The organism is Halomonas sp. GXIMD04776 (genome assembly GCF_049808615.1).
Taxonomy (GTDB): Bacteria; Pseudomonadota; Gammaproteobacteria; order Pseudomonadales; family Halomonadaceae; genus Modicisalibacter.
Map to the genome: position 1 here is coordinate 55032 of NZ_JBNCAN010000013.1, position 56779 is coordinate 111810.

Genomic DNA, 56779 nt, shown 5'->3' on the forward strand with positions numbered 1-56779 from the left:
TCGAGCGTGCCGATGCCAAGATTGAAGGGATGCGTAAGCTCGTCGTAGGGAGCTTCTCGTGCCTCATTTAGCTCTTTTTCCAAGGTCTTCAAGGCGGGAATCAGAGCGATGAGTGTCTCGATCGCGTTGCTGCCCGCCGACGTATCAAGCACGTGGGCAGGCACTCCGGCGACGCGTAGCCGAAACCATAGCGCGCCCACCTGACCGGCATAGATTCGCGCCCCAAAGGGCTCAGGAATCAGCACGAAGTCGCCGCACAGGCCACGATTGATGCAGGCCAGGGCGCCGTTGCCCGTGCACTCCTCCTCGATGACGGTCTGCAGGGTCAACGGATGGTCGATTGTCACCCCCGCTTCTCTGACCGCCTGCACTGCCATCACCATGGCGGCGATACCGGCTTTCATGTCGCCGGCCCCTCGTCCATAGAGCCAGCCATCTTTCTCCCAAGGCTGCCAAGGCGCCTGGGACCACATGCCTACTGGTTCGGCCGGCACCACGTCGAGATGGCCGTTGAACACCAGATGGGGCCGCGAGGAGTCCGGGTTCAGGCGCGATACCAGACTGTAACGACCCTCATTGGACCAATCGACCGGGGCGTGGTGTGGGTTCCTGTGCAGGGAAGGATCGTCCAGCGGCAAGTGCTCCAGCGGCAAACCGAAGTGCTTAAACCATGCCGCCATGGCCTCGAGCGCGCCCTGCTCCCGGCCCAGCACACTGTATTGACTAACGAGATCCCGGGTCATGTCCAGGACCTGAGGAAAAAGCAGATCACACTGATCCAATACTCGCTGTTCCGTTTGGCTCAACATAAATCCTCCCCCGAATCGGCCTGTCCTCGCTCAACCAATGGCTGCCCTCGAGTGCTAGTCATGGTGGCATCATGATACTCAAACATGGCAAAAAATTCGGACTTATACAAAAATCTTCTTGCATAAATTTGGTAAATTCAAAGCATTAAAAATAGAAAACGCTAAGTCGCTGAATTTGTTTGACCCTCTTTTCGGGACATGACTATATGAATTTGACCCATACAGAGTGTTTCAAGACACCCGAAAGAACAATCACAAGGCGAGGCACATCATGAACAACTCCATCAAAGCCGCGGCGCTTTCCGTATTGATGTTGACCGCATCCCCGGCCATGGCCGCCGACTTGCGAATGCTCTCCAGTTACGATCAAACCGGCGTCTATGCGCGTGAAGTCGCCCAGCGTTACATCGACAAAGTGGAAGGGGCGGACAACGCGGACATCAACATCACGCTCAACGGACCAGGCGTGGTACCGCCCTTTGAGCAGCTTCAGCCCGTCTCCGCAGGCGTCTTCGACCTCCTTTACACCCACGGGGCTTACCATACCAACACCACCGGTGTGGGCGCCGCCATGGATGGCGTCTTCGTCGATCCGGAAAAGACGCGAGAATCCGGCCTCTGGACGTTCATCGATGAGCATTACAACGGCCATGGCCTCAAGCTACTGGCCATTCCACCCCTGGGATCAAGCGGCTTTCAATATATTCTCGAGGATCCGATCGAGGGAACACCGGGGCTTGAGGGACGCCGCCTGCGAGGTAGTCCGACCTACACCAATGTCACCAAGGGCCTTGGAGGAACACCGGTACTCATGTCGAGTGGCGACGTCTACTCGGCGCTGGATCGCGGCGTGATCGACGGTGCCGCCTGGGGCCTCAATGGCGTCGAGGATCTCGGTTGGCATGAAGTCGCCGGTTACTTCACCAAGCCAACCTTCGGCCAGACCTACACCTATCTGTTCATGAATCTCGATGCCTTCAACTCACTCAGCGAAGACGAACAAAAGGTCATGCTCGAACAGGGCCGAGCCCTGGAGAATGAGACTGCAGCGATTCTCGATGAGCTGGCAAAAGAGGAGTGGCAGTCCCTGAAAGACAAGGGCATGCAGGAAACGCATTTCAAGCCGGAAGATGCCGAGCGCCTGGACGAACTGGTCACCGAAGGCATCTGGCAACTGGGCATCGACAAGTCGCCCGAGGCAGTCAAGACCATGCGTGAGATCGCCAAGCAGCACGATATGACGCCTTAATCCCATGTTGGGTAAGGATTACTTCATGCTCTATCCACTGGCCCGGCTTCACGACAGCATCACGCGTGTCGGGTTCTACCTCGGCGGTGCCACCCTGGGTGGCATCGTCGTGTGCTTCTGGATCGAGGTGGTCGCGCGCTACTTCTTCAACGCGCCGACGCTCTGGTCAGGCTCGCTGGTCGCCTACTTCCTGTGCATCTCTTCCAGTCTGGCAATTCCCGAGCTGGCCCGCACTCACGGCCATATTGCAATCACGGTACTACCCGAACGCCTTTCGCCATCATCGCGCCAATTCTACGACCGGCTTATCGCACTGTTCGCCTGTAGCGTTTGCGCCGTTGCCGCCTGGATTAGCTTGGACGAGAACCTGCGCCAGATCAGTAGCGGAACCACCACGGCCATGGGTCTGAATATCCCCAAGTACTGGGTCTCGAGTTTCATCAGCTACGCCTTTATCAATGCCGCGTTGCATTTCCTGCGTCATGCGCTATCCCCCTCAAGCGCGGTGGCGGCCCCCCATGTCGACGGGCACGAGGCCTGACCCTATGGAATGGTATACCTCGCTGTCCCTGGCCCTGGCACTCCTGATGATCCTGTTTGCCCTGGGCGTGCCGGTTTTCGTGGCCTTTTTGACCATCAACGTCGCCGGCACCTTCTGGCTGATGGGAACCGCCGGTTTCGGCCTGTTCGCCAACAGCGTCTACGACACCGTCACCTCGGAGACCCTGACCACCATCGCATTGTTCGTGCTGATGGGCGAGCTGCTGTTTCGCTCAGGCTCGATCGACGTCATCTTCGATGCACTTGACACCCTGATGGGGCGCATGAAGGGACGGCTCTACTTCTTCGTCGTTGCACTATCCACCCTGTTCGGGGCCCTGTCAGGATCCGCCCTGGCCGTCACCGCCATGCTCAGTCGCTCGGCGCTGCCCACGATGCAAGAACGCGGCTACGATGATCGCTTGTCGATTGGTCTGATCCTGGGGGGCGCCAGCCTAGCGCCGATCATTCCACCGAGCCTGCTGGTGATCATCATCGGTTCGATGGTCGATGTTTCCATTGCCCGATTGCTGATCGCCGGCATCATCCCCGGCATATTGCTGGCGGGTCTGTTCGTCGCCTACGTGGTCGTCAGGCTGCTCATGGATCCGTCGCGAGCACCGGCTACCGACGAAAGCGGCGGCGGAACACTGCGTGAGCGCGGGCGTGCGCTACGCGACATGATGCCGTTCAGCATCATCATCTTCTCGGTCCTCGGCCTGATCATGCTGGGCGTCGCCACGCCGTCGGAGTCCGCCGCTACCGGCGTGTTGGGCGCCATCCTGGTGGCTTTCTACTACCGCCGCTTCAGCCTCGAAATGTCGCGCGATGCTCTGCTGTCGTCGCTATCCATCAGCGCCATGATCATCGCCATCCTCGCCTGCTCGAAGCTCTTCAGCCAGCTACTGTCCTTCACCGGTGCCACGGCGGGGCTGGTGAACGCCGCCACCCAGATGAACCTCGATCCGGCGTGGATGTTATTAATGCTGATGCTGATTCCGTTCTTCGCCTGCATGTTCATCGATCAGATCGCCTTCATGATGGTGGTCATCCCCATCTATGCCCCCTTGGTCAAGGCCTACGACTTCGACCCGGTGTGGTTCTGGACCCTCTTCCTGATCAATATCTCGGTGGGCAGCCTGACCCCGCCGTTCGGCTACAACCTGTTCGCGGTGAAGGGGGGCGCCCCCGCGGTACCGATGCAAACGATCTATGCCGCCGCCTGGCCCATGGTGCTGTGCTTCCTCTTCGGCATGCTGGTGCTCTACTTCTTTCCGGCACTGACCACCTACCTTCCCAGCCTGATCTGATCGATCAATAACGAGATGACTCATGTACCACATTGCCCCCATGCCCCGGCAGATAGATGCCTCCCTGCACCAACGGCTACTGGAATGTGAAGCGGCCACCATCGGCCATTTCCGCGAAACCGGCTTCATCGACTCGGCCATTCGTTCCCTCCTTTCGCAGACCCGCATCGCCGGCACCGCGGTGACACTGTCGATGCCCCCCACCGATGGCACCCTGCTCAACCATGTCATGCGCCTGGTGCGGCCCGGCGATGTGCTGATCATCGATCGCCAGGGGGATACCCGTCATGCCTGCTGGGGCGGGGTGCTGACTCAGGTAGCCAAGAGGCTTGAGCTTGCGGGGGTGATCATCGATGGAATGGCCACCGATGCGGTGACCATCAGGGAACAGAGCTTTCCGGTCTGGAGCCGTGGGGTGGCGGCGCTGACTACCAAGCTGGCGGGTATCGGCGGCAGTCTGAACGTGCCGGTCAGCATCGGCGGCGTGGTGGTGCATCCCGGCGATGCGATCCTTGCGGATGAGAGTGGCGTACTGGTATTGCCACCGGAAGACATTGCCGCGACGACTACGCGAGCCATTCACCTGCAGAAAGAAGAAGAAAGAATACTCGAGCGGATCGCGGCCGGTGAGCTGCTACCTGATATCAGCGGCGCCACGACATTGATCGAGCGTATCAACCAGCAAGTCGCGACGCCTTGAACACCACTCAATCCGCCTTCAAGCGCCCACCCATCTCCTGGGCCAGGTCCACTGCATAATGGTCGGTCATGCCGCCGATAAAATCGAGCATGCGCCGGTAGCTGTCGTAGATGCTCCAGGACGAACGCGGGGTGTTCTCGCCGATCAGCGCCAGCACACGCTGATGCTTGAAGGTGGAATGGCCGTGATGATGCAGCTCGTGGGCGGCGCCGATGAAGGCTTCGAGCAGAATACCCAGAGTCGTGTAGGCGCCGATTTCCAACTTGGCCTTGCGCTCGTTCTGGAAGATGCGCTCCCGGGCGAGTCGCTTGGCATTAGTGACCCCCCAGCCCAGGTCTGGATGGCAGAGTTCAAGGAGATCATCCTTGAGCGCACCGTTGAGCAGCTCCTGCTCGTGCTGCACAAAGACCGCCCCCACATCGTTGACCGCCCGCTCCATGGCCGCTCCACGAAGCGCAGCAATGCGTCGGCGCTGGGACACGCCCTCCCGCTGCATTTCGGCATAATCCGAAGGTTCGTCGCCGGCGATCTGAGTGAGCACATCGGCGACTTCGTCGAAGCGCAGAATGCCCATTTCCAGGCCATCCTCGAGATCCAGAAGCGCATAGCAGATGTCATCGGCGGCCTCGACCAGGTAGGCCAGCGGATGCCGGCACCAGACCCAGTCACCCCGGGACTTCAGACCCAGCCGTTCAGTCACCTCGGCAAGCAGATGCTTCTCCGACTGGTAGCAGCCGAACTTACCCGCCTTGCCGCCATGTTCCACGGTCCAAGGGTACTTGAGCAGCGTGCCCAGGGTCGCCGCGGTCAGCCGCATGCCACCCTTGAACTGGTTGTATTCGATCTGAGTCACGACCCGAAAGCCCTGGGCGTTGCCTTCGTAGGTCAGAAGATCGGCGCGCTCGGTGTCCGAGAGCCCGTCGAGCAGGCCGCTGCCATTGGTCTCGGCGCGCTTGAACCAGTCACGGATGGCGTATTCACCGGCATGACCGAAGGGCGGATTGCCGATGTCGTGGCCCAGACATGCCGCCTGCACGATCACCCCCATGTCCGCGGACGTGATCCACCTCGGCAGACGTTCGCGCAACCCCTCGCCGACGATCATGCCCAGGCTACGCCCCACGCAGCCCACCTCCAGGGAATGGGTCAGCCGGGTATGGATGTGATCGTTATCTGTCAGCGGATGCACCTGGGTCTTGCGCCCCAGACGCCGAAACGATCCGGCGAAGACGATGCGGTCGTGATCCTTATGGAACGGGCTGCGACCGACCTCCTCCCGTGAATCGCGGGGCTTGTCGTTGAGCCGGTGCGGATCGAGCAGGCGTTCCCAGTGCATCTGCGTCATGCGTCATCCTATAGGTCGTGGCGCAGCAGCGCTTTGATTGGACAATCAGGGCATTCTACGTGAATTTAGCTGTCTCGCGTCGGCTATTGGGCTTGGCTTAGCTAGAGAAAGCTTTTGCAACATAAAGGTCAACGATAGCTATGGTCTACAGCTAGATTCTAAAATGGTTTCGAAGGCCAAGGCCGATCAGGAATAAAAGAATCGCAGAGATGAGCCCCTGGGCCGAGAGCAGCGCATACAACCCTGCTGAAACATCACATTCATTGAATAAGTTATTTATACTGTAAAGGCGAAAATCTCGACTAATTGCAAGGAATGGTAAGCTAGTGGTGAACGAGAATAGAAGATAGCCAAACAAGCCGGTTTCAAACAGAGGCTTAGAAGAAATAAAAAAATAGATAATTGAAAAAACAATAGTATTAGCAAATAGGCACAATGTTGGTCGCAAGATAGTTTGCCCGTAGCCACATAAAAAATCATAAAGAAAATCCAACACCGACTCAAACTTACTTGTCTGTTTCCAGCGCCGCGTACGAAGTTCATCAGCGTGGAATCTTAATGCCAAATAATGATCACCGTCTTTCTCTGCCAAGTCTTTTAAACGCCTTAGCTTTATAGCATTATTTGAATTATGATAATCATTTATGTAATCAATGTTTTCCAAAGAAAAGTAAAAGGTGAATGCTGTTGATCTGAAATCGGGCACGTCTACAAACCGTACATTGCGAATCTCCACGGCACTATTGAACAAAGCCCCCTCAAATGACAATGGTTTTTCCCAAGCAGAGCCTTGGTCATTACGAGTCAGCTCGAAGCGAGATGAAAATGTGCAATACCTGAAGTCGAGTGGACCAGGGCCGGGCAATCTCGTTGGTAGAAATCTAAAGTCTGCTGCAACTTGAGTGCGCAAGAATTCAATATGCCCAACGCCGAACTCAGCACCCGCAAAAGAAACCCTTCCTGCGCCAAAAACGGCATCTTCAAAGCTAATTTTTCCATTACCAAATCCAGTGCGATTGAAGCTAACTTCCCCCGCACCGAAATTCGTTCTTTCGAAGATTACATTCATGTAATCAATTTTTTCTTTCCTGGGCTCTATTTTACCCAATCGAGACGTGGCGGGGCAGAAGCCTATAAACGCATTATCAAATACAACATTACCCTCACCAAAAACTGCTCCTGAGAAAATGACATGCCCTTTCTTTTCCTTATCCTCTTTTTTCTCTCTACCATTACGAAACTTTGCACGCTTGAAACTTACATCACCATCACCAAACTGGGTGTTTGAAAATACGACGGCGCCCATGCCAAAATCAGTCGATTCAAAATCAACAGCCCCCGTACCGAACACGGCATCACAAAAACTTACAAAACCCACGCCAAAAGATGCTTTAAAGAAATATACATCACCTTCGCCAAACTCTACCTCATCAAATATTACGTCACCTGTGCGGCATTTATTGAAAGGTTCCACGTGTTTGAAACTGACTTTCCCCTTCCCGAATTTGGCATTCTTGAAACTGATCTCACCGTCACCAAATTTCGCACCTGTAAATTTGACATCTCCTTCGCCGAACTCAGCTTCCATGAAATGGATGTTTCCTTGTTCGAATACGGCATCAAAAAAGTCTACATCGCCATCACCGAAATCCGTACGAACAAAGGAAACGCCTTCACTACCAAAGTTCGTACGAACAAAACTGACTCTGCCATGTGGGAACTTAAATCCTGCAAAGGAAACTTTTCTATCAGGCATCTCATCACGTAACGCATTGAAATCTACATCGCTGAATGTAACGCTACAGACAGGGTTTTCCTTGACCCACTCATTCCAGTAATGAGGTTCATCCTCTGCACGGTTGAGTGTTCTGAGCCACAGATTTTGAGCTGCTTCAACGGTCAGCTTATCGGACGAATTACCAGTGCTCTCGTGCATAACTTGGTCATCCTTGCTAGATGATTCTGTTTCTTCGACGCTTCATATGGATCTGGCCTGATCCTGCATGCTCTCGACCGGGCTGCCATTCAGGTAAATCATTGCGATGAAGTAACCTTCATTTCGGTACCCGCGAGTACGTGATCCTGCGGCCTGAAAGAAACTGTTTTCCCCCCTCATTTCGCACTTTGGTCAGCGCCCATAGCCAACGCTGGACGATCCGACCCGCATGCCACTCCAAAGCGTTCAGTGCTTTCCTTACCGGAGCCAACAGGGCCTTGTCCATGATCGCCTCCCGAGCGAAATTGAGGAAGTGGGTGATTCGCCAGTGAGTCCCGCGAGGCGTGTGTCGGAAACAGCGTTATAAATCCCGAAGGAGGGAGGTGTTATCTCAGGCACCAGCACACCTGTGGAATAAGTGTTGTGAGGATTTCGTTGTTTTCACACACATCCCACAGGCTGCACCTTTTTCGTTCACTCCCTCGCTATCTTCCGCTCCCTAACCGGAAATGGGGGCTTGATATGGCTGCAATCCCTACTCACTTGCTATCTTGAATAATCAAGTACCAGAATCAGTGTAGCCAACCCCACGGGGTCTGACACTCACGGCTTATATTTTATCGACCAGGAAATTTCCAATGGCTCGTCCATCGTCATGTCGCCAGTTTCGCAGGTAACTAGTGTCAGCAGTGGTCCGACCGGGGTCTGGTAAGGCGGCTCGCCATCGACGCTATCTACTTCACACACGTTAAGTCCGTTGACCGAAAACTCTGTGACATCGCCCTCATCAAACGTCACCGTGTTGCTGTCGATGGTTGCTTCACTGGAGAAGCTGGCAAACTCCATTTTGATGTTATCCACCTCCAGCTTTTCATCAGATCGATAGACATCGGTACGCGTGATCTTGCCGGGGGAAAAGTCGTACTGCGTTTCGACTTTCAGGCGGTCGTCTTTGATGGGGCGACTTTTACCCAGTCGATCGAGTTCTTTCTGTTCATAGGTAACCGTGAAGGTATCGCCCTCTCGTGAGGTTTGCACGTTGCGTATAAAGGCAGCCGGTATCAACTCATCCCCGTCCGCTAACGTGAACCGAGGCAACAACTGTGGGTAATCCTCATCCGGGGTCCCCTCCAGCATGGCATTGGAGAAGGGAATGGGGTAATAGGGGTTGTTCATATGCTGCGACTTACCACCATTGATCAGCGGTAGGCTGATGACATGGTTTTGATCACGATACGTTATCAACGCTCGATCGTAGTCGCCTTTGGCGAACCAGGTGATGGTGCTTGTCGGTAGTTTTTTCAGCCAGGCGTCGAAATCGCTTGATGGAATCTTGTCCTTGTACCCTATTTCGTTCCAGAGATTGGCGGTATAGATCAACTGATGCGACAGGCTCAAGTTCTCACCGAGGATGCGGTGCTTGCCGCGATAATCGTCCGTGGTGCGCCCCTTGTCCCAAAGGTTGACGGACTGCATGTCTTCGTCGTACCAGAAACTTACATAGCGTTCCGTAGCTCTGGTGGCAAAGGCATAGGCCATTTCCTTTTCCTCGGGCGTGAGCACGTCCAGATAAGCCGCCGCGGACAGCACTTCGAGAAAGGCGGTATCGCCGTAGGCACCAATGCTGCGCCCGAAGCTGAAGCCATGTCCCTCTTCGTTGAGCCTCACTTGAATGGCGTCGACGGAATTGCGCAGCCACTCTTTCATCTGCGGGGTGACATCCATGCCGGTCTCGATGAAACGCTGACATATCTCACCTATGAGAAGAATGCTGTAGCGATCGAAGCGCCCTTCTCCATTGGTTTCGTCGGAAAAGCCATAGTCACCGGAATATTTCTGGTAGTGATCCATCATCTTCTTCAGCAATTCTTCACTACCCGACTTGTCTTCCCAACCCAGCAGGTAGCGCAGCCTTGCGATCGAAAATGCCACGCCGTAATAATTCGCCGGCAGGCTGACCAAAGCGTAATCATCCTGATCGATGAACTGGCGCCAATCGGTCTTCCGCTTGAGCTTATCGAGTGTCTTCTTGCTGACGGCACGTTCAAGAAGGCCGGCCTCTTTCAAGCGATGAAGCGCGGATAAATAATAATAGATACCCCAGGTTTCATTGCGATCGTCTACCGTCATGTCCGCTATCTTGCGGTAGTCTTCAAGATAATGATCGAACTTGGGACTCTCTTCCGGTGTTTTCAGAAGCAGATAGCTCAAGCCGATCGCTATTTTTCCAGGGAGAAACTTGTCTTTTCCCGTGAAGGCATGAACGCCATCAAGGGTTATGTCTTCTTTTTCAGCGAGCAGCTTCTCGAAAAACCAATTCAGCTTGGGCAGAATCTCTTGGTCGATCAGCTGATTGAGCGGTGGATAGGTTACCGGATGTTTTTCTCCTGACTTTTCCACTTCGAGAGTAGAGGTTATCGGCGTATCAGCTTGAACCGTCATATGAGCGCAGAGCGCTACGATGGCTATCACAGCAACTGTTTTGACGTGATTTTTCATTAAAAACTTCCATCGTCGGAATGACTTACAGAGTAAAGTGATAGCAATAAACTGCATATGATCTTGCAAAGACTTCTTCCGGCTTGTATGCCAAGTTTCATTGTCACACCAACGCCGTCACGATCTGCCAACACATCCCGAACAGACTCAGAATCCCGACCCCATAGGCAATGGTCCGCCAGGGCTGTAGCGCCATCAGATAAAAGAGGGTGTGAAAAATTCGCGCGACCGTGAAGGTCATGAACAGCCAGGGAACCGCATCCGGGGAGGCACCGACCCAGGCATAGGCGACGCCGAGGATGAAGAAGATAGGGATGTTTTCGAGATCGTTGCGCCAGGCGTTGGCGGCGCGTTGCACCGGAGCCAATTCTTCATTCATCGGCGTACGGCCGACGAATTTGGCGTCTTCGGGCGTCTTGAAGGCTTGCTTGCCGATGCGGTGATAGCCCTGATAAAGGGATATCGCGAACATCTTGAAGAACAGCACCACCGCGCTGATCGCGTACCAGTAGCCGATGTCGTCCATGGTCTACCTCCTTGTTCTTACACTCTTTCCGACGCTATTTCCGAACCTCGTTGCCTTCAAGGGTAGCGCTCACGACCTCAGTGCGGCTATTTCAATTGTCGAGAATCATTGCCGTCAGATCCTCAGCCAGCGGGTCGAGCACTTGCGACCAGGAAAGATACGGGGTCTTGCCATTGCCGTTGACCAGTACGCTGAAACTCCCCCAGCGACCGGTGCGGGTACGAAAGTAGCCACCCATGGCGCGCACCGCGTAAGGCTGATTGAGGGTGCCGGTCTTGATCATGACGTGATGCTGAAAGATATCGCTGCCCCGGCGAATGAAACGCATCGGGCCGTTGGTGGGGGTTTGCATCCCGGCCACAAAGGAGGGAAACAGCGCCGCGCGCCGGTACATGGCCTCGAGCAGCTTATTGACGCCCTTCGCTGAGGTGCGGTTCTCGGTGGTCAGGCCGCTACCGCTGTAAAGCGTCAAGGGGCCGTGATTGGGCAGCGATTCGGCAAACCGCTCGATTTCCCTGCCGGCCTGCTTGAGCGAGACACGAGGCTGCTCGACCAGATTGAGGCTGAGTATGTCCGCCATGAAGTTGTTGGAATAATTCAGGGTGCGCAGCAACAGCGTCTGCAGTGTTTCGCTATCCACCGAGGCGAGTTGACGGCTCGATGATGGCGGCGGGGTGTCGCTGGTGGTGTATCCGCCGCTGACCTCGACTCCCGCCTGCTCGAGCATGGCAATCAGCGTCAGGCCGGCTTGATGCCCGGGATCGGAACTGGAGCGATAAACAGAATGCGGACTTCTGTTCAGCGCAATACTTCCATCGATGACCAGCGTATCCGCGCCGTCCCGGGTGACGCGCTCGGCGTTAAGGCGAGTGGGCTCCCCGGCAATCATGGTCTTGACGCGATTTTTCACCTCGACCAAGGGGGTCAGAATATCGCAGCTCATGACCCGGGCGGGTGTACCGGCCTTGGCACCGGGCAGGACATTCACACACCAGTTGCCATAATTGACCGCGGCGGAAGAGAGCAGCGCATCGTAAGAGTTGCTTGAGTGACTGCGCGAATCGCAGCGGTCGGTGGTGATGCACTCGACCGGGCCGAAACGCCACTGGCTGATGACCAGCTGGCCGTTCACCCCGGTGATTCCCTGCTGGCGTAGCCCTTGGATCAGTTGCCAGAGGTCCTTCGATACGAGCGCCGGATCGCCTCCGCCCTCCAGCACCAGATCGCCCTGCAAGACGCCGTTCGCATCGACCCAGCCGCGGGATACCAGCCGCGTTTTGAAGCGATGCTGCGGCCCCCAGCGATCCAATGCCGCCGCGGCGATATAGAGCTTGGATACCGACGCCGGTGAGAGCTGGCGTTCGGCATCGATCTCGCCGAGTATCTTGTTGTTGTCGAGCAGCTGCGCCTGGGCACTTATCGCGAAGCCTCTGTCGGCCAAGCGCTTGACGTGATCGAATCCCGCCGCCAAGAGTGTGCAGGGCATCCCTGCGAGCAGGAAAGCGGCGAGCAATATGATGAACTGGCGAGACATGAAACATCCTGGTGTGTGAGAAATCGTTGCGGTCAATGAGGCGACACGTTGGAGAAAAGCTGAATGACGACCACGCCACCCACGATCATGGCGAGACCCAGCACCGCGGCAAGATCGAGTTTTTCCTTGAACACGACGACACCGATCAAGGTGACCAGCACGATGCCGAGCCCGGCCCAGAAGGCGTAGGCAATACCCACCGGCACCGTACGCAGCACCAGAGTCAGCATGTAGAAGGCCAGTCCGTAGCCCACTATGACCAGCACGCTGGGCCAGAAGCGCGTGAACTCCTGGGAGGACTTGAGTGCGCTGGTGGCCAGCACCTCGGCGACGATCGCCACGAACAGATAGACATACGCCATCAGGTGTCTCCTTGGGCCAAGCGATGACGCATCCAGGCGTCGAAGGCGGTGTTGAACAGCAATGCATACAGCAAGAAGAACAGCATGAAGCCCAGATCCAGCCAGAAGGCCTCGACGATACCGATACCCAACCACCAGGCCACGCCGGGCAGCGTCACGATCAACAGCCCCAATTCGAAGCCCAGCGCCTGAGCGCTACGTTGCATTAACGTGCGCCGGCGCGTGGGTACCCAATGATCGAACAGACGATTCCACACCAGGTTCCAGAGCATGGCCAGCGTCGCGATGGCAGCAGCCAACAGTCCCAGGCGTCCCATGTCGTGTCCGGTCAGCCAGCTCGACAGTGGCGTCACAATGATCAGGCCACCCGCTTCGAACAGGGTCATGTGCAACACTCGCTCACCCCAACTTCGCATTACACGGCTCCTGGTTTTTCGTTACGCATCCATATCACCCCGCCAGGCCGTTTTTTACCGGCACTAGCGCCGGGCGATAGGGTAACTCAATCACCAATCGCCAGAGACGCTGACCGCTGGCATGGTACTTGCGCTCGAAGGGCGTGAGATACTCCCCCGCCGGATCGTGTTCGGCGACTTCGGGCTGAGTGCTCGTCGCTTGCGCCGTCGCCTGAGCGAACTCTTCAATATACAACCGCCAGTTGGAACGCACCTCGAGTCGTCCGCCCAAGGCGAGAATCACAGGAAATACCGGTTGGCCGTGCCAACGCGACTTGAGATGCGCTGCCTTGGGATAAGGATTGGGGTAGAGCAGATAATGGTATGTCGGTTGCCAACCGGTGACCAACGCCAGACGCCAGAAATCGACCAGATCGGCGCGTACCAGACGTGCATTGTCGGCAAGCGCTCCATGCTCCCGCCCAAGACGATCGGCGCTGCGATCGATGCCGATGACCGCATGATCGGGATGCTGCTGGGCCAACTGGCGTGTCGACAGCCCTACACCGCACCCGGCATCGAGGATCAAGGGCTTGTTCTGCGTCGCCAGCCATTCATCGGCTGCGTAAAACGTCTCGCGAGTATGTTCGGCTATCGGCTTGCGCAGCGGGTAGGCCAGCGCCCGCTCGACGCGTCGGGGCAGATCCTGGTGTACTTCAGTCTGATTTGTGACGATAGTTCGTGAATTGGCATGCATACTAACGAAGCACTAGGAAAAATGACCGACAATTCTAACAGCACCCTGTCTCAATCCCTAGTCGCGACGTCTCATGGACTGGCATGACGGGGCTGCAAACCAGGTGCTATCATCCCGCACCAGAATCACATAGATAGAGACCCACCAGCACACGAGGGACGCGGCTTGTCACAACTACCGGTGATTGTCGGCATGGGCGGTGTCAACGCTGCCGGCAGGACTTCGGACCACCAGGCGTTTCGCCGCACGGTGCTCGATGTTCTGTCTCAGGACGACCAGGCACAAACGCTGATAGGGCTGGCGGCGATGATGCAGTTGATTCAACGCCGAGAGGATGGCGTCTGGCAGGATCAACAAGATCTGACGTTGACAAGCGACGATGTCATTTTGCATCACCGCGAGACGATTCTCGAGCGCACGCTCATTCGGCGCATCGAGCAGGCCATATTCAATGTCGAAGGAATCCCCGCCAATCGCGCGAGTCGACTCCACTTCGATGCGCCCGTGGTCTTTCAAGTGCGCCGCCGTCAACTCCCCACTCCGCTTCCGGCCCACTGGCAAGTGCGTGACCTCGATGGCCGCCAGGTGGAAGTGAGCGTGCCGGCGGGCAACCTGGATGTTCTCTTCCCTGAGCGTCGCGTGGCTCAGGTCCGAACCGCAGGCCAACTGCCCAGCGGCTTCGAACCCAGCGCCCTCTATCGCAGCGTGCACCACCCCCGTGGGTTATCCATGGCGATATTCGGCGCCAGCGATTGCCTGGGCCAGAGTGGCCTGAACTGGGAGTCGCTGCGCGATAGCCTGGACCCGGATCAGATCGCCGTGTATGCCGGCAACTCCATCGGCCAACTCGATAACGAAGGCTGGGGCGGCCTGCTCAAGAGCTACGTCGCGGGCAGCCGCGCCACCTCCAAACAGATGCCACTGGGCTACGGCCAGATGCCGGCGGATTTTCTGAATGCTTACGTGCTGGGCAGTGTCGGTGCCACCGGTGCCATTCAGGGTGCCTGCGCTACCTTTTTGTACAACCTGCGTCTGGGCGTCGAGGATATCCGCAGCGGCCGCCGCCGGGTAGTGATGGTAGGTACCAGTGATGCACCCATCACCCCAGAAATCATCGAGGGATTTCGTGCCATGGGAGCCCTGGCCGATGATGACAGCCTCAAGGCCCTGGATGCCTTGACCTTGCTCACGGACACCGACTATCAACGCGCTTGTCGGCCCTTCGCTCGCAATTGCGGCTTCACCATCGCCGAATCCAGCCAGTTCCTCTTGTTGATGGACGATTCCCTGGCCCTGGAAATCGGCGCCCAGATTCTCGGCAGCGTGCCGGGTGTATTCGCCAACGCGGATGGCTGGAAGCGCTCGATCTCGGCCCCGGGCATCGGCAACTACATCACCTTGGGCAAGGCGGTGGCGCTGGCCCGGGAAATGCTCGGCGAACGCGCCGTACAGGAACGCAGCTTCGTGCACGCGCATGCCACCAGCACCCCCAAGAATCGCGTGACCGAATCCCACGTGCTGCATGAAATCGCCCGGGCCAACGATATCACCGCCTGGCCGGTGGCCGGCATCAAGACCTTCGTCGGCCACTCCCAGGGCAGCGCCGCCGGCGACCAGTTGGCCAGCGCCCTGGGCAGCTTCGCCTATGGGTTGATTCCCGGCCTGCCCTACCTGGACGCCATTGCAAGCGACGTGCATGGCGAACGCCTCAGGCTGTTTCGTGAGCCTTTGCCTTTCGACGCCGATGCCGCTTTCATCAATGCCAAGGGCTTCGGTGGCAACAACGCCACCGGCCTGGTGCTGTCGCCGCAGGTGACCGAACGCCTGCTGGTCAAGCGTCATGGCCAGGCAGCATTGGACACCTGGAAGCAACGCCGCGAGGCCGTGCTGGCGTCTAGCGACGTCTATCGACAGCGCGCCGATGTGGCGGACTTCAGCGTCATCTACCGCTTCGGCCATGAAGTGCTGGAGGGTCCGGAATTGGAAATCGATCGGGACCGTATCCATATCCCCGGTTACGCGCGGCCGGTATCGCTGGCGGTGGACAACCCCTTCGGTCGCCTCGATGACGAGAACACTTGAAAGACAGGTCTCTTGAAACACGCCTCGAAAGGCAGACAATAGCCCTGAGTGCGTTTATTGATACATTCTGACTCGGCAAAGGATTCGCCCATGAATATCGTGGTCTATCCCGGCACCTTCGATCCTATTACCAATGGGCATTTCGATTTGATCGAACGCGCCGCGCGCATGTTCGACAAGCTCGTGGTAGCGGTAGCGGAAAGCCCGGGCAAGCAGCCGGCGCTGGATATCGATACTCGCATCGCCTTGATCGAGGACGTGGTCGACGGCCTGGACAACGTCGAGGTCGTGGGTTTCAAAGGCCTGCTGACCGAACTGCTGGATCAGCAGGGGGCACGGATCATTCTGCGGGGGCTGCGCGCGGTCTCGGATTTTGAATACGAGTTGCAACTGGCCAACATGAACCGCGCTCAGGCGCCGCATGTCGAAAGCCTGTTTTTGACCCCGGCGGTCGAGAATTCCTATATCTCCGCCACCATCGTCAGGGAAATCGCGCGGCTGGGGGGCAATGTCGGCCAGTTGGTGCATCCGCGGGTCGCCGATGCGCTTCGTGCGCGTTATCATACTCCCCAGAATTCAGGTTAAGCTTCTAGTGGTGATTGCTCATCACACAGCGAGGATTTAAACCATGGCCCTGATGATCACCGACGAATGCATCAACTGCGACGTCTGTGAACCCGAATGCCCTAACGGTGCCATTTCACCGGGGGAAGAGATCTACGTCATCGATCCCAACCTGTGCACTGAATGCGTCGGGCATTACGACGAGCCACAGTGCCAACAGGTTTGTCCAGTGGACTGCATTCCGCTCGATCCCGAGCGCGAGGAGACTCGCGACGAGCTGATGAAGAAGTATCAGATCATCACCGCCGCCTGAGCCTCTCCGGCCCGGCGCCCGATACAGCCCTCAAAAGCGATAAACTGCATAAAGTTCAAATAACTGAGACGTATTGTCGTTGCCCGCAAAACGATCCTCGGCGCCTTCATCCGGGAAGGCCACGGCGTAGATTGCCGAGAGCGAGAGCTTTTCGGTGATCGTCCAGTCTGCGTAGAGATTGACTTCCTTGGCAAAATCCTGATCGCTGGCCCCCGCCGCCTCGGTGTCGTGGTAACGGAAGCGATAGCCGATCAGACCGGTTTCCAGGTCGTCTCGGGGTTGTATCGAAGCCTTGATCATATCGACGTCGAGGTTGCTGTTGAACAGCATGTACTCGCCGACAATCTCGCCCATGAACCAGTTGCCCCAGCCGCTGACGAAGTCGTAGAACAGGGGATCGTAATTTTTGCTGAACTCCGCCCGACGATAGAGTATCTGCGGCCTTAGCGGCATATCTTCGAAGGTATAGGTTGCCTGTAAGTACCAGCCATCATCATCGATGTCCTGATCCTCGTTGTCCTGATAGACCCACTCCCCTCCCAGAGAGAGATTGGGCACCCTGGAAAAAGGCACCCCTTTGGCGCGCAGGTTATAGACGCTCATGTCATCCCGGGTGGCGATGTCGCTCTCGTAAAGATCAAGATAAGCAATGCCGAACTTGGCGCGTTTACCCAGAGTGTAATCCAGGTTGGCGCCGTTGAGCTTGGTGACCTCGTCCGGCCCGCCCGTGACGTACTGATCTTCCTCCAGATGAAACACATCCCCATGCCAGCCGTGGCTGTCGATCGAGGCAACCGCCGTCTTCTCGAAGCTTTCGCTGGGACCAATGTAATAGGTCGCATTGCGACCGAAATCGCTGAAGCCGTCGGCGAGGAGAAAACCATCACCGATAGCGAACTTCTGGCGACCAAACGACAACGTCACGGCGTCCTCGCCCAGCGTATCCCCAAACAGCTTCCCGCTACGCCAGCCGACGTAGGCGCGATCGAGTCGCGTGCCTTCCGGGTGACCCGGAGTCGCCCCGGCGGCGTCTCCATAGCGGCTGCCCCGGGTCATGCCCAGGCTGCCCTGCAAGCCGGAGAACAGCGTGCCGCTATCGCCTATATCCACCTCACCGATCAATTCGGGTTGCGCCACCGCCTCCCACCAGGCGGGATCCTCGTGAGTCGGGGCCGCGCCATCGATGCTGCGATCGGAGCCGAAATTGATGTCATCGGTGACGGCGCCAAACCAGTAAAGCGATAAACCACTCTTGAGTCGCACACCGCCATCGAGGCTTTCATAAAAGGTGTGTTCCGAGGAGAGCGGTTGAATACCCGATTCCTGATAGTCGATATCGGTCACGGCGGCGAAGGCTGGAAAGGAGATTCCCGCTAGGCAACCCAATACTCATGCCCCTTGGCGTGTCGGAATGATCCCATGCGGCACACAAGATAGATATTTCATTTGACAATCGTCCCTGAGCTATCATTGTTGGTTCTTCCATAACCCTAGGCCACCGATACGGTTTCGCCAATACACAGGTTAGCGGTTTTGACCATTACCCCCTCCGACAAGCGCGTCTGGCTGCTGGCCTGGCCGATCATTCTGTCGAATATCACCGTACCGCTGCTGGGCCTGGTAGATACCGCGGTCGTCGGTCATCTGCCGGATTCGCGCTATCTGGCCGGAGTGACCCTGGGCGCGACCCTGTTCAGCTTTCTTTACTGGGGGTTCGGCTTTCTGCGCATGGGCACCACCGGACTGACGTCCCAGGCCGCAGGTCGAGAAGATCACAGCTCGGTGCGCAATCTGCTGGGGCAGGCGCTGATCATGGCCCTGATCATCGGGATGCTGTTGATTGTTCTCTCTAAGCCCTTGATTGCCTTAGGCCTTTGGCTGCTCGATGGCAGCACCGAGGCCACTCGGCTGGCCGGTGAATATGCCGGCATTCGTATCCTTTCGGCCCCGGCGGTGTTGGCCAATTACGCCATTCTGGGCTGGTTCCTGGGCCAGCAGAACAGCCGCGTGACGCTTTTGATCATGGTCACGACCAATAGTGTCAACATCGTGCTCGACCTGCTCTTCGTGGTGGGGCTCGGCATGAACAGCAACGGTGTCGCCTGGGCCACGGTGATTGCAGATTACACCGCTCTCGGGCTTGGGCTCACCCTGGTCGTGCGCCAGCTGAAACGTCTCGACGGACACTTCTTGCGCGAGCAACTGATGAAGGTCAAAGCGTATCAGCGGCTCTTTCAGGTCAATGCACACCTGTTCGTGCGTACCCTGGGGCTGCTGTTCGCCATGGCCTTCTTTACTGCCCGGGGGGCAAGTCAGGGAGACGTCGTTCTGGCCGCCAACGCGGTGCTCTTGCAGTTCATCATGCTCACCTCCTACGGCCTGGACGGTTTTGCCCATGCCGCCGAAGCCCTCATCGGACGCGCCGTCGGGCGCCGCGACTGGTCGGAATTCAGCGATGCCGTCCGGGCGGCAACACGCTTTTCCCTGCTTACCGCCGGGGGTGCCATGCTGATCTTCGCCCTGGGCGGCAATGCGTTGATCGCCCTGCTCACGGATCTACCCGCCGTACGCGATACCGCCGCCGAGTTCTTGCCCTGGATGATCCTGATGCCCGCGCTGGCGGTGTGGAGCTATCTGCTCGACGGTGTCTTCATCGGTGCCACCGCCACCCGGGAGATGCGCAACAGCATCTTCGTCGGTCTGGCCGCCTATCTGCCGCTTTGGTGGCTGACCCAGAACATCGGCTCGGGAATGGGCAATCACGGCCTGTGGCTTGCGTTCACGGCCTTCATGCTGGTGCGTTCGCTGACTCTGGGAGGCTACTATCTGTACTATCGGCGACACTACTGGCGCAGCGCTGCATCCACCGCTTGAACATCATATTGACCGCCTGCGACCAGAGTGGCACAGGCAAGCGGCGTTTTTTACGCTACTTTCTACGTTACTTGAACTCGGGAATTGCTGAATAAGTAGTAATTCCTTAACAAACAAGCGAGAAACAACATGCTCAAGTTCCTGTCTCGACCCGCCGTCAGACTGGTCGAACGTTATCTGCCCGACCCTTACATCTTCGTGCTTCTGCTCACTCTGGTGGCTGCCGCCGCGGCCATCGGCGTGGAACGGCAGACGCCGCTGGAGGTGTTGCGCTACTGGGGTGACGGCTTCTGGGATCTGCTGACCTTCTCGATGCAGATGCTGCTGGTGCTGGTCACCGGCTTCATGCTGGCAAGCTCCCCCCCCGTCAAGCGGCAACTGGCACGACTCGCCATCAAGGCGGGCACCCCGGCCCGGGCCATCGTGCTGGTCACACTGGTTTCCCTGGCGGCAAGCTGGATCAACTGGGGCTTCGGTCTAGTGGTCGGGGCGCTATTCGCCAAGGAGCTGGCCAAACAGATCCGTGTCGACTATCGGTTGTTGATCGCCAGCGCCTATTCCGGCTTCGTGGTATGGCATGGCGGTCTGGCGGGCTCGATCCCCCTGGTCATCGCCACGGAAGGGCACTTCGCCATGGATCGGATTGGCGTCGTTCCCACCTCCGAGACGATCTTCTCCTGGTTCAACCTGGCCATCGTATTGGCGTTGTTCATCGTCGTGCCGCTGGTCAATCGAATGATGCTGCCGGATGAGAAGGACAGCGTCTATGTCGATGCGGACAAGCTCGACGATGGTCCGCCTCGCAGGCTCAGGGCGACTCGACCGGCGGAGCATCTCGAGAACAGCGTGACCCTGGCCTGGTTGGTCGGTATACCCGGACTGCTGTTTCTGCTGGATCACTTCCTTTTGCGCGGTGGCGGTCTCAATCTCAACGTGGTCAACTTCACCTTTCTGTTCCTGGCCATCGTGTTGCACCGTACGCCCCGCCATCTACTCGATAGCCTCTACGAGGCGGTGAAAGGCGGTGCGGGTATCGTCATTCAGTTCCCCTTCTATGCCGGTATCATGGCCATCATGGTGCAGTCGGGCTTGGCCGAAACCCTCTCGAAAGGCTTCGTTTCCATCGCTACCGCCGATACGCTACCCTTCTGGTCGTTCATCAGCGCCGGCGTGGTCAATCTGTTCGTGCCCTCCGGGGGTGGCCAATGGGCCGTTCAGGCGCCGGTCATGCTGCCTGCCGCGGAAGCCCTTGGCGCCAGCGTGCCACGCATCGCCATGGCGGTGGCCTGGGGTGATGCCTGGACCAACCTGCTACAGCCGTTCTGGGCATTGCCGGTACTTGCCATCGCCGGGCTCAAGGCCAAGGACATCATGGGCTTTTGCTTGATACAGCTATTCATCACCGGGGTGATCATCAGCCTAGGGCTCACTTTTCTCTGAAAAACGTTGCTTTGAAGGAGCAAAATGCGATGCAAGATGCGCTGCCCGGCCAGCACGAGTTGACCATGACCGTGCTGATGACCCCCGACATGGCCAACTTCAGCGGCAAGGTGCACGGCGGCGCCATCCTCAAGAAGCTCGACGAGGTCGCCTACGCCTGTGCCAGCCGCTATTCGGGAAGCTATGTGGTGACCCTGTCCGTGGATCAGGTGCTCTTCAAGCAGCCGATCAACGTCGGTGAGCTAGTGACGTTCCTGGCCTCGGTCAATCATGTCGGCAGCTCCTCCATGGAGATCGGCATCAAGGTCATCGCCGAGTCGATCCAGGAGAAGGTCATTCGTCATACCAACAGCTGCTATCTGACCATGGTGGCGGTGGACAAGAAGGGCCGGCCGGCACGAGTGCCGCCGTTGCCGCTTGAAACCTCCTTGCAGCAGCTGCGCTTCGACAAGGCGGCGCTGCGCAAGAAACTGCGTAAGCAGGCCGAGGAGGAAGCCCGACGAACCCACGAAAATCACTATAGCGTTCAGCCGCGCTAAGCGATTGACGTTGGCATGACAACAAACTCATCACAGGGAGGTGACATGACAGCGTCGACACCGCCACACCAGACGCGGTCAAACAGGGAACGCTTACTGCTGATCTGGGATCTGGCGATCATTGCGCTGGTAATCGTCAATCTCGCACTGCTGCTGTTCGACAGCCTGTTTCTGATCGATCCGCTGAATGCCGGTTTCGAGGCCGTGGCACCGGGTCTACACCAGGCTTATGCCGACAACATCCATGCCAATTTCTTCACCATCGACCTGATCTTCGTCAGCGTCTTCCTACTCGATGTGCTGTTCGGCTGGGCGGTGGCAATCGCCCAGGGTCGCTATCATCGCTGGTTCTTCTATCCTTTCGTGCACTGGTACGACGTGCTGGGCTGTATTCCTCTGGCGGGCCTGCGCTGGCTGCGGGCCTTGCGCATCTTTTCGCTGATGTTCCGCTTGCAGCGGCTGGGGCTGATCGATGTACGTCGCTGGTCGCTGTTCCAGATCCTGGCCAAGTATTACGAGATCCTGCTCGAGGAGATCTCCGATCGGGTAGCGATCCGCCTCGTCGACAACATACAGGATGAGATCCGCCACAGCGGCGCCTTGTCGGGACGTGTCGTCAACGAGATACTGATGCCGCGCAAGGAACAACTGGTAGAAGAACTCACTCAGCGCCTGCAGAGCATTCTAAGCGATGGTTATGGCGACAACCGCGCCCTGATTGCTCGCTATATCAGCGCCTTGGTCGGCCGCACCATGAACGAAAATCCGGAAATCCAGCGTCTGCGTCGCCTGCCCTTTGGCGAGTCCATGACCAACGCGGTGGACCACACCATCAGCGGTGTGGCCGCTCAGTTGGTGCACGAAGCCGTCACCAGCCTGGAATCGCCGGAATTCAAGCACCTGTTACAAAACCTGGCCGACAGCGGCTTCGACGTGATGCTCCAAACCGATCAACGCACCAACCAGATCACCGAACAGGTGCTGATCGACAGCCTGGAACTCATCAAGGAACAAATCGCCACCAAGCAGTGGCAGGTCAAGTACGACTGACCATTAATTCAAGCGCAGCCTGTGTGCGCCATCAGCTAGTCATCTCGAGTAGCGTATAGGGCGCCTCACAGGCGTAACGTTCGTCGCGTTCATCGATGTCTCCCAGCCCCATGTGTCGATCGTTGTCGTAGGCAACGAACAGCCGCGCCTTGTCCAGCACCGCCAGTCCTTCAGCCTTGTGCTCGAATTCCAGCGGAGCGCCCTCGGCATCGATGACCAACGCCGGCGACTTGTTGGCAGCGAAATCCTCAAGCGCCATCACCCACAGATAACCGCCGATATGTTCGACGCCTTCGATCTCGGTCTCGAAACTGGTCAGCAGATAGAGTCGGTCATTAAAAGGGTCATACTCCAGGCTTGACAGCCCGCAGACATGCCGCACCCCTTCGAATTGACCTGGGTCGAATCGATACAAGCTGCGCAGCTCATCGACGAATTCCAGGTTGCCATCAGCGGTGATCTTGTAATGCGCACCCACCACCCGGCACACGTACTCGAAGTCGTCGTGAGCATTGCCCTGCTCGCGCACCCCGAACAGCAGCAGGCCATCACCTTGTTTGCCGGGAATCGCCGCCAGCCCCTCGATCTTGTAGTAGGGCTTACCGATGGCGGCATTGAGTTTGCTGCGCAACTCCAGGGAGCCCTCGACACCGTCGCGCGGGTCCGGATCGACGGTCTTCACCTTGTCCGGCTCGCCCAGCGGCCAGATCAGCAGGTGATTGTAGTCGTTGAGGTCATGACTCTCGTTATCGATGCGATCGAAGCCGGTAGTAGCCAGCACGTATTTACCGTCCGCGGTCAACGCGAAATCCTCGTACTTGGTCGCCCGGGCGATGGGGCCGGCGGTGAAATATTCGAGGGTCGTGTCGTCGGGAATACCCTGATCGCTGATATCCATGGCGAATACCGCCGAGCGCTCGGCGCCGGGAATCGGCTTATCGCTGGCGAGAATCAAGCGCTGGCCATCGTAGACCACCGCCGAGACCTCGACATTGACGAGCCGATCCTGCTCATCGCGCAGGCCCGTGGGAAAGCAATGCATGGTACCGTGGGAAAGGATCGTGGCCTGGGTCATGGATGCCTCTTGGCTAGCGAATTTTATCTAAAACTGCGGGTTCGACACCTCGAATGCAAGTCGGGGGCATGATCAAAATACACGACCCAAGTTATACTTTGGCTGGCGAATCGGCACGGCCTTACATACATTAATAGTGTTTTTTCCAATCCACTCTGCCCATGGACAGCATTCAGCCGGCTAAAACAAGCTCAATAAAAGTAAACACTCAATAGTGAACCAAACGGTCGTTGAACTTTTTTTCATGAATAAAAACGAAGAATTCGCAGGGGTCACCGTACTGTTCGCGCGTCAGCCGATTTATGACCGCCAACATCAGCTTGCCGGCTGCGAGCTGCTGTTTCGCCCCTGCCCCCGAACCGAAGCGCTGACCGAACCGTTCGATGGCGATCTGGCCACCCGCCAGGTGCTACGCAATGCCTTCGCCCATACCGATATTCGCACGGTGTGCGAGCAGACACCGGCCTATATCAACTTCACGGCCAATGCCTTGAAGGCAGAGATTCCCTTTGATCCAGGTGACATCGTCATCGAAATCCTCGAAACCGTCGAGGCAAACGACGAGGTCATCACCGCGATCGAGGATTACAAGACACGGGGCTACACCATCGCGCTTGACGACTATCGCTTGAAGAGTGCCAATCATCCGCTGCTGGCCCTCGCCGATATCGTCAAGCTCGACTATCCGCAGTACAGCGCCGAGGAATTCACGTCACTGGTAACGGAACTACGGCATCACTATCCTCACCTGACGCTACTCGCCGAGAAGATCGAAACCCAGGAAGACTTCTTGAGTTGCCGGCAGGCGGGCTGTGATCTTTTCCAGGGGTACTATCTGGCCCGGCCCTCGAAGGTCGAGCGTGAGCGGTTACCGAGTGAGCACTTCGCGCTATTGCAGCTCCTCGCCGAGCTCAACCGCATCGACGCTAATGCAAAAGAACTCGCCAAGACCATCGACAACGACGCCTTTCTAAAGCGAGAGCTTTTAAACGTCGTCAATAGTGACTATTACTCCTGTCGCGATAAAATGACTTCAGCGTCGATGGCCATCGACGCTCTAGGTGTACGCCGCGTTCGCAACCTGGCCAGCATGCTGGCATTGAGCAAGCTGGACGACGCCCCCCATTCGCTGCAACGTCTTGCCTTGAACCGGGGACAGTTGTGTCAGGGGCTTGCCGATCATCTCGGCGGAGAACCGATTTCAGGATTCACGGTAGGTCTGTTTTCCATTCTGGGTGCTTTCTTTAAAAGCTCACTGGAGGACATTTTCGACAATTTGCCACTGCCAGCAGTGCTCAAGGAGGCTATTCTCGAACAGCGTGGCATCATGGGGCTGATGCTGGCAACGACATTGCAACTCGAGCAGGGTAATCTTGACGATCTCGACTGGCCGGCCCTTGCCGAATACGGCCTGTCTCCGGATAAAGTCAGCCAGGCTCAGCAGCGAGCCGTTGAAAATAGCGACGCGTTTTTATGATCGTCTGTACAGCATGCCAGGGGGTCGCTCGATTGGAAGTTTAAACCCTCAAAGCGACCCTACACCTGCTTGGATTGCCTCCTTTTATTGTCAATAGAGGCCTCTTCCGGTTATTCCGCTTGAACTACATGGATACAAATCAATGGAAAGTCTGGCTTTTCTCGGGCCGGCCGCCTTGTACATGGTCTCGATGACCATCACCCCGGGTCCCAACAACGTGATGCTGACGGCCTCCGGGGCCAATTACGGCTATTGGCGTACCCTGCCGCATATTCTTGGCATCATGGCCGGTTGCTTCGTGCTGTTCTCGTCCATCGCGCTGGGTCTCGGCCTGCTGTTCGAACGCTATCCGCTGTTTCAGACCCTGCTCAAGATCGTCGGTAGCCTCTATCTGCTCTATCTGGCCTGGAAGATTGCCAATGCACCGCCGCCGGACTTGAACCTGCCGAGACAAGGGCGGCCTCTGACCTTCTGGCAAGCCGCCGGTTTTCAGTTCGCCAATCCCAAGGCCTGGGTCATGGGACTGGCATTGATGGCAGGGTTTCTGCCGGAAGGGGGGAGTATCTGGGTAAACGCGCTCCTGCTGGCCGGCTTCGCGGAACTGATCGCGCTACCATGCATCTCATTATGGGCAGGTTTCGGCATGGCTATTGGTCGGCTTTTGCATAGCGCCCATAGCTGGCGCATCTTCAACGGCGTTATGGGCATGATGACCGCCGCCTGCGTCGTGTTCATTCTCGACTAAAAATACTCTTACGCGATCTCTTAAAGGTCTCACAGCCCTAGCCGATACTAATGAACAACTATCGATCTTTTGGTCATCGGATTTGTTTCAATGGATAAACCAGCAGTATCCGGCGCCACGACCGTGCTGTTTGCGCGTCAGCCCATCTACGATCGCAAGCATCAGCTCGCCGGCTGCGAACTGTTGTTTCGCCCTTGTGCCGACATCAACGCCTTCGTCGAACCTTTCGATGGCGATCTCGCCACGCATCAGGTGATGATCAGCGCCTTCACCGAAACCAATATTCGCGATGTGTGCGAGAACACCCCTGCGTTCATCAACTTCACCGCCAATACGCTGCAGGCAGAAATACCCTTCAACCCTAGCGAGATGATCATCGAGATTCTCGAGACCGTGGAACCCAGCGAGGAGGTGTTAGCCGCCATTCGCCGCCGCAAGCTACAGAACTACAAGATCGCTCTGGATGATTATCGCTTGAAAACTGCCGATCATCCGCTGCTGCCTTACGCGGATATCGTCAAGGTCGACTATCCCCATTTCGAGGCGGATGAACTGATGCGAGTGGTGACGCTCTTGAAGCGCGCGTATCCCACGTTGACGATACTGGCGGAAAAGATCGAGACCCATGAAGACTTTCAGTGCAGCCAGCAGGCGGGCTGCGATCTCTTCCAGGGCTATTACCTGGCCAAGCCGGCGCCGATACAAGGCCAGCGCATGGCGCAAAGCCGCCTGGACGTATTGCAGCTGCTGGCAGAACTCAATCGTGACGATGCCAGCATTCGCGAATTGACCGACACCATCCAGCGTGACGCCTTCATGAGTGTGCGACTGATGAAAATGGTGAACAGCGCCTATTATCAACGCGCCCAGGATATCACCTCGGTGCAGACCGCTGTAGCGCTACTCGGCCAGCGCCGTATTCGCAACCTGGCCAGCATGCTGGCGTTGACCAAGCTCGACGATAAACCCCATGCGCTGCAGAAGCTGGCCTTGACCCGCGGTTATCTATGCGAAGGATTGGCCGCCAACCTTGCCGATGACTCGATATCCGGCTTTACCATCGGCCTGTTTTCTTGCCTGGACGCCTTTTTCGACCGTTCGCTGGAGAGTGTTCTTAACGAACTGCCGCTACATACCTCGCTCAAGGAAGCCATTCTCGAACATAAAGGCCCCATGGGGCTGATCCTGGCAACGGCATTGCACATCGAACGCGGTGAGTTGGAGGCCATCGATTGGTCGGCACTCAATGCACTTGGCATGCCCCCGGAACGTCTCAGCCATGCCCAGCAATCTGCCATCGAGGCCGCCAACGCACAGTTATAAGCCTAAATACTGCCTCATCTGTCTCAACCGCAGCGCAGATCACTGATGCGGCCATCCTCGTCCAGGTAGATGTTCAATCGCTCCTGGCGATAATCAAGGGTGAAAGGCTGTCCCGGTTCGAGCACTCGGGCGCTCTCTGCTCCGCTCTGAGCGGTCAATACTTGGCGCAGGGCATCACTGTGATTTTGTCCGATATAGGTTTGCACCGCGCTGACATCGCACTGCTCATTGTCACCCGGCCCCCTCATGGATGGCGGGCGCGGCGCATCCTCTGCGGCGGGCCCACTCGCGCAGCCAGCCATCGACGCCGCCAGCCATAGTCCTAATGCCAAATGTTTGATCATATTGTTTTCCTTTTGCTACAACCTGTTCTTTTCGTACATCGCCAACCTAACGCACATCGTTAACGTACTGAATAGTGGTCATTCACATTCAGGATAGGCTAGTCTGGGTAGCGAGCAGGACAAGGATGGCCAAATCAGGCGAATCGCTTCGGCCAAGGTCGTCATATTCCACGTTTGAATCGCACTGTGAAGAGGATGAAAGCTTATGCTCAGGTTCGCTAACTTGATGGGTATCGCCTTGGGAACGACGTTGACCCTGAGCCCTGCACTCGCTGCAGACCCCCTACGGGTTGCCTCGAAGATCGATACCGAAGGGGCGCTGCTCGGCAATATGGTCATCGCACTCCTGGAAAATAATGACTACCCGGTGGAGAACAAGCTGCAGCTGGGCCCAACGAATATCGTACGCACGGCACTGCTCGAGAACCAGATCGACATGTATCCCGAGTACACCGGCAACGGCGCCTTCTTTACCGACACCGTCGATGACACCGCCTGGAAGGATCTCGACAAGGGTTACGAGAAGATCCGTCAGACGGATCTCGAAGAAAATGGCCTGGTCTGGCTGCCTCCGGCACCGGCCAACAACACCTGGGCCATCGCCCTACGCGAGGATCTGGCCAAGGAGAAAGACCTCAAGACCATGGAAGACTTCGGCAAGTGGGTCAGCAACGGTGGCGAGGTCAAGCTGGCGGCCTCGGCGGAATTCGTCGATAGCGAAGCCGCATTACCCAGCTTCCAACAGGCTTACGACTTTGAATTGAGCCAGGATCAGCTACTGGTGCTTTCCGGCGGCAACACCGCCGCCACCATCCGCGCGGCAGCCGAGGGCACCAGCGGCACCAATGCGGCCATGGTCTATGGCACCGACGGCGCCATTCAGCCCGCCGGGTTACGGGTCATGGACGATACCCAGGGCGTGCAGATGGTTTATGCGCCCACGATCGTCCTGCGCCAGTCCGTACTCGAGGCCAATCCCAAACTCGAAGAGCTGTTTGCCCCGGTTCTCGACTCCCTGGACCGGGAGACGCTGCAAGAGCTCAACAGTCGCATCCAAGTCGATGGGCAACCCGCCAAGCAAGTCGCCCAGGACTATTTGAAAGAGAATGACTTCCTGAAATAAGGATTCGGCTCAAGGTGTTGTCGAGAAAGGTGTCCAATGGACGGACCGACAGTCTGGTAGCCAATCGAGTGCTGCTGACCCTGGTGGTGGCTGCGGTGATAGGCGCGGCACTACTCTCTTTTGTCGCCATGGCGCCCAACCGGCTCGTGTCGGGAGAGTCGGTCAATCTGATAGCGGCCCTGCGGCCCTGGCAGTGGATAACCCTGATCGTCTTGGCGGCATTGCTGACGCTGTGCGCCCTGTCGCGTCCGTTCGCCTCGCCGGGTGCGCATTATCTAGTATTGACCGCGGCACCTTTATGGTTGGTGCTGGTGCTCTACGGGCTAGGCGACTATGCCGATCGAGCACTGCAGGAGGCCTCGGCGTCGGCTCGGGTCTCCCAAGGCGCGGCCTTCTGGATTCTGGTTTTCTGCCCGATCCTGATGATCGTGGATGCCTTTCAGCGTCTGCATACTCACCTGGGGCTACGTGGACTCTATACGCTGTTACTCGCCGCCGTGGTGGCCGCCCTATTCGCCCTGGGCCATTTCGATGGGCTGGCGATACTGCGCGAATATGCCAATAACCGCGATCTGTTCGCCGCGGAGTTCGTTACGCACCTACGCCTGATCGCCTCGGCGTTGGGCCCGGCATTGCTGATCGGCCTTCCGCTAGGCCTGCTCGCGCATCGTCGTGCCGGTACCCGCGGCCCGCTCTTCGGTGTGCTCAATTTCTTTCAAACGATCCCGTCGATTGCACTGTTCGCGCTGTTGGTCGCGCCGTTAGCCGCGTTGAGCGAGGCATTTCCGTTGCTGCGGGAGCTCGGCGTCAAAGGCATTGGGGCCACCCCTGCCATCATTGCGCTGATCATGTATGCCCTATTGCCCATCGTGCGTAATACCTATGCCGGCTTTGATGGGGTCGCTGCCACGACGCTCGAGGCGGCACGGGGTATGGGCATGACGTCACGCCAGATCCTGTGGCGGGTCGAGATCCCCCTGGCCTTGCCGGTCATCCTCGCCGGGCTTCGCATCGTGACCGTGCAAGCTATCGGCCTGACCGTGGTGGCCGCCTTGATCGGCGCCGGGGGGCTCGGCGCCTTCATCTTTCAGGGGCTCGGTCAATACGCCATCGATCTGGTGCTGCTGGGGGCGGTGCCAACCATCGCCCTGGCCGTGGTGGCGGATTTCATTCTGCAGATTCTGGTCGCATTGAGTAGACCCCCGGGGGCCCGATGATCGAGCTACAAGGATTGACCAAGACCTATGCCGGCAAGGACGTGGTCAAGGACGTCTCGCTGCGCATCGAGAGTGGCGAATTTGGCGTACTGATCGGCCCCTCGGGCTGTGGTAAATCGACCACCCTGCGCATGATCAACCGTCTGATCCCGCTGACCCAAGGCCGCATTTTCCTGGGGGATGAAGATGTCACCGAGCTGCCGGCGGAACAGTTGCGCCGACGCATCGGCTACGCCATCCAATCGACGGGGCTGTTTCCGCACTGGACGGTGGCCCAGAACATCGCCGTGGTGCCGGGCCTGCTCAAATGGTCGAAGCAGCGCACCGCCGAACGGGTCGATGAACTGCTGAATCTGTTTCACTTGGATGCCGGCGAGTTTCGTGACAAGTATCCGCATCAGCTCTCCGGCGGCCAGGCCCAGCGCGTCGGGGTCGCCCGGGCGCTGGCGGCGGACCCGGAGGTGCTGTTGATGGACGAGCCCTTCGGCGCCGTCGATCCGCTGACCCGAGATGTGCTGCAAAACGAGATGCTGCGGGTCCATCAGCAGACCGGCAAGACCATCGTCTTCGTCACCCACGACATGGACGAGGCGCTCAAACTGGCCTCGCGCATCGCCATCCTTAATGCCGGACGGCTGGTGCAGTACGACCGCCCCATCGAACTACTGACCCAGCCCGCCGACGATTTCGTGCGCAACTTCATCGGCAAGGCGGACCTGGGCCTTAAATTGCTGTCCCGGCGCTGGGTGTACCAGTATCAGCAGTCCGCCGAGATTCTAGAGCAACCCTCGTCCTTCGATCACGATCGTTCCTCGGTGGCCCACGGCTGGGAAGTCGATGAGCAGGGACGCCCACTATGCCTGCACGGCGGGCGTCTTTATGCTCAGGACGATGAACAGCGCACCCAAGTCACCCAGGAATGGAGCGCAACCCCGGACATGACCATGAAGGAAGCGCTATCACGGATGGTCTGGTTTCGCGTCATGGTGTTGCCGGTTCTGGATAGCGAGGAACGCCTGATCGGTGAGGTCGCCATGGAGGGTGTCATGGGGCATGAACCTATAAGGCAAGAGTCATGAAGGCAGTGGCCCTGCGCGCGCCGACACAGACCCGTACCTGGCTGCTGATCGCCTTGAGTGTCTTGCTGGTGGTGTTGGTGCTTTTCATGGGAGAATTGAAGCCGCTGTTCGAGCTCGCCTTTCCGGATCTGAAGTCACCGCTTTACGATCGCGAGAGCTTCCTTCAACTGACCCTGGATCATCTACTGCTGGTATTGGTATCGTCGCTCATCTCGATCAGCGTCGGGGTGGGGGCTGGGTTATTCGTGACGCGCCACAGTGGCCGAGAATTCGAGCCGCTGGTGTCCTCTCTGGCAGCCATCGGCCAGACCTTTCCGCCCGCGGCGGTGCTCGCCATCGTCGTTCCTCTGGCGGGCTTCGGCTTCATACCCACCATCGTGGCCTTGACGCTTTATGGCTTGTTACCGGTCGTACAGAACACCATCGCCGGATTGGGCACCGTGCCGGCCACCACCCTGGAAGCGGCCAAAGGCACCGGCATGAGCAGACTGCAGATCCTGTTGCGGGTCGAATTGCCTTTGGCCATGCGCGTGATCATCGCCGGGGTGCGGGTCTCGGTGATCATCAATATCGGCACCGCCACCATCGGCTCGACGGTGGGCGCCCAGAGTCTGGGAACACCGATCATCGCCGGCCTGGTAGGCAATAATATCGCCTACGTGATTCAGGGCGCCGTACTGGTAGGGTTACTGGCGATCGTGACCGACTTGTTTTTTGAACGTCTGGAGCGGCGTTTCAGCGTCGGAGCTTAGCGCCAGAGAGCGGTAGCAGGATACGAGTGGCTGTGCACCAGAACACTTGCAAACAAAAACTTGCCGCCCGGGGTTACCGGGCGGCAGGTTGATCAGCTGGCTGATTCCTGAATCTCTTCACCACCTCGTTCAATGTCTTCGCCGGCGCCTTTCAGTGTGTTGCATCCCGTCAGCAAACCTGCACTGATGATCAAGGTAAATGTCAGCATCAAAAGCTTTTTCATGATGTTCTCCTTAACGTTGAGTTGCTTCTGAGGAAATAAATTTGGTGGCTTGGCCACCTCATGAAGCCTAACAGGTGACGATTGGTTACGCACATTCAGGTCATCTACGCTTGTCTAGTCCGCCGCTTCTTCTATTTCCGATCCAACCTTGCTGAGATCCTCGCCAAATCCTCGCATGGTATTACATCCGGCAAGTGACACCAGCAGCACCACAGCTGACAGCAGCAACAGATGTTTCATGTTCTTCTCCTGGTTCGAGAGTCGAGTCCGATAGGTTCAGTTATCTCGCAAGTATAGCGTCACGGCAAGCGCTACGAATATTCGATCTGGCATCCTCGGCAAGCAATAGGCGTTCGTTCGTCAAAAGAATATCAGCCGTGCGACGATGGCAGCGATGACCACGAGGGTCAGCCGCTTGACCCAGTAGGCGCCACGCGGGCCCATGTTGACCTTCACCGCCAGCCAGGCGCCACTCATGCTGCCCAGCGCCAGCAGCAAGCCATAGCCCCAGCGCACTTGATCGTTGATGACAAACAGCAACAGTGCCGGCAAGGTATAAATCAGGATGATGAACACCTTGAACACATTGACCTGGGCCAGGTCGATCTTGAGAAGCCGATAAAGCACGACGATGAAGAGCACCCCCACCCCAACCTGGATGAAACCGCCATATAGCCCGATAGCGAACATGGCGAGATAAACGCCCGGTGTCAGGCGCTCCGGGGTCAAAGCCCGGGTATCAAGCTTGGGCTGGGGCAGTAGCATCATGATCGAGGCGCCGATCATCGCAACGATCAATACCGCCTCGAACAGGGCATCCGAGACCTGCAGAGCCAGCCAGGCGCCGCTCAAGGAGCCAACAACCGCCGGGATCGACAGGCGCAGACTGATGGCGATTTCCCGAGCCCCGGCGCGAAAGAAGCTGCTCACCGCGCTCACGCTCTGCAGCACGATACTCACCCGATTGGTGCCGTTGGCTTCCTGGGCCGGCAACCCCAGAAACATCAACAATGGCAGCGTCAGCATCGAGCCCCCGGCCGCCAACACATTGATGAAACCGGCGATGCCTCCTATCGTCACCAATGCAAGTGCCTCGAGCAGCGTCATTCCCTCTCCTTGTCGTCCATCGTTTTATTCATCTTTACAGCGCCTTGGATGATGACACCATCAATCCTTTCGAGATCACCACTGAGGGAGCCTTATGAGCGACTTTACTCTTCATCCACGTTTGGCAGCGGACACCTATCAGTTGACCGATCTGCCCTTGTGTCAGGTGCGCCTGATGAACGATGCGCGCTTTCCCTGGTTGATACTGATACCGCGCCGGGCCGCTATCCGCGAGGTTTATGAACTCGACGAGAACGATCAAGCGCGGCTATGGCAGGAAACTACGGTGCTGGGGCGTGGGATGCAACAATTGCTGGGTGGAGACAAGCTCAACCTGGCCACGCTGGGCAATCAGGTAGCGCAGTTGCATGTACACGTCATCTTGCGACGCCAGAACGACGAGGCCTGGCCCGCGCCGGTGTGGGGCATGGGCACGCCACAGGTCTATACCCAGGCCGCGCTGAACGAGATGCGTCATAGACTTCTCGCCTTGGCGACCTCCACTTTCAACGTCGGTTGAAGGCCTCCAGGGGTGGGCTAACTTACTGCGTGTCTTCCAAGCGCGAGGTGATCTCCACCAGCAAAGGATCGAAGCGATAGGGTTCGATGGCTTGGCCGCCCTGGCGCCCCGATAATGCCAGCCGCGTGCCTGTGGGGATCGTACTGGTGGACAACCGTACCTCATAGCCAGGGCGGGAGGCGTACACGGCATCGATGCGCCCCAGTTCGGCGTCGGCGAAGCGGATCACGAAGCCGCGTTCGACCAGCACCTCGAGTCCCGTGCTCAGCACGCGTTGGCTACTCGCTTGAAGCTCGATCTGACGCTCGGACAGCGTGCTCGGCGTGCTGGCGCAGGCCGTCAGCAAGACTGTCAGCAAGGTCATCAACAGGATGACCGGCAAGGCGTTGCACGACAGCATGCGGGTCATGGGTTTCATTGCTGGCTCTCCAGGGCGCGCACTCGGGATTCGATGGAGGCGCTGAGTTCGCGACAGAAATCGCTGCGGTTCTGCGGACGAGAATCGACCACGTAGCCACCTGCATCCACGATACTCGCATCCCGGGTGATACTGACTTGCTGATCTTCGATGATCACCGACAGGCGTTCGATCTCTATCGGATCGTCCGCGTAGCCGCCACCGAAGCCACCGCCGAAACCAGTTCCGAACCCCACCGAGAATCCCGACCGCCGCCCTACGCTGCCCCATACCGAGCTGCCCCCGAGCAAGGGCCTATCTACGGCCCCCAAGCCCGGCTGGCGCGCACTGCGCTCGGCGCTGACAACACCCAGTTGAGCGTCCGTATGGCGAATGACATAGCGGCGTGCCTCGAGGGACTCCACGGCAGCCCTGAGCCAAAGGTCTTGTGAGGCTTGATCGCTGCGTGACCAGGTGCAAGGCGCGGGTGTTGCCTCGACGTTGCGTGCCAAGGGATCCGGAGACGCCAGTGACTGACAGCCGGTCAGCACCAGCGCGATGAGGGGTAGCAATGAACGTGACAGCTGGCGCATGGGTATTCCTCTGGGTTCATGGTGCGTTGCCAGACAACCGTTGCTCCCTCAAGCATAGTCGCAACCCGTGGCTGACAGGCCATCCTGATATTCCACGTAATGTAGAACGAATCCGTGACGCAAGACACGATGAGTCGATGCCATCAACGATGCAACATAATGATAGCCAATTGCTATCAAACCAATGATTTAGATTAGCTTTTTATTTAATAACGGATGCCCTATCGTCTCTTCAGACTTTAATTCATCCGAGGAGAATGATCATGTCCGATACCAATGTCATTGGTTTGCACACGAGTAGCGCCACGCAGTTGGCAGAAAAGCTCAATGTCCTGCTGGCCAACTATCAGATCTTTTACATGAACGTGCGCGGTTATCACTGGAACGTGAAGGGCCAGCAATTCTTTGAGCTACATGCCAAGTTCGAAGAGCTATATACGGATTTGCTGACCAAGGTCGATGAAGTTGCAGAACGCATCCTGACCTTGGGCTACGAGCCATTGCACGCCTACAGCGACTATGCGCAGAACGCCTCGATCAAGGAAGACAAGCACGTTCATCAAGGCCAAGCCTGCGTACGCGGCATCCTATCGGGCTATCAGGTATTGATTGAATTGCAGCGTGAGATCTTGAGCCTGGCGTCCGACGCCGATGACGAAGGCACCGCCTCCTTGGCTGGTGATTACATTCGTGAGCAGGAAAAGACCGTGTGGATGCTCAACGCCTATCTGGGTTGAGTCGGTGCGGGACTAACTGGGCCGGTAGCCTACATTTTGAAACACACCCGGCCTTGTACTCGCCCATAGGTGGCCCAACTTCTATTCGAGTGACACGTGGAACATAGTGCCACATTTTCTTTTTTGTTAGGCAATGTGCCGCAAGGAGGTAGCCATGAGCCAGCAACTTTCAGGTAAACGCGTCGCCATTCTCGCCACCCACGGTTTCGAGGAATCCGAACTGTCGGTGCCGAAGTCCAAGCTGGACAACCAAGGCATCACCGTGCATGTCATCGCACCTGATGCCAAGGGCATTCGTGCCTGGGCGGAAACCGACTGGGGCGAGACCTACGACGTCGACAAGAGTCTCGATGAGGCGGATTCCACCGATTATCACGCCCTTGTACTTCCGGGCGGTTTGTTCAACCCGGACACGCTGCGCCAGAATGACAAGGCGTTGGACTTTGTGCGCCATTTCTTTGAAGCCGGCAAGCCCGTGGGCGCCATTTGTCACGCACCCTGGATTCTGATCAATGCGGGTGTCGTCGATGGTCGCAAGATGACCTCTTTCCCGTCTGTTTCTCAGGATCTGAAGAATGCGGGCGCCAACTGGGTCGATGAAGAAGTCGTCGTCGACAGTGGCCTGGTCACCAGCCGCAAGCCGAGTGATCTGGATGCGTTCTGCCACAAGCTGGTTGAAGAAATTAGCGAAGGACGCCACTCCGACCAGCACAGCTGATACGCTAACGTTCTTCCCGTTTTCGCCTGTCTCCTCAGAAGACAGGCGTTTTTGTGTATGCTTATTTAATTTCCGCCGGCCTCGGGAGACTCCATGCCGCATACCCCCCGACCTATCAGTAAAGCACTGAGAAAACTCCTGCGTGTCGTGGCACGTCCCATGAAATCGGACAAGGGTCATGGCGGTATCGTGATCAACGCCTACCGAGGTTACGGCTCGCAAAGCGAAGTGTTTGTCATGGGGCGTGTGTTCCGCCAGTTACGCATCGGCATACCGGCGCCGGAAGGAACGCTGTATCGGGATATCGTCGACGTTTTCCGTCGCATGCTGCGCTGGGGGGTCAAGCACGTCGAGGTCACTCTCGAGCTGGGAGGCAACCGCAAGCGAGTCACAACCGATCGAGACGGCTACTTCGACATCCACATGAAGATCGAAGACGCACTGTCCGTGGAACAAAGCTGGCACACCGGCACCCTCGATATCGTCATGCACGATGCCCGTACCGTGCGCGGCAACGTCGACATCTACATACCGCCGCCGAGCGTGGATCTGGTGGTGATCAGCGATATCGACGATACCGTGATGCACACCGGGGTCGCCAACAAGCTCAAGATGATGTATCGGCTTTTCTTCGAGAAAGCTCATCAACGTACCGCCTTTCCCGGTGTCGCCGACTTCTATCAAGCCCTGTTCGCGGGATCCGACGGTCAGCGTCGCCGCCCGTTACTCTACGTCTCACGAGGGCCCTGGAGCATCTACGAGGTGCTCGAGGAGTTCTTTCAGCGTAACCGCATCCCCGTTGGACCCATCCTTTTCCTGCGCGAATGGGGGCTAACGCTACAGCGCCCCTTGCCGCGCAAGGCCGAAGATCACAAGTTGAGCTTGATCACGCAGATGCTGACCCTCTACGACGACCTGCCATTCGTGCTGATCGGCGATAGCGGCCAGCACGACCCGGAAACCTACGCACGCATCGTACACAATTACCCCGGCCGTATCCGGACGATCTACATTCGCAACGTCAACCATGACGCCGAGAGAGACGAAGCGATCGCCTGCCTGGCCCGGGAAGTCGAAAAGGATGGCTGTTCACTGCTGTTGGCCGCGGACAACGCCAGCATGGCGGAACACGCCTACGAGAAAGGGCTGATCTCCGAGGCCGGACTGCGCGCAGTGCAAAAGGCATTCGATAATCCTTGAAAGACTCAGTCGTTTACCTTCGCCAGCTCCTCGATCAACTCACGCAGCAAGCCCCAGAACTCCTCCACCGAGTCGATCTCGACGCGTTCATTCGGAGAATGCGCGCCGCGGATCTGCGGCCCGAAGGAGATCATCTCGAGGCCTGGGTACTTGCCGCCGAGAATGCCGCACTCGAGCCCTGCGTGGATGACCTTGACCTCGGGTTCAACGCCCAGGCGACGCTGATGCAGTTGGCGAAAGCGCAACAAAAGACTGCTATCCGGGTTCGGGTTCCAGCCCGGGTAGGCATTCTCGACCCGCGTATCGGCGCCGATCAGGCCGAACAGCGCACGAAAACGGTCCGCCAGGTCCCGAGTGGCGCTGTCGCGTAAGGAGCGCACCAGCGCACATAGTTCAAAACGTCCTTTTTCCAGAGACACGACGCCCAGATTGTTGGAGGTTTCCACCACGCCGGGCACCTCGACGCTCATGCGCTCCACGCCATAGGGCGCAGCATGCAACGCGGCGATCAGCAGTTGACTGGCGGCGTCTGTCAAGGCCTCGGCGGCGGAGGAAGTCACCGCTTCCAGGGAAAGTCTCAGACCGTCATCGACACCGGCCAGCTCGGCGGCGAACTCCTTTTGCAATTTGCTCAGGCGCGCTTGAGCGACCTCGGCCTCGTCTGCATCCAGCGCCAACGTCGCGAAGGCTTCCCGAGGCAAGGCATTACGCAGCGTGCCGCCATGGTAGTCGATCAATCGCGCCCCAAAGGGTTCCAGGGCACGCAGGACGCGTATCAACAAGCGGTTGGCATTGCCGCGCCCCTTGTGAATGTCGATACCCGAATGGCCGCCGACCAGACCTGTCAATGTCAGGCGCCAGACACTCTCGTGCTCGTTAAGGGAGCTGGTCGGCAGATCGGCGGAGACCAGCACATCGGCGCCGCCGGCACAGCCGATATAGACCTGTCCGCGATCCTCGGAATCGAGATTCAGCAGAAAACGACCCTGCAGCCAGTCTTCGGCCAGATTGAGAGCGCCACCCATGCCGGACTCTTCCTCCAGGGTGAACAGCGCCTCGATGGGGCCGTGACGCAGCGACTCGTCTTCCAGCACCGCCAGGGCCGCCGCCACACCCAAGCCGTTGTCGGCGCCCAGGGTCGTGCCCCGGGCCTGCAACCAGCCATCCTCGATATAGGTGTCGAGCGGGTCCTGGGTGAAGTCATGCGGATGATCCGCATTGGCCTGGGCGACCATGTCCAGATGGCCCTGCAGCACGACACCCGGGACCTGCTCACAACCCGGTGTGGCGGGTTTGCGAACCAGCAGATTGCCGACCTGATCGCGCTCATGAGTAAGACCGCGCTTCTCGGCCCACTTCTCGATCAGTGCCACCAGGGCAGCTTCCTGGCCAGAAGGCCGAGGCGTGTTGCATAGGGTCTGGAAATGGCGCCAGACGATAGCGGGCGCCAGATCGCATAGATGTTCGTTCATGAAAGCTCTCTCTATCAAACGTCATTCCATATTGCTCCAGGCTACACCCGAGCAACACCGATTCTCATCTAATGTTCGGAACTAAAAACGTCATGAAGCCGCCTAGCCAACGCTCGCCAGCGCGCCAGGCGCGCCTTTTTCCCAACGCCTTGCTTATCTGATCGATCGCCTAGAAACAGCGGTTCCACCAATGCCTGCAATTCTATATCCCGATCGATCGAAGAAGCGCTTCGCCTCCAGGCCAGCCAAGCGTTAGCCAGCCAGGGGCGCGCCAAGGCCAGATCACCGCCTCCCGCAGCGAACCACGCCACCCGATCCAGGGTCTCGGCATCAATGATCGGCGGCGGCCCTTCCCGCAGCAGTACTGCCGCCAGTTCGGGCTCAACCCGCGCGAGGTCAAAAGCCAGCAGACTGGGCAGCAGCAACTGAAAATCTCGACTCAACCGCTCGATCAGGGCGCTGGCCTGTTCATTCAGCGTTCGCCCCATCATCAGCGCATGTTCGCCGCTGGAGGCCTCCCGGGAAAGCCCCAGACGCAGCGAGACGAATCCTTGGGCGCGCCAGAAGGCGATCAGGCTCTCTTCGGCGCTAAAGCTGACTCCCAACCGCTCAACGCCTTCACTTTTCATCCGTGCGCCCAGCTGCTCGATCAGCCCGCGCCCTACCCCTTGTCGCCGCGCCACCGGATGCACGGCGATACGCAGGATTCGGCACCAGCGCACGCGGGCAGCTTCACGCTGACCAGCGTGGGTAGCCAGGGACTGAGCCAATAGATGCCCACGTGGGCGACGCTCACCGTGGTAAATCTTTGTTGCCAACTCTGCCGGGAAGCCGCCTTCGATTTGACCCAGGCAGACACCGATACAGGTATCGCCGGCATAGGCCGCAGTCAATCGCACATCCGGGGCGTCGAGCAACTGACGCAGATCCGCCGGGGTGGTGCGATAATGGGCCTGGACCAACAGCCCGAACAATTCGCTCAGGGCGGCTTCGTTCCCGGCCAGTGCAGTTCGGTCAAGATCAACCAAGCGCAATTCGTGGTCTGTGAGTACCTGAACGGCGCGTTCGTCCTCGGCGGGTTCGGCATTCAACAAGAGCAGTTCGCGGGTCAGGGTTTCCAGGGGATCATCCTCGGCCCAACGAATCGGCTGACTTAGATGGAGCTCGCGCCAGTCCGGCGTGTCGCGATCGAGCCGGGCGCGAAAGCGCAGCTGAAAGCCGCGACCGGTTCCTTCGTAGCCGTGTACGGTGGTGGCGTAGGCGAGTCGCGGAAAGGCCGTTAGCCAACACCCCAGCAGTGAGGCGGGAATCGCCGCGGCTTCGTCGACGAACAGCGTCGGTGGCGCACAGGTGTCTATCGCGTTGGATTGTAGAGCGTCGAGCAGCCCATCCGGCGCGATAAAACGCACTTCGGCATACTCGCCGTCAATGTCCATCTGGAAGCTGTTGTGCTCACGCCGCCCTCGGGGCAGCAGCGCCGCAAGCCGTTCGAACAGGGGGTCGACCGCCGTCGGTCGCGGGGCAGTGACCCATAAACGACGTTCACCAGCCAGCAGCCGCCGCGCCGCTGCGATGCCCAGCGCCGCACTCTTGCCCCGACCGCGATCGGCGCTGAGCACCAAGGGCCGTCGGCGACGCAAGCGCATCAGGCGCTCCACCGCCTCGGCCTGATCGGCACTCAGGCAGTCGGGATCGCCGGACTTGGTGGAAAGCTCGCAGGTGACGGCCGACAATGCCGGTGGCGCAAACGCAGGTCCGGTCGGCCAGTGCACCACCTGGGACGAGACAAGCAATCGCTGCGCCAGACGGGCGAGATAGCGGGCGTTCAATTCCTGCGCCTCATGAGGCCAGGCCGCGAGCCGCACATAATCCGCATCCGGACAGGGCGTGCCTTCTCGCCAGGCGACGGGCGTCAACAGCACCAGCAGACCACCGGCACGCAGCGTGCCCGCCACCGCACCGAAGGCGTCCGGATCGAAACCGGCGTCCTTTGAGACGGCATCGAACACCACCATGTCGTGTTCGCCGCCCAGGCGAGTGCGCGCCTTGGCCGCCGGCAGCGCCTCGATGCCGGACGCAGCATTGGATGGCCCAAGCCACAGCGGAGCCTGCCAGGATCGGGCACGCCAAAGACACAGAGCCCGGGACACCGCTTCATCGTCTGCTGCGCTGATCCACAGCAGCGCACGATGCCGGCGGGCTGCAAGCGCGCCGATCAGAGGGGCCAGCCCTTCGAATTCATCGTTCATGGCGCACAGGATGCGTCATGCGCGGTGTCGCCGCCAGCCCGATCAAGCATCGATGCGCTTGAGCAGTAACACCAACGGCACGCACAGCAGATAGATGAGTCCCAGCCATAGGAAGATATCGTTGAAGGCCAGCACCTCGGCCTGCAGGGAAACACGCTGGCCCAGCATGGCCACGGCGCTGCGATAAGGATCGGCGACATGGCCTTCGAACAGCGTCTGATAGCGCGTAAGTTCCTCGATCACCGCAGCGCGCCCGGCATCCAGCGCAGGAATCAGCTGGTTCCAGTGGTAGTCGAAGCGCATGTCACGCACCGTGTCGAGCAGCGCCAGTCCCACGGCGCCGCCGAGGTTGCGCATCACGTTGAACAAGCCGCTGGCATTGCCCACCTCGTGCAGCGGCAGCGTGCCCAGGGCGATGCGCGAGGCGGGGATCAGGCACATGATCAAGCCGATTCCACGCACCACCTGGGGCCAGAAGAACTGCCAGAAGCCCGACTCCACGGTCAAGTTGGCGTTCATCACCGTGCCGATGCCGACCAGGGCCAGGCCCAGGAACAGCAGCGCGCGCAGATCGAGATGGTTGGTCAGCTTGCCGACCAACGGTGCGGAAAAGAACATCGCTACCCCGGTGACGAACATCACCTCGCCGATCTGCAGGCTCGAGTAGCCGCGCACATAGCCGAAGAACAGCGGCATGATGTAGACCAGCCCATAGAGCGCGATACCGATGACGAACCCCAGTCCCGCACCGAGGGCGAAGTTGCGATTGGCGAAGGCACGCAGGTCGACGATGGGATAGTCGGTGGTCAGAGTACGATGGAAGAAACCAATGCAGGCCGCGGCACAGATCAGCGTCATGGCCAAGATCAGGTCGCTGGCGAACCAATCATCGCCAGGCCCCTCCTCGAGCACGAACTCCAGGCTGCCCAGGAAGATCGCCAGCAGTGTCAGACCGAATATATCCAGTCGCCGCGCTGCTTCTCGATCCCCCTTGTCGATATCGAGACACTTCCAGGCCGCCCAGGTGACGATGATGCCGGGCACCAGATTGGCCAGGAACAGCCAGTGCCAGCTGGCGAACTCGGTGATGTAACCACCCACGGTAGGGCCGATCGAGGGTGCCATGGTCACCACCATGCCGATTACCGCCTGCACGCTACCCATCACCCGGCGCGGAAAGATCGAGAAGCTCACTGCGTGAGTGATGGGGATCATCGCCCCTCCCATGAAGCCCTGGATGGCACGCAGCACGATCAGCTGCTCGATGCTGCCGGCCAGGGCGCAGCCCAGACTCGCCAGGGTGAAACCGGCACTGGAGATCACGAAGGCGATGCGCGTCGAGAGGATGCGGCTGAGCATGCCCGATAGCGGGATCATGACGATCTCGGCGATCAGATAGGAGGTCTGGACCCAGGAGATTTCATCATCGCTGGCGGACACCCCGGCCTGAATCTCATTGAGGGAGCTGGCCACGATCTGGATATCCAGAATCGCCATGAACATGCCGAACACCGCGGCGATGAACCCCCAGCGCTGGGTCCAGGACGGCATGTCGCTGGCGCTGTGCGCCGCGGCGGGTGCTGCGGCATTGCTCACGAGGCGGGCGCCGCCTCATGGTTTCCGGCAGTAGCGGGCGCCTGGGGTTGGCTGGGAATAGAGTCGGAATCAGGGTCGAGATCGCGGGTATCGACTTCCGGCACCACGGATAGTCCCGCCCGCAGGCGATCGAGCGCACCCTCTGGCCCGATGACGCGAATCTTCACCGGCACCCGCTGCACGATCTTGTTGAAATTGCCGGTGGCATTGTCCTGCGGCAGCAGACTGAATTCACTGCCGGTGGCCGGCGCCAGGCTATCGATAACGCCCTGGAAAGTAATATCCGGGTAAGCATCGACCTGCAGATCCACCGGCTGGCCGGCGCGCATGCGAGTGGTCTGGGTTTCCTTGTAGTTGGCAATGACGTAGGCGGAGTCGATCGGCACCAGTTGCATCATGATCTGCGAGGGCTGCGCCAGATCGCCGACCTCTACTCTGGCATTGGCAATCACACCGCTGCGCGGCGCGTTGATGCGAGTCTTGGCAAGCTGGTTGCGCGCATAGGCAAGATCCGCGGTGGCGGCATCGCGGTTGGCTTCGGCGCTTTCGACACTGGCTTCGGCGACGGCGAGTTGGCGTTTAGCCGATACCACTGCGGCACGCCGCATGGCCAGTGTCGACTCGGCGATGGTGAGGTCGGCCTGATCGTCCTCACGCTGCTGGCGTGAGGCATACTGACGCGATTCCAGAGAAGCGGAGCGTTCCAGATGCTGGCGCGCCTGTTGCACATCCGCCTGGGCGGCGCTCACTTGGGTCTGGGCTTCGTCGATAGCCGCTTGTTGCAGCGCTACCTGGCGACGAGCCTCGACGATATTGGCCGCCGCCACCGCCTGTTGTGCCTCGGCTTGAGCGACTCGATCCTGGGTGTCGCTGGCGTCGAGACGTACCAGTAGATCCCCCTTCTTCACCAGCTGATTGTCATCCACCGCCATTTCGACCACCCGTGCCGAAAGCTCGGGACGTAACGCAATGCTGTCACTATGTACGTAAGCGTTGTCGGTCTCTTCCATAAAGCGCCCGACTGTCCACCAATGAATGCCCCACCAGACCAGGCCGGCAACCGCCACCACGGCGATGACGATCATCGCCATCTTTCCTCCCTGCTTCATGCCCGCTCTTACTCCTTTAAGCCACAGCGATTGACGCTGCCGGGAGTATCTACAGTATCGATCCGCTTCAAGCAAGTCATCCAGATGGCGCGCTGAAGCGTTACACCCAAAGTCTATATTGCTGTCAGCGCCGGTGAAGTCTAGGGTGAGGAGTACTTAAACGATTAAGTTTCGACCCAGTATTCCATTCTGTTCACAGCTCAAAAATAACAAACCCGCGAGGTAGATTGCCCATGTTTCGCAAACTGATTCCCGCCATCGCCATGGCCGGTGCCGCCGGCGTCATTACGCAAGCTCAGGCCGCCGAACTGACGATTTCCTGCGGCGCCGTGGGTGCCGAGCTCGCACTCTGTGAAGAAGGCGTGCGTCGTTGGGAGGAAAAGACCGGTCATGAGGTGAAAATCGTCTCGACGCCCAACTCCTCTACCGAGCGTCTGTCCCTGTATCAGCAGATATTGTCCGCGCAATCCAGCGACATCGATGTGATGCAGATCGACGTGGTGTGGCCGGGCCTATTGGCCAATCACCTGCTCGACCTGAACGAGACGCTGGGCAAGGATGCCGCCGAAGGTTTCTTCGAGACCATCGTGACCAATAACACCGTCGACGATCGCCTGGTGGCCATGCCCTGGTTCACGGATGCCGGTGTTCTTTACTACCGCAAGGATCTGCTCGAGCAATACGGTCACGAGCCCCCCGAGACCTGGCAGGAACTGACCGAGATCGCCAAGAAGATCCAGGCCGAGGAGCGCGAGGCCGGCAACGACAAGATGTGGGGCTATGTGTTCCAGGGGCGTGCTTACGAGGGGTTGACCTGCAACGCCCTGGAGTGGATAGCGAGCTACGGCGGCGGCACCATCGTCGACAGCGACGGCGAGATCACCATCGACAACCCCCAGGCCCGGGCCGCTCTCGAACTGGCGGCCACCTGGATCGGCGACATCTCGCCCAACGGGGTGCTCAACTACACCGAGGAGGAGGCGCGGGGCATCTTTCAGTCCGGCAACGCCGTGTTCATGCGCAACTGGCCCTATGCCTGGTCCCTGGCCCAGAGCGAGGACAGCAACGTGCGCGACAAGGTCGGCGTGGTCACGCTGCCTCACGGCCCCGGTAGCGAAAGCGAAAGCGCCGCCACCCTGGGCGGCTGGAACCTGGCGGTCTCCAAATACACGGAAAACCCCGACGTCGCTGCGGATCTAGTAGCCTTCCTGACCTCCAAGGAGGAGCAGAAGCGCCGGGCAATCGAAGGCTCCTACAATCCGACCATCGCCGCGCTTTACGAAGACGAGGAAGTGCTCGAGGCGGTGCCCTTCTTCGGCACGCTTTACGATACCTTCACCAATGCGGTGGCACGCCCCTCGGCGCCGACCGGGGATAACTACGGCCGGGTCAGCAACGCCTTCTTCAATGCCACGCACAATGTACTGTCCGGCAACCAGAGCAGTGCAGAGGCGCTTTCCCAACTCGATAGCGAACTGTCACGCATCAAGCGTCGCCGCTGGTGACCCGGGAGCGACCCATGACCAAGTCCGCCATGACCGGGCCCGCCAACCAGAGCGCGTCAGCCGCGACGCGCTCGCCGGACAAGGGCTATCGCGGCACCAAAGTGCGGCGCCAGCGCGTACGCGCCGCCTGGCTATTCCTGATTCCCATGCTGGTGACCCTGGTCCTGGTCGCCGGCTGGCCACTGGTGCGCACCTTCTATTTCAGCTTCACCGATGCCTCGCTATCCGACACCGCCGGTGCCATGTTCATCGGCATCGAAAACTATCTGGTCTATGACGACGGTAACTGGTACGGCATCCTCACCGATCCGACCTGGTGGACCGCGGTGTGGAACACGCTGTTTTTCAGCGTCGTCTCGGTGTCCCTGGAGGTGGTCTTCGGCATCATCGTCGCCCTGCTGCTCAACGCTGAGTTCAAGGGGCGCATCCTGGTGCGTGCGGCGGTGCTGATCCCCTGGGCCATCCCGACCATCGTCTCGGCCAAGATGTGGGCCTGGATGCTCAACGACCAGTTCGGCATCATCAATCATCTGCTGCTGGCCTTGGGCGTGATCGACAGCCCCCTGGCCTGGACCGCCGACGCGGATCTCTCGATGTGGGCGGTGATCATGGTCGATGTGTGGAAAACCATTCCCTTCGTTGCCCTGCTGGTGCTGGCGGCGCTGCAGATGCTGCCCAAGGACTGCTATGAGGCCGCCGAGGTCGATGGCATCCATCCAGTGAAGGTGTTCTTCCGTGTCACCCTGCCGCTGATCACCCCGGCGCTGCTGGTGGCGGTGATCTTCCGACTGCTCGATGCGCTGCGGGTGTTCGATGTCATCTACGTGCTGACCTCCAACTCCACCGACACCATGACCATGTCGATCTATGCCCGCCAGCAGCTGGTCGAGTTCCAGGATGTAGGATACGGCAGCGCCGCCTCGACCTTGCTGTTCCTGATCATCGCCTTCGTGACGGTCATCTATCTGTATCTGGGCCGTCGCCAACTGGGGGTCGATCAATGAACCAGTATCAACTCCTCAAGCTACTCAAGCGGGTCGGCCTGTGGGCCTTGATCGCGGTGGTCATGGTCTATGCCATCTTTCCCTTCTACTACGCGGTCATCACCTCGCTGAAACCCTCCAGCGAACTTTTCCGCGTCGACTTCTGGCTCTCCTCGCTGGATTTCAGCAACTATGTGCGAATCCTGTCCCAGAAGAGCTTCATACAAGCCATCGGCAATTCCATCCTGGTGGCTGTCAGCGTGGTGTTCATCGCCCTGCTGCTGGGCATCACCGCCTCCTACTCCCTGGGCCGGGTACGTTTTCGCGGACGCACCACGGTGCTGCTGATCATACTCGGCGTCTCGATGTTCCCCCAGGTGGCGGTGCTCTCGGGCCTGTTCGAGGTGATTCGCGCCTTGAATCTCTACAACAACCCAGGCGGCTTGATTCTGAGCTATACCATCTTCACCCTGCCCTTCACAGTCTGGGTGCTGACCACCTTCATGCGTCAGCTACCCATGGAACTGGAAGAGGCGGCGATCATGGATGGTGCCACCCCCTGGGTGACCATCACCCGGGTGTTCCTGCCACTGATGTGGCCGGCCATGGCGACCACCGGCCTGCTGGCCTTCATCGCCGCCTGGAACGAATTCCTGTTCGCCCTGACCTTCACTCTCACGGACAGCCAGCGCACGGTGCCTGTCGCCATCGCCCTGATCTCGGGGGGCAGCCAGCACGAACTGCCCTGGGGGCCTATCATGGCCGCCTCGGTGACCGTCACGGTACCCTTGGTCATCCTGGTGATGATCTTCCAGCGGCGCATCGTCTCGGGGCTGACCGCCGGTGCCGTCAAGGGTTAACTTTCAATGACTTCAATGGATTCTTCGATGCAAGACAACCTGACCTGGTGGCGCGGCGGCGTCATCTACCAGATCTATCCACGCAGCTTCATGGATGCCAACGATGACGGGATCGGCGATCTGCGCGGCATCATCGACCGGCTCGATTACGTGGCCAGCCTGGGGGTCGATGGCATCTGGCTGTCGCCCTTCTTCACCTCGCCGATGCTGGACTTCGGCTACGACGTCAGCGACTACCGCAATGTCGACCCGATGTTCGGCACCCTCGAGGACTTCACGACACTACTGGAGCGAGCCCATCAGCTGGGGCTCAAGATCATCATCGACCAGGTCATCAGCCACAGCTCGGACCAGCACCCCTGGTTTCAACAGAGTCGCCAGGATCGTGGCAATGACAAGGCGGACTGGTACGTCTGGGCCGATCCCAAGCCTGACGGCACGCCGCCCAACAACTGGCTATCGATCTTCGGTGGGCCGGCCTGGACCTTCGATTCACGCCGCCGCCAGTACTATCTGCACAATTTCCTGACCAGCCAGCCAGATCTCAATTTTCACAATCCGGAAGTCCGTGCCGCGCAGCTGTACAACATGCGCTTCTGGCTGGAGCTCGGTGTCGACGGCTTCCGTCTCGACACCGTGAACTTCTATTACCACGATGCCGAGTTGCGCGATAACCCAGCGGTAGCGCCCCACGAGAGCAAGACCATGGGTGCGCCGGACACCAATCCCTACACCTGGCAGCGTCACCAATACGACATCAGCCGCCCGGAGAACCTTGTTTTCCTCAGGGAGCTGCGTGAGCTGATGGACGAGTTTCCGGGTACCACCACGGTGGGCGAGATCGGCGATGACAATCCGCTCGAGCGAATGGCCGAGTACACGGCGAATGGCGACAAGCTGCACATGGCCTACACCTTCGACCTGCTCAACGCGCCGAACTCCGCCTCTTATATTCACGAGGTGATAGAGCGTTTCCAGCGTCTGGCCGGCGATGCCTGGCCCTGCTGGGCACTCTCCAATCACGATGTCATGCGCAGCGCCTCGCGCTGGGGCACCGACCAGGATCCCTTGGCCTATCCCAAAGTAGCCTTGGCCATGCTGTTTTCCCTGCGCGGCAGTGTTTGCCTCTATCAAGGAGAGGAGCTGGGCCTGCCCGAAGCCGAGGTGCCCTTCGGGAGCATTCAGGACCCCTACGGCAAGGTGCTGTGGCCGGAGTTCAAGGGACGGGACGGCGCTCGAACGCCAATGCCCTGGGACGACATAGAGCATGGCGGCTTTTCCCAGGTAGGTCCTTGGCTACCGATCGATCCTCGCCATCTAGCGTTGGCGATAAGCCGACAGCAAAACGATAAAGATTCCGTACTCAATACAGTGCGCCGGATGCTGGCCTTCCGCGCCGAGCACTCGGCCCTGATCGATGGCGCTCTGGAACTGGTCGATGTCGGCGAGCACCTGCTCGGCTTTGTGCGCCAAGCTGACGAAAAGAACGGGGGAGAGCGGTTGCTGTGCGTGTTCAATCTGACCGATGAGGCCCAGTCGACGCCTATGCCGGTAAGCAACGCCGAACCACTCGACACCCACGACTTTGGGATCGAACTACGCGGCGACGAGCTTCGCCTGCCGCCCTACCAGGCCGGTTTCTTCAAACTCGGATAACGATTGCAACGATAAGCCGGCCCCATGAGGTCGGCGGGAGTCGTCAGATGGCAAGTGTCACCCTCGACAAGATCAACAAGGTCTTTGGCAGCACGCACATCATCAAGGATGTCGATTTGACCATCGGTGATGGTGAGTTCGTCGTTTTCGTCGGTCCCTCGGGCTGTGGCAAGTCGACACTGCTGCGGTTGATTGCGGGGTTGGAGTCGATTTCCGGCGGTCAGCTCAGCATGGGCAACGACGTCGTCAATGACCTGCCGCCCCGGGAACGGGGGGTAGGCATGGTGTTCCAGTCCTACGCGCTCTACCCGCACATGTCGGTCTACGAGAACATGGCCTTCGGCCTGAAGCTGGCCAAGACCGACAAGCAGACCGTGGACGAGCGGGTCATGGAAACCGCGCGTATTCTGCAGCTCGAGGAACTCTTGCAACGCAAGCCCAAGGAACTCTCCGGTGGTCAACGCCAACGCGTGGCCATGGGACGAGCCATGGCCCGGGAGCCGCGCATCCTGTTGTTCGACGAGCCGCTATCCAACCTGGATGCGTCACTGCGGGTGCAGATGCGCAACGAGATCGCCCGGCTGCACCATCGCCTGGGCTCGACAATGATCTACGTCACCCACGATCAGGTCGAGGCCATGACCCTGGCCGACAAGATCGTGGTGCTGCGCGATGGCCGTGTCGAACAGGTCGGCAGCCCCCAGACCCTCTACCAGCAGCCGGCAACCAAGTTCGTCGCCGGCTTCATCGGATCGCCGACCATGAATTTCATGCCGGCGGAGCTGGTGCAGAGCGCTGGCAAGGGATGCCGGGTTCGCGCTCCCGGCCTCGGCGAACTTGATCTGCCCCAGGATGCCAGCCACCAACAGAGCGGTGCCAGGCTGACCCTGGGGATACGCCCCGAACATCTGCGCCTGACCGAGGCGCAGGGCGACAACCGCTTCGAGATCGTCAATGTCGAATACCTGGGCAATGAGGTCTACGTCTACCTGGAGCCCAGGGCCGGCGAGACCCTGTTGATCCATCGCAGCGAGGCACCCAGTCATTGGGAGGTCGGACAGCGGGTGGCGCTGGATCCGGAGATCGAGCATGTGCACCTGTTCGATGTCGAGGATCACGCTCTGATGATCGACGAGCGCCGCGACGTGGCCTGAGCCTCTGCTTAGCAGCTAGTCCGGTTATCACTCTTGCGAATGGGCCTATCCCTGTCCCGATGGCAACGCCCCAATAACTGGGTGGCGGCCTTCATCCTCTTGAACTGGTCGACGGCAGCCGGAACTGGTACGAGACGCCCCTGCCGGGGATGCCCAGCAGACATCGCGGCGACGAGACGTTACTTCTCGAGCCAGGGGCCGCAGCCTGGCTAATGCTTAGCTGATAGGATGCATGATCGAAGTCGGTTACGATTCCGATCATCTGTGCATCTCAGTAACGCATCGCTTCAAATGGAAACGCCTGTGCCGCCATCGTCACGACGTATCACCCTCAAGGATCTGGCCGCACGGCTGGGTATTTCCACCGCCACGGTATCAAACGCCTTTAATCGCCCGGATCAACTCTCGCCGGCGCTGCGCGAGCGTATCCTGCGGGAAGCCAAGGCCATGGGGTACAGCGGCCCGGATGCCAAGGCACGCAGTCTACGTACTGGACGCTCGCGCATAATCGCTGTAGTTCTCGCCGAGAGTCTGACCTACAGCTTGAACGATGCCGTGGCCAGTGAGCTGCTGTCGGGTATCGCCGAAGTGCTCGACGCGCACAGCCACACGCTGTTACTGGTATCGGGGCGCCATCACGCCAATCGAATTCCCGACTCCGCGAGTATCGCCGATGGTTTCATCGTCTACGGCTTGATGCCCAACCTGAAGATGCTTGCCGATCTTCCTCCCCAGCGGCCTCTGGTGGCCGTGGATTTCGATATCGAGAGCTGTCCAACGGTGCATGTGGATAACGAACCGGCGAGTTACGCGATTGCCTGCCACGCTCTCTCCAGCCTCCCGCAGCGACCCGCGGTGATCAATCTGCGACTCACGGAGCAGCCCTGCAATGGACGCATTACCGCCGAACACCGCCTATTGTCGGCGGAATATACGATCACCCGTCACCGCCTCATTGGCTTTCAACGCGCCTTCAAGGAACAGGGCATCGACCCGGCTCAGGTGCCGATGTGGAACGTCGAGGAGAACACCTTCGAGGTCTGCGTACCGGTCATCGAAGAGATCCTCGACCTGCCGAAAGATCAGCGTCCGGATCTGCTGATGTGCATGTCGGATCGTATTGCCCTAACGGCCTTGACCCTGGCGGAACAGCGAGGCCTGCGCATCCCCGAGGATTTGAGTATCACCGGATTCGATGGCATCGCCGAAGGCCAGTATCGCGCCCCGCGTCTAACCACCGTACGTCAGGATAACGTCGCCAAGGGACGTCTCGCGGCATCGATGATTCTAGGCAAGGAGCCCATGGCACCGCACCGGCTGGAGACAGAACTAATCATGGGCCAGACCTGCCCAAGACCCGCCTAAGCTCGACATGAACCGAGAGTCTGTCCGAACGGGCCAGATTTTGGGCATGATCAAGCGGCGGTATTTCAAGCACTAGACATTAGTTGAAAATCCCCCAAAAACTCTTTGTACCTGTCGAACTTAATCGATTAACTTCAATATATCGGTAGCGGTTCGGGCACCATTGTCGAAAACTTAGGTGATAGGTGTTTTTTTTGAATCTGACCTTAAACGATTAAGATCCACTGGAACGCTCACCGACCGGCAAACGCAACCTGACAACAAGAAAGGACAAAGGCATGAAGATAGTGACACCCAAGGCCCCCTTAGCGGCTGCCATCGCATTGGTGGCCTTCGGTGCCGCCGCTCCGGCTCTGGCGCAGGATGCGAGTCTAGAGGAGCGCCTGGCAGCCCTCGAAGCACGAGTGGCCGCGGCCGAAAGGCGCGCCGAACAGGCCGAACAGCGCGCCAGACGCGCCGAGAGTCAAATGGCCCAGCGTCAGGCGCCGGCCAGCCAGGGAGCGCAGGAACAGGTCTCCGAGCCGGAAAACGCCCCCGAAGAGCAGGTCGGCGAGCGTCTCGCCAAGGCCAAGCGGCACGCCGAAGGAGAAGAGGGTTTTTCCTACGAGGCCTACGCCCGCTCGGGGCTATTGATCGGCGAAGATGGCAAGAGCATTCCCGGCGGCCCCTATGTGACCCCGGCAGGCCCCTTGGGTGGAGCCGTTGGTCGCCTAGGCAACGAACCGGATACCTACGTCGAGGCCATCTTCAATTACAAGCAGCGCTTCGACAATGGCACAAAGTCCCTTTACCGCGTGATGCTTGCCGACTCTGTCACTACCAGCAACGACTGGACCGCCGATGAGTCGAACCTCAATCTGCGTCAGGCCTTCGTGGAATTCAGCGAGCTGCCCAGTTTCACCGGCGCCTTCGAGAACGCCTCGATATGGGCGGGCAAGCGCTTTGATCGCGACAACTTCGATATCCACTGGCTCGACAGCGACTTCATCTTCCTGGCCGGTACCGGTGGGGGGGTCTACGACGTCCAATTCGCCGATAATTGGAAAAGCAACTTCTCCTTATATGGCCGCAGTTACAGTGACTTCGATGTCGTCACCGACGAGACGGCACTCGAGGACGACACGGACAACCTGATCTTGACCGCTAACAACTACGTCGGCAATTGGCAGTGGATGGTCAGCGGCCTGTCCGCCGCGGACAACGACGACCGGTTCAACGACCTCCAGACGGAAAGTCGGCAAGTCGTGGTGGACGGGGTCGTGGAAGAGCAGGTGACCATCACCAATCGTGGCGAGCGAGGCGCCGAGGATGGCTTCCATACCATGCTGGCCTACCACGGTGACAGCTTCTTCGGCATCAGCGAAGGTGGCTTCAAGGCCGCACTACTGCATGGCCAGGGGCTTGGGGCCGAAGTCAAGAACATCGGTGCCGATGGCAACCTGACCGATGAGGCCAAGGCGACACGCATCGGCCTGTATGGCACTACCTACATTGCCCCCAAGTGGCGTATCGCTCCGGCGATTCTGGCCGAAATCAGCGACGACCGCTATGTAGAGGGTGATGATTACAAATGGGCCACCGCCAATCTACGCTTGGCCAACGAGCTAACCCAGAACTTCGAGATGCAATACGAAGCGAGCTATCAATACATGGACCTCGACCCTCAAGGCTACAAGGATCGCAGTGCCGTGGATGGCGGTTTCACCAAGTTCACCATCGCACCTACCTTCAAGCCTGAGGTGGGCGGCTTCTGGGAGCGCCCGGAAATCCGTGTCTTTGCGTCCTATACCGATTGGGATGAGGCACTCAACGACTATACCGAGGAGGACTCCTTCGGTACCGAAGGCTTTACCGGCGGTCAGTGGAGCTTCGGGACCCAGATGGAACTCTGGTTCTGAACCAAGGTCCCTGACATATCGATTCGATCGCTTTACCCGTGGGCATGGGCTCACGGGTTTTTGCGTTTTCTAGCATCGGTCAAACCTCGCCGATGAAACGAGAAGACCTCAAGTATCGTTGAGCTTTAGAACCTGGCCATTCAGCGCCCGCCCACCGCCGCCGGCGAGGAATCGCGCGCAGTCGGCCACCGCAGCACTCGATGCCCCCTGGGGGCAGAGCAGGTTGACGCGGATTCCCGGACCACCGCTATCCGCCAGTCGACGTACCAACGCCGCCAGGGCCTCGCGCACCATGCTCGCCGCCTGGCTTTCGCCGTCAGGAGCGACCGCGATCAGGCGACCGCCACCTCGACTGTGCATCCAGGCCTGGGCCACTTGCAGAAGCGAGGTGGGATCGACCACCTGTTCACTCAGGCGTCGCTCCAGCGAGACTGATCGAGACAGCCGCTGCGGAGCACAGACCAGTACGTCCAATCGCCCCAACCGCGCCAGCAAGGACTCCAGAGCCCCTTCGCCGGCGACCACCCCGAAACGATCGACATGCTCTCCTCCCAAGCCATCGAGTATGCTCTCCAGGCATGCGCTGTCCGGCGTGAGCAATCCGACTGTGGCACCCTCTTCCAGGAAGGCGCGGGACAACGCTTCGAGCAGTTCACCGCCCCCGGCGATCAGTACACGTTTGCGCATCAGTGCGTACCCCGCCTCGTCTTAAGGCATCAGCCCGGGCAGCCATAGCACCAGCGTCGGGAAAACGATGCACAGCGTCAGGCCGATGAGCTGTAGCAGCACGAAGGGAATGATCGAGCGGTAGATGGTGCCGATACCAATCTGTCCTTCGGTGATTCCCTTGAGATAGAACAGCGCATAGCCGAAGGGAGGCGTCAGGAAGCTGGTCTGCAGGTTGATCGCCACCAGAACGGCGAACCACACCAGGAGCCCCTGCCCGGATAGGCCAAGGCCGAAGTCGAGCAGCTCCACCACCGGCGCTACAAGCGGCAACACGACAAAGCTGATCTCGATCCATTCGAGGAAGAACCCCAACACGAAGATCAGCCCCATGATCAATAGCAAGAGGCCGTAGGGTCCCAGGCCAGTGCCGGTGATCATTTCTTCGATCATGTAGTCGCCGCCCAGGCGTTTGAATACCACCGAGAAGCAGGTCGCGCCGATCACGACGAACAGAATCATCGCGGAAGTGCGTGAGGTTTCCCGTACCGCGTCACGCAGCGTCGCGTAATCCAGACTGCGCATGATCAGCGCCAGCAGCAGACTTCCCAGGGCGCCTATAGCGGCTGCTTCGGTCGGCGTGGCGATGCCCGCCATGATCGACCCGAGTACCGCCGTGATCAGCAACACCGGGCCGAGCAGATCACGCAGTAGCGCCAACGGCAAGGGTGTATCGTCCGCATCGTGAGCATCCGGGTCGGCCAGCGGTGCCCACTCGGGCTTGATCCAGGCGGTGATCAGCAGGTAGGCAACGTAGAGCACGCCCAACAAGAGCCCCGGCAGCAGCGCTGCCTTGAACAGGGCACCGACCGAGACCTGCAGGATCGAGCCCATCAATACCAGCATGATCGAGGGCGGGATCAGAATGCCCAGAGTGCCCGAGGCAGCGATGACACCACAGGCCATCTCCGCGCGGTAGCCCTGCTTCATCATCACCGGCAGTGCCAGCAGACCCAGCATGACCACCGACGCGCCGATGATGCCGGTACTGGCGGCCATGACCACGCCAAGGATCGCCACGGAGATAGCGAGCCCCCCCGGAGTGCGACCAAATAATCGCTGCAGGGTCAACAGCAGACGTCGGGCGACGCCGGAGCGCTCCAACATCAGCCCCATGAATACGAACAGAGGAATGGCGATCATCAGCCAGTTTTCGATGACACCACCGAAGATGCGAGACCCCACGGTGCCCAGGAAAGGAATGGGAATATCACCGATAAAAGCGAAGGCGATTCCCAGGCCGCCAAGCAGAAACGCCACGGGATAACCGGAGAAGATACCGATCAGTAGCGCAACGACCATGGCAATGGCCAGGGCATACTCGGCCATGAATTCAGCCATGAATCGGCTCCTCCTTGGTAGACGACGCTTCTAGACGAGCGGGATCGAACAGACCGGCCAGGTTGTGCAGTATCTGGCCCAGGGCGCCGATAGCTAGAAACACCAGACCGAAAGGCAACATCGCCTTGATCAGGTAGCGATCCGTCAGACCGCCATAATTGGATTGTTCGTTGGAGAGATAGGACATGGTCACGAAATGCTTGGACAGCCAGGCGATCAACAGACAGAACGGTATCAGCATCAATAGATGACCGAGGATGTCGATGACTGCGCGCCCTTGGGGCGACAGTTTCTGGTAGATCAGATCGACCCGCACATGGGTATCGCGATGCAGTGCGTAGGTGCCGCCGAGCAGTGTGAGAATGCCGAACAGGTGCCACTGCAGTTCAGTCACACTATTGATGGTCAGCGCCTTACCGAACAGCACAACACTATCGTCCCAACGTGCGATCTCGTTGATGCCCAGGGCATTGAGCGTCACGGTAGTGAGCACGGCCAGCATCACCAGCAGCACCAGCCAGCTGCTGATGCGCCCAACGACGACCCCCAGCCCGATCAACGGTCGGGCCAGGGCGTCACATAGCCGCGCACCACGCTCACGCCAGGGAGCAAGGTGGGGTTGCGGCATCAGCTTTCTCCTTCATCCTGCAGCGGCTTGGGTGCGGGCAGCGCCTGCAACTCGTACCACTCATCAATGAGCTTTACATGCTTCATCAATGACTTATAGGCCTCGGCAAAGTCGGGATTATTCTGCATTTCCTCCTGGCGCACCTCGACCCAGGCATCCTGCAGGGCGCTGACGACCTCATCTGGGAAGCGCTTGACCTTCACGCCCTTCTCTTCGAGCTTACGAATGGTGCGCATCTGCTCTGGAGGCGCCTCGGCCATGGCCCACTGCAGGGTGGCACGACAGGCGGTCTCGAACTGCGCCTTACGCTCGTCACTGTATTCATCCCACACCTGCTGGTTGACCAGCAACGAGAACCAGCTAGCGCTCTGATGCCATCCGGGGAAGTAGTAGTATTCGGCCACTTCATCGAAGCCCATGGCGGCATCGACCTGGGGCACCGAGAATTCGGTGGCATCCACCCGGCCTCTTTCCAGGGCCAGATAGATCTCGCTACCCGGTACCAGCTGAGTAGAAGCCCCTAGCTTATTGAGCACCTTGGCCCCCAGTCCGGAAATCCGTACGGACAGGCCGTCGAAGTCCTCGGGCTTATTGATTTCCTTGTTGTACCAGCCACCGGTTTCTTGAGGGGAGATAAAACACGGCAACACTTTTACGCCATAGGGATCGTAGGCTTTCTGGATCAGATTGTTGCCATCCCCGGACCACATCCAGGACATGAAGGCTTCCGGGCTTGGGCCAAAGGGCAGCGCGCCGTAGAGGTTGGTGATCGGCACCGTACC

General features: G+C 58.8%; 54 protein-coding genes (2 of these 54 only partly in view). 29 read left to right on the plus strand and 25 right to left on the minus strand.

Going from position 1 to position 56779, the window contains the following annotated elements; translation table 11 throughout:
* A protein-coding gene (locus ACPF7Z_RS10495; RefSeq protein WP_425193194.1) for an ArgE/DapE family deacylase crosses the window boundary here: on the minus strand, window positions 1–809 show its 5' portion. It extends 466 nt beyond the left edge of the window; the window shows 809 of its 1275 coding nt (coding positions 1–809); its start codon is at window positions 807–809; its stop codon lies off the left edge, out of view.
* Between the two features lie 271 nt (window positions 810–1080).
* Between ACPF7Z_RS10495 and dctP the strand changes: the two genes are divergently transcribed.
* The 4 genes from dctP to ACPF7Z_RS10515 are packed head-to-tail and all read left to right on the plus strand — an operon-like array spanning window position 1081 to window position 4608.
* Entirely contained in the window at window positions 1081–2058 is a 978-nt protein-coding gene (gene dctP, locus ACPF7Z_RS10500; RefSeq protein WP_425193195.1) for a TRAP transporter substrate-binding protein DctP, read from the plus strand.
* 25 nt (window positions 2059–2083) lie between these two features.
* Window positions 2084–2599, plus strand: coding sequence for a TRAP transporter small permease (locus tag ACPF7Z_RS10505; RefSeq protein WP_425193196.1), 516 nt, complete (start codon window positions 2084–2086; stop codon window positions 2597–2599).
* A 4-nt stretch (window positions 2600–2603) separates the two neighbouring features.
* On the plus strand, window positions 2604–3908 hold the full coding sequence (locus tag ACPF7Z_RS10510; RefSeq protein WP_425193197.1) for a TRAP transporter large permease: 1305 nt from the start codon (window positions 2604–2606) through the stop codon (window positions 3906–3908).
* A 22-nt stretch (window positions 3909–3930) separates the two neighbouring features.
* The gene (locus ACPF7Z_RS10515; RefSeq protein ID WP_425193198.1) at window positions 3931–4608 is read left to right on the plus strand and encodes an RraA family protein; all 678 of its coding nucleotides are present in this window, start codon (window positions 3931–3933) and stop codon (window positions 4606–4608) included.
* Window positions 4609–4615: 7 nt separating this feature from the next.
* Here ACPF7Z_RS10515 and ACPF7Z_RS10520 read toward each other — a convergent pair whose 3' ends face one another.
* From ACPF7Z_RS10520 to trmB, 8 genes are all read right to left on the minus strand, one after another.
* Window positions 4616–5953, minus strand: a complete 1338-nt coding sequence (locus ACPF7Z_RS10520; protein WP_425193199.1) for a deoxyguanosinetriphosphate triphosphohydrolase — start codon at window positions 5951–5953, stop codon at window positions 4616–4618.
* Between the two features lie 151 nt (window positions 5954–6104).
* A complete protein-coding gene (locus tag ACPF7Z_RS10525; RefSeq protein WP_425193200.1) occupies window positions 6105–7889 on the minus strand; it encodes a hypothetical protein in 1785 nt (594 codons plus the stop codon).
* A 603-nt stretch (window positions 7890–8492) separates the two neighbouring features.
* Window positions 8493–10388: a hypothetical protein gene (locus ACPF7Z_RS10530; protein ID WP_425193201.1), complete on the minus strand. Its 1896-nt coding sequence runs from the start codon at window positions 10386–10388 to the stop codon at window positions 8493–8495.
* Between the two features lie 103 nt (window positions 10389–10491).
* Window positions 10492–10914, minus strand: a complete 423-nt coding sequence (locus ACPF7Z_RS10535; RefSeq protein WP_425193202.1) for an MAPEG family protein — start codon at window positions 10912–10914, stop codon at window positions 10492–10494.
* A gap of 91 nt (window positions 10915–11005) precedes the next feature.
* Window positions 11006–12448, minus strand: a complete 1443-nt coding sequence (gene dacB / locus ACPF7Z_RS10540) for a D-alanyl-D-alanine carboxypeptidase/D-alanyl-D-alanine endopeptidase (RefSeq protein WP_425193203.1) — start codon at window positions 12446–12448, stop codon at window positions 11006–11008.
* A gap of 32 nt (window positions 12449–12480) precedes the next feature.
* Window positions 12481–12813: a DMT family transporter gene (locus ACPF7Z_RS10545; RefSeq protein ID WP_425193248.1), complete on the minus strand. Its 333-nt coding sequence runs from the start codon at window positions 12811–12813 to the stop codon at window positions 12481–12483.
* Entirely contained in the window at window positions 12810–13226 is a 417-nt protein-coding gene (locus ACPF7Z_RS10550; protein ID WP_425193204.1) for a PACE efflux transporter, read from the minus strand. The genes ACPF7Z_RS10545 and ACPF7Z_RS10550 overlap by 4 nt, the downstream gene beginning before the upstream one ends.
* Window positions 13227–13260: 34 nt before the next feature.
* Window positions 13261–13962, minus strand: a complete 702-nt coding sequence (trmB, locus tag ACPF7Z_RS10555; protein WP_425193205.1) for a tRNA (guanine(46)-N(7))-methyltransferase TrmB — start codon at window positions 13960–13962, stop codon at window positions 13261–13263.
* Between the two features lie 192 nt (window positions 13963–14154).
* On the opposite strand from trmB, the gene ACPF7Z_RS10560 reads away from it, so the two are divergent.
* The 3 genes from ACPF7Z_RS10560 (at window position 14155) to ACPF7Z_RS10570 (ending at window position 16921) form a co-directional block, all read left to right on the plus strand.
* Window positions 14155–16044, plus strand: a complete 1890-nt coding sequence (locus tag ACPF7Z_RS10560) for a beta-ketoacyl synthase (RefSeq protein WP_425193249.1) — start codon at window positions 14155–14157, stop codon at window positions 16042–16044.
* Window positions 16045–16134: 90 nt separating this feature from the next.
* Window positions 16135–16629 carry a pantetheine-phosphate adenylyltransferase gene (gene coaD / locus ACPF7Z_RS10565; RefSeq protein ID WP_425193206.1) on the plus strand — a complete coding sequence of 165 codons (495 nt, stop codon included), beginning with the start codon at window positions 16135–16137 and terminating at the stop codon, window positions 16627–16629.
* A 43-nt stretch (window positions 16630–16672) separates the two neighbouring features.
* Window positions 16673–16921 (plus strand): YfhL family 4Fe-4S dicluster ferredoxin, encoded by a 249-nt coding sequence (locus ACPF7Z_RS10570; RefSeq protein ID WP_425193207.1) that lies wholly within the window; start codon window positions 16673–16675, stop codon window positions 16919–16921.
* A 30-nt stretch (window positions 16922–16951) separates the two neighbouring features.
* Here ACPF7Z_RS10570 and ACPF7Z_RS10575 read toward each other — a convergent pair whose 3' ends face one another.
* Window positions 16952–18265 (minus strand): hypothetical protein, encoded by a 1314-nt coding sequence (locus ACPF7Z_RS10575; protein ID WP_425193208.1) that lies wholly within the window; start codon window positions 18263–18265, stop codon window positions 16952–16954.
* A gap of 189 nt (window positions 18266–18454) precedes the next feature.
* Between ACPF7Z_RS10575 and ACPF7Z_RS10580 the strand changes: the two genes are divergently transcribed.
* From ACPF7Z_RS10580 to ACPF7Z_RS10595, 4 genes are all read left to right on the plus strand, one after another.
* The gene (locus ACPF7Z_RS10580; RefSeq protein ID WP_425193209.1) at window positions 18455–19795 is read left to right on the plus strand and encodes an MATE family efflux transporter; all 1341 of its coding nucleotides are present in this window, start codon (window positions 18455–18457) and stop codon (window positions 19793–19795) included.
* A gap of 129 nt (window positions 19796–19924) precedes the next feature.
* A complete protein-coding gene (locus ACPF7Z_RS10585; RefSeq protein WP_425193210.1) occupies window positions 19925–21235 on the plus strand; it encodes a short-chain fatty acid transporter in 1311 nt (436 codons plus the stop codon).
* Window positions 21236–21264: 29 nt separating this feature from the next.
* Window positions 21265–21774, plus strand: coding sequence for an acyl-CoA thioesterase (locus ACPF7Z_RS10590; protein WP_425193211.1), 510 nt, complete (start codon window positions 21265–21267; stop codon window positions 21772–21774).
* Window positions 21775–21819: 45 nt separating this feature from the next.
* Complete coding sequence (locus tag ACPF7Z_RS10595; RefSeq protein WP_425193212.1) at window positions 21820–22824, plus strand: ion transporter; 1005 nt, start codon at window positions 21820–21822, stop codon at window positions 22822–22824.
* Between the two features lie 31 nt (window positions 22825–22855).
* Here the strand turns inward: ACPF7Z_RS10595 and ACPF7Z_RS10600 are convergent, their stop codons facing one another.
* A complete protein-coding gene (locus ACPF7Z_RS10600; protein WP_425193213.1) occupies window positions 22856–23899 on the minus strand; it encodes a hypothetical protein in 1044 nt (347 codons plus the stop codon).
* Window positions 23900–24143: 244 nt separating this feature from the next.
* On the opposite strand from ACPF7Z_RS10600, the gene ACPF7Z_RS10605 reads away from it, so the two are divergent.
* The 3 genes from ACPF7Z_RS10605 to ACPF7Z_RS10615 all read left to right on the plus strand — a co-directional run bounded on the left by ACPF7Z_RS10605 (window position 24144) and on the right by ACPF7Z_RS10615 (window position 27444).
* A complete protein-coding gene (locus ACPF7Z_RS10605; RefSeq protein ID WP_425193214.1) occupies window positions 24144–25376 on the plus strand; it encodes an EAL and HDOD domain-containing protein in 1233 nt (410 codons plus the stop codon).
* 142 nt (window positions 25377–25518) lie between these two features.
* A complete protein-coding gene (locus tag ACPF7Z_RS10610) occupies window positions 25519–26121 on the plus strand; it encodes a LysE family translocator (protein WP_425193215.1) in 603 nt (200 codons plus the stop codon).
* 90 nt (window positions 26122–26211) lie between these two features.
* Window positions 26212–27444: an EAL and HDOD domain-containing protein gene (locus tag ACPF7Z_RS10615; RefSeq protein ID WP_425193216.1), complete on the plus strand. Its 1233-nt coding sequence runs from the start codon at window positions 26212–26214 to the stop codon at window positions 27442–27444.
* Between the two features lie 23 nt (window positions 27445–27467).
* Here ACPF7Z_RS10615 and ACPF7Z_RS10620 read toward each other — a convergent pair whose 3' ends face one another.
* Window positions 27468–27788 (minus strand): I78 family peptidase inhibitor, encoded by a 321-nt coding sequence (locus ACPF7Z_RS10620; RefSeq protein WP_425193217.1) that lies wholly within the window; start codon window positions 27786–27788, stop codon window positions 27468–27470.
* A gap of 205 nt (window positions 27789–27993) precedes the next feature.
* Here ACPF7Z_RS10620 and osmF point away from each other — a divergent pair, with 205 nt between their 5' ends.
* From osmF to ACPF7Z_RS10640, 4 genes are read left to right on the plus strand one after another with little or no spacing between them, the layout of a single operon-like run.
* Window positions 27994–28911 (plus strand): glycine betaine ABC transporter substrate-binding protein OsmF, encoded by a 918-nt coding sequence (osmF, locus tag ACPF7Z_RS10625; protein WP_425193218.1) that lies wholly within the window; start codon window positions 27994–27996, stop codon window positions 28909–28911.
* Between the two features lie 29 nt (window positions 28912–28940).
* Window positions 28941–30128: an ABC transporter permease gene (locus ACPF7Z_RS10630; protein WP_425193219.1), complete on the plus strand. Its 1188-nt coding sequence runs from the start codon at window positions 28941–28943 to the stop codon at window positions 30126–30128.
* Window positions 30125–31207, plus strand: coding sequence for an ABC transporter ATP-binding protein (locus ACPF7Z_RS10635; RefSeq protein ID WP_425193220.1), 1083 nt, complete (start codon window positions 30125–30127; stop codon window positions 31205–31207). Before ACPF7Z_RS10630 ends, ACPF7Z_RS10635 begins: the two co-directional genes overlap by 4 nt.
* Window positions 31204–31959 (plus strand): ABC transporter permease, encoded by a 756-nt coding sequence (locus ACPF7Z_RS10640; RefSeq protein ID WP_425193221.1) that lies wholly within the window; start codon window positions 31204–31206, stop codon window positions 31957–31959. The genes ACPF7Z_RS10635 and ACPF7Z_RS10640 overlap by 4 nt, the downstream gene beginning before the upstream one ends.
* Window positions 31960–32051: 92 nt before the next feature.
* Here the strand turns inward: ACPF7Z_RS10640 and ACPF7Z_RS10645 are convergent, their stop codons facing one another.
* The 3 genes from ACPF7Z_RS10645 to ACPF7Z_RS10655 all read right to left on the minus strand — a co-directional run bounded on the left by ACPF7Z_RS10645 (window position 32052) and on the right by ACPF7Z_RS10655 (window position 33290).
* Window positions 32052–32183, minus strand: coding sequence for an entericidin A/B family lipoprotein (locus ACPF7Z_RS10645; protein WP_425193222.1), 132 nt, complete (start codon window positions 32181–32183; stop codon window positions 32052–32054).
* A gap of 114 nt (window positions 32184–32297) precedes the next feature.
* Window positions 32298–32423, minus strand: a complete 126-nt coding sequence (locus ACPF7Z_RS10650; RefSeq protein ID WP_425193223.1) for an entericidin A/B family lipoprotein — start codon at window positions 32421–32423, stop codon at window positions 32298–32300.
* A gap of 120 nt (window positions 32424–32543) precedes the next feature.
* A complete protein-coding gene (locus ACPF7Z_RS10655; protein WP_425193224.1) occupies window positions 32544–33290 on the minus strand; it encodes a sulfite exporter TauE/SafE family protein in 747 nt (248 codons plus the stop codon).
* A 94-nt stretch (window positions 33291–33384) separates the two neighbouring features.
* Between ACPF7Z_RS10655 and ACPF7Z_RS10660 the strand changes: the two genes are divergently transcribed.
* The gene (locus ACPF7Z_RS10660) at window positions 33385–33810 is read left to right on the plus strand and encodes an HIT domain-containing protein (RefSeq protein ID WP_425193225.1); all 426 of its coding nucleotides are present in this window, start codon (window positions 33385–33387) and stop codon (window positions 33808–33810) included.
* Between the two features lie 22 nt (window positions 33811–33832).
* On the opposite strand, the gene ACPF7Z_RS10665 is transcribed toward ACPF7Z_RS10660, so the two are convergent.
* A complete protein-coding gene (locus ACPF7Z_RS10665; RefSeq protein ID WP_425193226.1) occupies window positions 33833–34228 on the minus strand; it encodes a hypothetical protein in 396 nt (131 codons plus the stop codon).
* Entirely contained in the window at window positions 34225–34800 is a 576-nt protein-coding gene (locus tag ACPF7Z_RS10670; protein WP_425193227.1) for a hypothetical protein, read from the minus strand. Before ACPF7Z_RS10670 ends, ACPF7Z_RS10665 begins: the two co-directional genes overlap by 4 nt.
* A 263-nt stretch (window positions 34801–35063) precedes the next feature.
* Here ACPF7Z_RS10670 and ACPF7Z_RS10675 point away from each other — a divergent pair, with 263 nt between their 5' ends.
* The 3 genes from ACPF7Z_RS10675 (at window position 35064) to ACPF7Z_RS10685 (ending at window position 37455) form a co-directional block, all read left to right on the plus strand.
* Window positions 35064–35537, plus strand: a complete 474-nt coding sequence (locus ACPF7Z_RS10675) for a Dps family protein (protein ID WP_425193228.1) — start codon at window positions 35064–35066, stop codon at window positions 35535–35537.
* A gap of 154 nt (window positions 35538–35691) precedes the next feature.
* Window positions 35692–36255 (plus strand): type 1 glutamine amidotransferase domain-containing protein, encoded by a 564-nt coding sequence (locus tag ACPF7Z_RS10680; protein WP_425193229.1) that lies wholly within the window; start codon window positions 35692–35694, stop codon window positions 36253–36255.
* 93 nt (window positions 36256–36348) lie between these two features.
* Window positions 36349–37455: an App1 family protein gene (locus ACPF7Z_RS10685; RefSeq protein WP_425193230.1), complete on the plus strand. Its 1107-nt coding sequence runs from the start codon at window positions 36349–36351 to the stop codon at window positions 37453–37455.
* Between the two features lie 5 nt (window positions 37456–37460).
* On the opposite strand, the gene ACPF7Z_RS10690 is transcribed toward ACPF7Z_RS10685, so the two are convergent.
* The 4 genes from ACPF7Z_RS10690 to ACPF7Z_RS10705 form a co-directional block, all read right to left on the minus strand.
* Complete coding sequence (locus ACPF7Z_RS10690) at window positions 37461–38927, minus strand: aminoacyl-histidine dipeptidase (RefSeq protein ID WP_425193231.1); 1467 nt, start codon at window positions 38925–38927, stop codon at window positions 37461–37463.
* Window positions 38928–38995: 68 nt separating this feature from the next.
* Entirely contained in the window at window positions 38996–41176 is a 2181-nt protein-coding gene (locus tag ACPF7Z_RS10695) for a tRNA(Met) cytidine acetyltransferase TmcA (RefSeq protein ID WP_425193232.1), read from the minus strand.
* Between the two features lie 42 nt (window positions 41177–41218).
* The gene (locus ACPF7Z_RS10700) at window positions 41219–42772 is read right to left on the minus strand and encodes a DHA2 family efflux MFS transporter permease subunit (RefSeq protein ID WP_425193233.1); all 1554 of its coding nucleotides are present in this window, start codon (window positions 42770–42772) and stop codon (window positions 41219–41221) included.
* Window positions 42769–43881 (minus strand): HlyD family secretion protein, encoded by a 1113-nt coding sequence (locus tag ACPF7Z_RS10705; RefSeq protein ID WP_425193234.1) that lies wholly within the window; start codon window positions 43879–43881, stop codon window positions 42769–42771. The genes ACPF7Z_RS10700 and ACPF7Z_RS10705 overlap by 4 nt, the downstream gene beginning before the upstream one ends.
* Window positions 43882–44114: 233 nt before the next feature.
* Here ACPF7Z_RS10705 and ACPF7Z_RS10710 point away from each other — a divergent pair, with 233 nt between their 5' ends.
* The 7 genes from ACPF7Z_RS10710 (at window position 44115) to ACPF7Z_RS10740 (ending at window position 53302) form a co-directional block, all read left to right on the plus strand.
* The gene (locus ACPF7Z_RS10710) at window positions 44115–45386 is read left to right on the plus strand and encodes an ABC transporter substrate-binding protein (RefSeq protein WP_425193235.1); all 1272 of its coding nucleotides are present in this window, start codon (window positions 44115–44117) and stop codon (window positions 45384–45386) included.
* Between the two features lie 29 nt (window positions 45387–45415).
* Window positions 45416–46390 carry a carbohydrate ABC transporter permease gene (locus ACPF7Z_RS10715; protein ID WP_425193250.1) on the plus strand — a complete coding sequence of 325 codons (975 nt, stop codon included), beginning with the start codon at window positions 45416–45418 and terminating at the stop codon, window positions 46388–46390.
* Complete coding sequence (locus ACPF7Z_RS10720; protein ID WP_425193236.1) at window positions 46387–47229, plus strand: carbohydrate ABC transporter permease; 843 nt, start codon at window positions 46387–46389, stop codon at window positions 47227–47229. The genes ACPF7Z_RS10715 and ACPF7Z_RS10720 overlap by 4 nt, the downstream gene beginning before the upstream one ends.
* 27 nt (window positions 47230–47256) lie before the next feature.
* Window positions 47257–48885, plus strand: a complete 1629-nt coding sequence (locus tag ACPF7Z_RS10725; RefSeq protein WP_425193237.1) for an alpha-glucosidase — start codon at window positions 47257–47259, stop codon at window positions 48883–48885.
* A 47-nt stretch (window positions 48886–48932) separates the two neighbouring features.
* Window positions 48933–50039, plus strand: a complete 1107-nt coding sequence (locus ACPF7Z_RS10730; protein WP_425193238.1) for an ABC transporter ATP-binding protein — start codon at window positions 48933–48935, stop codon at window positions 50037–50039.
* A 303-nt stretch (window positions 50040–50342) separates the two neighbouring features.
* Window positions 50343–51404: a LacI family DNA-binding transcriptional regulator gene (locus ACPF7Z_RS10735; RefSeq protein ID WP_425193239.1), complete on the plus strand. Its 1062-nt coding sequence runs from the start codon at window positions 50343–50345 to the stop codon at window positions 51402–51404.
* Window positions 51405–51682: 278 nt separating this feature from the next.
* Window positions 51683–53302, plus strand: coding sequence for a carbohydrate porin (locus ACPF7Z_RS10740; protein WP_425193240.1), 1620 nt, complete (start codon window positions 51683–51685; stop codon window positions 53300–53302).
* Between the two features lie 108 nt (window positions 53303–53410).
* Here the strand turns inward: ACPF7Z_RS10740 and ACPF7Z_RS10745 are convergent, their stop codons facing one another.
* The 4 genes in view from ACPF7Z_RS10745 to ACPF7Z_RS10760 are tightly spaced (at most 21 nt apart) and all read right to left on the minus strand, a layout consistent with a single transcriptional unit that may run on beyond the window.
* Window positions 53411–53989 carry a hypothetical protein gene (locus ACPF7Z_RS10745; RefSeq protein WP_425193241.1) on the minus strand — a complete coding sequence of 193 codons (579 nt, stop codon included), beginning with the start codon at window positions 53987–53989 and terminating at the stop codon, window positions 53411–53413.
* A gap of 21 nt (window positions 53990–54010) precedes the next feature.
* Window positions 54011–55369, minus strand: coding sequence for a TRAP transporter large permease (locus tag ACPF7Z_RS10750; RefSeq protein ID WP_425193242.1), 1359 nt, complete (start codon window positions 55367–55369; stop codon window positions 54011–54013).
* Window positions 55362–55997 (minus strand): TRAP transporter small permease subunit, encoded by a 636-nt coding sequence (locus tag ACPF7Z_RS10755; protein ID WP_425193243.1) that lies wholly within the window; start codon window positions 55995–55997, stop codon window positions 55362–55364. Before ACPF7Z_RS10755 ends, ACPF7Z_RS10750 begins: the two co-directional genes overlap by 8 nt.
* Window positions 55997–56779 carry the 3' portion of a TRAP transporter substrate-binding protein gene (locus ACPF7Z_RS10760; RefSeq protein WP_425193244.1) on the minus strand. It continues 306 nt past the right edge of the window, so 783 of the gene's 1089 nt are visible here — the last part of the coding sequence; its start codon lies beyond the right edge, outside the window; it ends in the stop codon at window positions 55997–55999. Before ACPF7Z_RS10760 ends, ACPF7Z_RS10755 begins: the two co-directional genes overlap by 1 nt.

Excerpts from the sequence above, each read along its gene's own strand:
- ACPF7Z_RS10730 (WP_425193238.1), top strand. The coding sequence starts at position 48,933 with ATGGCAAGTGTCACCCTCGACAAGATCAACAAGGTCTTTGGCAGCACG.
- ACPF7Z_RS10690 (WP_425193231.1), bottom strand. The coding sequence starts at position 38,927 with ATGAACGAACATCTATGCGATCTGGCGCCCGCTATCGTCTGGCGCCAT.
- ACPF7Z_RS10650 (WP_425193223.1), bottom strand. The coding sequence starts at position 32,423 with ATGAAACATCTGTTGCTGCTGTCAGCTGTGGTGCTGCTGGTGTCACTT.
- ACPF7Z_RS10510 (WP_425193197.1), top strand. The coding sequence starts at position 2,604 with ATGGAATGGTATACCTCGCTGTCCCTGGCCCTGGCACTCCTGATGATC.
- dacB (WP_425193203.1), bottom strand. The coding sequence starts at position 12,448 with ATGTCTCGCCAGTTCATCATATTGCTCGCCGCTTTCCTGCTCGCAGGG.
- ACPF7Z_RS10640 (WP_425193221.1), top strand. The coding sequence starts at position 31,204 with ATGAAGGCAGTGGCCCTGCGCGCGCCGACACAGACCCGTACCTGGCTG.
- ACPF7Z_RS10570 (WP_425193207.1), top strand. The coding sequence starts at position 16,673 with ATGGCCCTGATGATCACCGACGAATGCATCAACTGCGACGTCTGTGAA.
- ACPF7Z_RS10710 (WP_425193235.1), top strand. The coding sequence starts at position 44,115 with ATGTTTCGCAAACTGATTCCCGCCATCGCCATGGCCGGTGCCGCCGGC.
- coaD (WP_425193206.1), top strand. The coding sequence starts at position 16,135 with ATGAATATCGTGGTCTATCCCGGCACCTTCGATCCTATTACCAATGGG.
- ACPF7Z_RS10750 (WP_425193242.1), bottom strand. The coding sequence starts at position 55,369 with ATGGCTGAATTCATGGCCGAGTATGCCCTGGCCATTGCCATGGTCGTT.
- ACPF7Z_RS10695 (WP_425193232.1), bottom strand. The coding sequence starts at position 41,176 with ATGAACGATGAATTCGAAGGGCTGGCCCCTCTGATCGGCGCGCTTGCA.
- ACPF7Z_RS10655 (WP_425193224.1), bottom strand. The coding sequence starts at position 33,290 with ATGACGCTGCTCGAGGCACTTGCATTGGTGACGATAGGAGGCATCGCC.
- ACPF7Z_RS10705 (WP_425193234.1), bottom strand. The coding sequence starts at position 43,881 with ATGAAGCAGGGAGGAAAGATGGCGATGATCGTCATCGCCGTGGTGGCG.
- ACPF7Z_RS10675 (WP_425193228.1), top strand. The coding sequence starts at position 35,064 with ATGTCCGATACCAATGTCATTGGTTTGCACACGAGTAGCGCCACGCAG.
- ACPF7Z_RS10560 (WP_425193249.1), top strand. The coding sequence starts at position 14,155 with ATGGGCGGTGTCAACGCTGCCGGCAGGACTTCGGACCACCAGGCGTTT.
- ACPF7Z_RS10670 (WP_425193227.1), bottom strand. The coding sequence starts at position 34,800 with ATGCGCCAGCTGTCACGTTCATTGCTACCCCTCATCGCGCTGGTGCTG.
- ACPF7Z_RS10605 (WP_425193214.1), top strand. The coding sequence starts at position 24,144 with ATGAATAAAAACGAAGAATTCGCAGGGGTCACCGTACTGTTCGCGCGT.
- ACPF7Z_RS10720 (WP_425193236.1), top strand. The coding sequence starts at position 46,387 with ATGAACCAGTATCAACTCCTCAAGCTACTCAAGCGGGTCGGCCTGTGG.
- ACPF7Z_RS10535 (WP_425193202.1), bottom strand. The coding sequence starts at position 10,914 with ATGGACGACATCGGCTACTGGTACGCGATCAGCGCGGTGGTGCTGTTC.
- ACPF7Z_RS10585 (WP_425193210.1), top strand. The coding sequence starts at position 19,925 with ATGCTCAAGTTCCTGTCTCGACCCGCCGTCAGACTGGTCGAACGTTAT.
- osmF (WP_425193218.1), top strand. The coding sequence starts at position 27,994 with ATGCTCAGGTTCGCTAACTTGATGGGTATCGCCTTGGGAACGACGTTG.
- ACPF7Z_RS10615 (WP_425193216.1), top strand. The coding sequence starts at position 26,212 with ATGGATAAACCAGCAGTATCCGGCGCCACGACCGTGCTGTTTGCGCGT.
- ACPF7Z_RS10520 (WP_425193199.1), bottom strand. The coding sequence starts at position 5,953 with ATGACGCAGATGCACTGGGAACGCCTGCTCGATCCGCACCGGCTCAAC.
- ACPF7Z_RS10755 (WP_425193243.1), bottom strand. The coding sequence starts at position 55,997 with ATGCCGCAACCCCACCTTGCTCCCTGGCGTGAGCGTGGTGCGCGGCTA.
- ACPF7Z_RS10665 (WP_425193226.1), bottom strand. The coding sequence starts at position 34,228 with ATGAAACCCATGACCCGCATGCTGTCGTGCAACGCCTTGCCGGTCATC.
- ACPF7Z_RS10515 (WP_425193198.1), top strand. The coding sequence starts at position 3,931 with ATGTACCACATTGCCCCCATGCCCCGGCAGATAGATGCCTCCCTGCAC.
- ACPF7Z_RS10505 (WP_425193196.1), top strand. The coding sequence starts at position 2,084 with ATGCTCTATCCACTGGCCCGGCTTCACGACAGCATCACGCGTGTCGGG.
- ACPF7Z_RS10645 (WP_425193222.1), bottom strand. The coding sequence starts at position 32,183 with ATGAAAAAGCTTTTGATGCTGACATTTACCTTGATCATCAGTGCAGGT.
- trmB (WP_425193205.1), bottom strand. The coding sequence starts at position 13,962 with ATGCATGCCAATTCACGAACTATCGTCACAAATCAGACTGAAGTACAC.
- dctP (WP_425193195.1), top strand. The coding sequence starts at position 1,081 with ATGAACAACTCCATCAAAGCCGCGGCGCTTTCCGTATTGATGTTGACC.
- ACPF7Z_RS10525 (WP_425193200.1), bottom strand. The coding sequence starts at position 7,889 with ATGCACGAGAGCACTGGTAATTCGTCCGATAAGCTGACCGTTGAAGCA.
- ACPF7Z_RS10740 (WP_425193240.1), top strand. The coding sequence starts at position 51,683 with ATGAAGATAGTGACACCCAAGGCCCCCTTAGCGGCTGCCATCGCATTG.
- ACPF7Z_RS10680 (WP_425193229.1), top strand. The coding sequence starts at position 35,692 with ATGAGCCAGCAACTTTCAGGTAAACGCGTCGCCATTCTCGCCACCCAC.
- ACPF7Z_RS10550 (WP_425193204.1), bottom strand. The coding sequence starts at position 13,226 with ATGCGAAGTTGGGGTGAGCGAGTGTTGCACATGACCCTGTTCGAAGCG.
- ACPF7Z_RS10595 (WP_425193212.1), top strand. The coding sequence starts at position 21,820 with ATGACAGCGTCGACACCGCCACACCAGACGCGGTCAAACAGGGAACGC.
- ACPF7Z_RS10590 (WP_425193211.1), top strand. The coding sequence starts at position 21,265 with ATGCAAGATGCGCTGCCCGGCCAGCACGAGTTGACCATGACCGTGCTG.
- ACPF7Z_RS10620 (WP_425193217.1), bottom strand. The coding sequence starts at position 27,788 with ATGATCAAACATTTGGCATTAGGACTATGGCTGGCGGCGTCGATGGCT.
- ACPF7Z_RS10685 (WP_425193230.1), top strand. The coding sequence starts at position 36,349 with ATGCCGCATACCCCCCGACCTATCAGTAAAGCACTGAGAAAACTCCTG.
- ACPF7Z_RS10600 (WP_425193213.1), bottom strand. The coding sequence starts at position 23,899 with ATGACCCAGGCCACGATCCTTTCCCACGGTACCATGCATTGCTTTCCC.
- ACPF7Z_RS10530 (WP_425193201.1), bottom strand. The coding sequence starts at position 10,388 with ATGAAAAATCACGTCAAAACAGTTGCTGTGATAGCCATCGTAGCGCTC.
- ACPF7Z_RS10610 (WP_425193215.1), top strand. The coding sequence starts at position 25,519 with ATGGAAAGTCTGGCTTTTCTCGGGCCGGCCGCCTTGTACATGGTCTCG.
- ACPF7Z_RS10715 (WP_425193250.1), top strand. The coding sequence starts at position 45,416 with ATGACCGGGCCCGCCAACCAGAGCGCGTCAGCCGCGACGCGCTCGCCG.
- ACPF7Z_RS10660 (WP_425193225.1), top strand. The coding sequence starts at position 33,385 with ATGAGCGACTTTACTCTTCATCCACGTTTGGCAGCGGACACCTATCAG.
- ACPF7Z_RS10635 (WP_425193220.1), top strand. The coding sequence starts at position 30,125 with ATGATCGAGCTACAAGGATTGACCAAGACCTATGCCGGCAAGGACGTG.
- ACPF7Z_RS10725 (WP_425193237.1), top strand. The coding sequence starts at position 47,257 with ATGCAAGACAACCTGACCTGGTGGCGCGGCGGCGTCATCTACCAGATC.
- ACPF7Z_RS10745 (WP_425193241.1), bottom strand. The coding sequence starts at position 53,989 with ATGCGCAAACGTGTACTGATCGCCGGGGGCGGTGAACTGCTCGAAGCG.